Genomic DNA, 48,148 nt, shown 5'->3' with positions numbered 1-48,148 from the left:
GGGCGGTATAGGGAAGCCACTGGCGCCGGGGTTGTGGGCAACATTCGGCGGCCCAGCAACAACCCCACCGCCACCTCGGCCGCGCCTGGCCGGTGCCGAGAGGCAGTCTGCACCGCCATCACCATCAGCAGCCCCGGGTCGGCCAGGCTCTTGCCAAGCCAGTGTTCCACAGCGGCGAGCCCACTGAACCCGAACGGTCGTGCGGTCTGGCGAAGGCCTGAAGCGCCCCAGGCCTGTTGCCACATGCCCTGTACAACGTCGGTGGGCAAACCGCTGTCAACGTCAAGCACCACCGCCAGCGGCGTGGTCTCGGGCAATTGCTTCAAGGTGGGCGCCAGTTCGGCGACAGCGTGCGCGAATGCACCCAGCAATACGTTCTCCGGTGCGATGAGGCCGGAGCGGACGCGACGCTCATTCATGCCGCAGGGGGGCAACGCACTGTGCAGGCTGACGGCCAATATCTGCTGAGAACATCGCCCATGACGCAGGCGTTTCACCCGGTCTGCATCAAGGGCTTCACTCCAGCCCTCGGCTACGCCTGGCTGCCCGAGGAGCACCATCGTGCGGATAAAAAACAGCATGCTCACCCCTAACAGCGGCACACCCACGGCAACGCTCCAGAACCGCATGGTCTCGTGCTGCCACACCTCGCCGCCGAAAATCAGGGTCATCGCGATGGCCAGCGGCAGGGACAACGCCGAAAACCCCAGCCACCGCCACAATCGAAGGCGGCCAGGCCTGAGGGGCGGAGGCAACGGTGGCGGCGAGAACGGGTCGAATCTGTTGGCCATGGTCAGCTAACACTCGCGTCAGGGGAGCACACTGAACCTGCCACCACTCGGCCGCTGCGCTCAGCCCTATCACCGATGCGGATGATGCTGTTCATGGACGGTTCCTTGCTTAAATGAAAACCCACGTGGCGACCAGCAGGCCCTACCGAGCCCGCCCCTCAACCACCTCCGACCGAAACGAATATTCGGGGACAAGAGGGAACCTTAAGCACCGTCACGGGCCCGGGATGTAGGACATTTCTGAAGTTTCAGGAAAAAAGCGCATAAGGCCTCGCTAACGAGCACTGCGAACGTGAGTCACTGGGCAAGACAGTTGCTGCTACAGGCACCGCTATTTATCCTGACACCACCCACCGCGAAGTATCTGAACCACCACGGCGTCCTTTTCGCGGGCAGAGCCCGCTCCCACATGAAGACAGTTGCTGCTACGCAATGCGCTTTTGGCGGCGAAGAAAGGCGTCACGGGGCCGCTACCACTCACTGGGCGACACACCAAACTGTCGGCGAAACATGGCGCTGAAGGCGCTGGGCGTGTTGTAGCCCACGTCCAGTGCCACTTCCAGAACGCTGCGGCCCAGGGCCAGGCGCTGCAAGGCGGTGAGCAGACGCGCCTGCTGGCGCCACTTGCCAAAGGTCATGCCGGTGTCGCGCAAGAACCAGCGTTGCAGGGTCTTGGGGTTGACGTTCAACTGGGCGGCCCAGTCGTTGAGTTCCAGTTCCAGGCCCTGCCCCAGCAGGATCTGTTGGCTCAGCGGTTGCAACGCGCGGTGATGCAACTGCGGCAAGTGCAGCGCCAAGACCTGTTGCTGGCTGAGTTCGTCGAGCATCAGCGCCATGACGCGCCCGTCGCGGCTGTCGGGCGCGGGCAGGCCGCTGATGTCGACGGCCGCCAGGATCAGCTCGCGCAGTAACGGCGACACGCCCAGCACGCAACAGCTGGCAGGCAGCGGCACTGCCACCAGCGCCGGGTCGATGTACAGGGTGCGGATACGCACCGCGCCTACCATGCGCGTCCAGTGGGCAACGCCGGGTGGTATCCACAGGCCGCGGTTGCCCGGCACCAGCCAGTGGCCCTCGGCGCTGCCGACCACCAGCACCCCCTGGGTGGCGTAGAGCAGTTGCGCCTTGTGGTGGCTATGGCTGGCCACCCAGTGACCGTCCTCGAAGTCCAGGGCCACCGCCGCCACGCTGCGGGTATCGACCGGTTCGCCGTGATCGACAGGAATGTCCATTTTGCGCATGCAGGCGCCCATTTATCGTTAGACGCACACTTTGCCCTATCCCTAAGCTTGTGCCCAGCCTTCCCCCTGCCTTGTGATATGACCATGTCCACATCGATTGACAGCTCTGCCCTGCTCGCCCAGCTCGAACGCATCGCCAACAGCCTGGAGCGCGCCTTTGCGCCGGACCAGGCGCAGGCATTCGACACCCAGGCCATCGCCTACCAGTGGCAATATCGGCGCGTGCGCGGCATTGAGCAGGCGGTACTGAGCGCCGTGAAAAACCCTGCGCTGATCAGCTTCGAGGCGCTGCAGAACATCGATCGGCAAAAGCGCCTGATCGAACAGAACACCCGCCAGTTCGTGACAGGCAGGCCGGCCAACAACGTGCTGCTGACCGGCGCGCGCGGCACCGGCAAGTCGTCGCTGGTCAAAGCCTGCCTGGAGCGCTTTCACCCCCAAGGGCTGCGCCTGATCGAGGTAGACAAGGCGCACATCGGCGACCTGCCACAGATCCTCGACTTCACCACCGGCCGCCCCGAGCGCTTCATCCTGTTTTGCGATGACCTGTCGTTTGAGGAAGGTGATAGTGGCTACAAGAGCCTGAAGACCGTGCTGGACGGTTCGGTTGCCGGCCAGGCGGCGAACACGCTGATCTACGCCACCTCCAACCGCCGCCACCTGATGGCCGAGCGGGTTAGCGACAACCTTAACTGGAAGCGCGGTGAAGACGGCGCCCTGCACCCGGGCGAAGAGTCCGAGGAAAAGATTTCGCTGTCGGAACGCTTCGGCCTGTGGATCTCCTTCTACCCCTTCTCCCAGGACGAGTTCCTTGTAGCCGTGAATGAATGGCTTAGCGCCTGCGGCGTACCTGAGGACGCCTTCGAGCAGGCTCACGCGCAGGCCCTGCGCTGGGCCACCCAGCGCGGCTCACGTTCGGGGCGCATCGCCGCCCAGTTCGCCCGCGACTACGCCGGGCGTATCGCCGCCGAAACCTGACTTTCCAGCATTTCCTGCATGCCCAGCAGGTTGGGTGAACGGGTGCCGCGCCGCCAGGTCAGCCAGGTCTGGCGGATATCGTGGTCCGGCCCCAGTGGCCAGGCGCTGACATTGCTGCTGCCCGGCATGCTTTCGAGCATGCTGCGCGGCACCATCGCCAACCCCGCGCCCGCGCTGACGCAGGCCAGCATGCCGTGGTAGGACTCCATCTCGAAAATACGCCCGGGCGCGGCGCCATCGGCAATGAACCAGTTCTCGAAATGCCGCCGGTACGAGCAATTGGCACGGAACGCGTACACCGTCTCGCCGCTGACATCCTGGGCCCGGGTGACGGGCGCGTGGCCCTTGGCGGTGACCAGCAGCATCTCTTCCTCGAACACCGGTATGCCATCGAGTAGCGGGTGCAACGGCCCGTCGACGAACGCGGCGGCGAAACGCCCGGCCAGCACGCCGTCGATCATGTCGCCTGAGGGGCCGGTGGACAGGTCCAATTCCACCTTGGGGTAGCGCTGGTGATAGGCGGCCAGCAACGGCGGGATGCGCACCGCCGCGGTGCTTTCCAAGGAGCCCAGGGTGAACACGCCCTGGGGTTCGCCACTGGAAACCGCCAGCCTTGCTTCGTCTACCAGGTCGAGGATGCGCCGGGTGTAGTCCAGGAAGCTGTGGCCGTTGGCCGACAGGCGCAAGCGCAGTTTCTCGCGAATGAACAGGTCCACGCCCAGCTCGCTTTCCAGCTGTTTAATGCGCGTGGTCAGGTTCGACGGCACGCGGTGTACCTTGGCGGCGGCGGCAGTGATGCTGCCCTCCTCGGCCACGGCCTTAAATAGCTCGAGCTGGGTGAGGTCCATATACTTTCTCGTTTCGTGAGTGTTTCGGTGATTATTATTCATTATTAAAGAAGCATACAAGGGCATAAGGTAACGCTCATCTACTGCCTTGGAGGTTCCCGATGAACGCCCCTGCTGCTATCGACTACGCGATTTCCCTGAACCCGGCCACCGGTGAAGAACTGGCGCGCTACCCTTTCCAGACCGCCACCGAGCTGGACCAGGCCCTGACCCGCAGTGCCGACGCCTACCGTCAATGGCGCCAGGTGTCGGTCGCGGACCGCGCCGCAGTGTTGGTCAAGATGGCCGCGGCCCTGCGCGGCAAAAGCGAGGAACTGGCGCGCCGCATGACCCTGGAAATGGGCAAGCCCATCCTGCAAGCCCGCGCCGAAGTTGAAAAATGTGCCGGCCTGTGTGAATGGTACGCCGCCCAAGGCCCTGAGCTGCTGGCGCCCGAGCCAACCCAGGTACCGGGCGACAAGGCCTTTATCGAATACCGCCCCATCGGCCCAATCCTGGCGGTGATGCCGTGGAACTTCCCGATCTGGCAAGTGCTGCGTGGCGCCGTGCCGATCCTGCTGGCCGGCAATACCTACGTGCTCAAGCACGCACCCAACGTGATGGGCTGCGCCCTGCTGCTGGGCGACGCCCTGCGTGAAGCCGGCGTGCCTGACGGGGTGTTCGAAGTGCTCAACGTCGGCAATGACGGTGTGTCCAAAGCCATCAACGACGTGCGCATCGCCGCCGTGACCGTCACGGGTAGCGTTCGCGCCGGTGCCGCCATCGCCTCCCAGGCCGGTGCCGCGCTGAAGAAGTGCGTACTGGAATTGGGCGGCTGCGACCCATTCATCGTGCTGGCCGACGCAGACCTCGACGAAGCCGTGAAAGCCGCCGCCATCGGCCGCTTCCAGAACGTGGGCCAGGTGTGTATCGCCGCCAAGCGCTTCATCATCGAAGACAGCGTGCTGCCGGTGTTTACCGAGAAACTGGTAGCCGCCGTGAAGGCCATGAATCTGGGCGACCCGCTGGTGGAAGGCAACTACATCGGCCCCATGGCCCGTTTCGACCTGCGTGACGAACTGGACGGCCAGGTGCAACAGACCCTCGCCGAAGGCGCTACCCTGCTGCTGGGCGGCCACAAGGTCGAGGGCGTCGGCAACTACTACGCGCCGACGATCCTGGGCGATGTGACCCCGGACATGACCTCGTTCAAACAGGAACTGTTCGGCCCGGTGGCCTCGATCATTGCCTGCCGCGATGCCGAGCATGCCCTGCAGCTGGCCAACGACAGCGAGTTCGGCCTGGCCGGCAGCGTCTGGACTGCCGACGTGGCCCTGGCGCGTCGCCTGGCGGCGCAACTGGACACCGGCGGCGTGTTCATCAACGGCTACTGCGCATCCGACCCCCGCGTGGCCATCGGCGGCGTGAAAAAGAGCGGCTTCGGTCGCGAGCTGTCGCACTTCGGCCTGCGCGAGTTCTGCAACGCTCAGACCGTGTGGGTAGACCGTCGCTGAGATGAAACATGGCCGTCGGTCGCCTGATTGGATCGACGGCCCGGCCAGGTCAGCCTAAGCTGGTGACACAACTCAAACGAGGGAGCGCCACCATGTTCAGGAAAACCTTGCTCACGCTGGCGGTCGCCAGCCTGTTGTCTGCGGCCTCGGGCATTGCCCTGGCGGCGTCCGACAGCCCCATCCAGATCAACAGCGGTGAAAGCGCCACGCCGCCCAATAGCCCCGGCGCCGACCCACGCACCCAGGGTGACGACCAGGGCCGCAGCACGGGCACCTATGACAAGAGTGACCAGGGCGGCAGCCAGAGCGGTGGTGGCGATGACGACGATGATGATGACGATGGCGGCGGCGCGGCAGACGGTGGTTCGGACAGCTCCTCCGCCCCGCCTAACTGAGCCCACCGCGTAGCCGCAGCCTGGCGGCAGCGGCTACAAGAGCGGGGTCGGGTCAAACGTTCAACCGCGCATGGCGCCTGTGCGGGAATGGGCGAAGTGCCGGGTCAGGATGCGATCACCACCGGCGCGCGTGGCGTCCTCGGACAACTGCGCAACCGTATTGAAGAACACAGAATGCCCCGCCTCGCTGCGGGGTATCAAGGTGCCTGCGCCAAAGCTTGCGGTCAGCAGCGGTTCGACCTGAGCCGCCCTGATCGCCCGCTGGCAACGCTCGGCCACCGCACGGGCACCGTCGGCCGGCGTGTGCGGCAACAGCACCATGAAGGCATCCGCCGAACAGCGCCCCACCGAGTCGCGCGCCCGCCCGGCCGTGGCTTTCAACACCTCACCGATGTGCAGCAGGCGAGCTTCGGCCAATTCGCGACCGTACTGGCCGGAAAAAGCACGAACATGATCGACAGTGACCACCATCAACGATAACGACTGCTGCAACCGCAAGGCCTGGGTCCATTCCGGCACCAGCAGCAGCGCCGCTGCGCTTGCAGGCGGATCAGCAGGGTCATTGGACGCAAACCCGCGGGACAGTTCTCTGTGCAGGGTCACTACCGACTCCTTGAACAACATGCATGAACGTGTACCACCCGGGCCGGCGTAAACCGGCCCGGGCGTGGCGATTACCTTATCGCCTGCGCTTTCGCACTGTCCAGCATAGAGCGTGCCTGGCGGGTAGCCAGTCGGTATCGCTGTTGGTACCCATCCTTACATTGTCGTCTTGAAGCGCAGGATGTTGTACGGCGCGGTGCGCAGATCCTTACCGCCGTGCAACCCCGGCACCCGCTGCCACTGGCCCACGGTCACGTATAGATAGCCGCCCTGCCAGTACAGCCCGTCAGGCCATATCAGCCGCGAATCACGGCCCACCAGGCTGAACGTTCCGGCGTTGTCGCGACGGATGATGGAGTAGCGCGAGGCATCACCGAAATACAGATTGCCCTTGTCATCCACGGCAATGCCGCCATTGGAGGCTGTCTGGCCTTCGAAATGGATATCCTTGACCAGCGCGTCCTCACCCCGGTTGAAATCACTCAGCTGGGCGGTGTCGATGCTGTAGTAATTGGGGTTAGTGGGAATCGTCCAATACAGTTTCTTGTGGTCCGGCGACAGCTCGATGCCGTTCACCCCGCCCTGGGGCATGGTTGGGTGGTCCAGGCTATAGGCGTGGGGCTGGCCTTCGACGTAGGTCATGAAGCCGGGCGCTGGCGAGGTTTGCGGCAGGTTGTGGAACACCTCGCGCATCTTGCCGCTGGCCAGGTCGACAACAATCAGCGAGCAGTCGGACGGGCTTGAATAGCCGTTGTTGGAAATGTACACCGTGCCCTGGGCACCGTGGTCGGGGTCCACGCGCAGGTCGTTGAGTTGCAGGCTGTCGCGCATGAACGGCTTGTGGAAGACGATGGTCTTGATGACCTTGCGGGTATTGATGTCGATGCCCACCAGCTTGGCCGAACCGTCGGCAATACCCTGGACGCCCGGGCGTTTGCCTTCGTCCAGCACCCACAAGGTATTGCCGGCCAGCGTCAGGCCCAGTGGCGAAACCAGCCAGTCGGCCAGCGGCTTGCCCGTGTCGGTGGTGGTGGCAAGGTCGGGAAAGGCCACTTGCTTGCCTTTCACCAGCTCCACCAGCGAAGGGAAGGCATGGTTGCTGCCCGCCCGCGGCAAGGTCAGGAAGGTGCGCCCGCCCGGGGTCACGACAATGCCGCTGGCCTCGGTGTTGTTCAGGGCCGCGACCAGCTCGCCCTGGTCCTGGCCGGCGGGCTGGGCAGTGGCGGCTTGGGCCGTGCCTGCGGCGGACAACACCGCCAGGGTGAGGGTCAGTGTTTTCAGTGCATACATTGCAGGGGTGCCTCCTTGTCAAAGGCCTTCATTGCGGTTGCGCGTCGAAGACCGGGGTGCCCTCGGTGGGCGTGCGAATCAGCAGGTAAGGCGGCTTGCGCGTGTCGGCGTGGGCGCCCAGGCGGTCCCACTGGCCCAGGGTGACGTACACCTGACTGCCGGCCACGAAGATACCGTCAGGCCATACCAGGCGCGGGTCGCGCAGTACCACGTCAAGGTGGCCATCGGGCCAGCGGCGCAAGATCTGATGATGCTCGGCATCGGTCAGGTACAGGCGGCCCTGGGCATCGGTGGCCATGCCGTCGGTCATGACTTTTTCGCCTTCGTCACGAACCTGCGCGGCCAGCTGTTTGTCGTTTTTGCCGAAGTCGGCCAGCGCTGCGGTGGGAATGCTCCACAGGTGGCGGCTGGTGAGCGGCGAGTAGTACAGGCGTGAGCTGTCGGCACTCAGGGTGATGCTGTCGACACCACCATGGGGAAAGGCGCTGGCCTTGCCCTGGTAACGCATGGGCACACCGTCCAGTTGGGTGACAAAGTCCTTCTGCGGCAGCACCGAGGGGTCTTTGCTGAGCACGCGGCGCTGATGCCCGGTGGCCAGGTCGACCACAACGATGGCCGGGTCTTCGCCGAACGAGGAGTCCGCCACGTACGCCGTGCCCTTGGCGCCGTGGGTCAGGTCCACGCGCAGGTCGTTCATGTGGCTGTCCTGGCGCAGGGCATCGCTCAGCACCCAGGAGGCGAAGACCTTGTTGGTCTGCGGGTCGATGCCCACCACTTTCGCGGCGCCCGGCTTGATGCCATCGATGCCGGCGCGCTTGCCGTCGTCGATCAGCCACAGGCGGCCTTGGGTGTCGGTGGTCATGCCATGCACGGAAATCAGCTTCTGGGCGTCGGTGCGTTCGGACGGCAGGCTGGTGGCCGCATCCGGGTACGGCACCAGCTTGCCATTGACCAGTTCGCCCAAGGTCATGCCCGGGTGGTTGATGGCGTGCCGGGGGAAGCCGACAAACACCCTCCCGGACGGCGTGACCACGATGCCCGAGGGGCCTGGGCCCGCGAAAGCGGCCACTTCTTCCATGGAACCGAGCGGAACGGCGCTGCGGTCTTCGGTTTCGGCCAGGGCCGGCAAGGCGCTGCTCAGCAGCAGGCCAGCGGTTAACAACAGGCTTGCGGACGTTCTCACAAATCATCTCCGGATTTGACTGAAACCGGTTTCAGGCCGATGCTGAAAAAAACCCGAACAACAGCATCGGGCCTGGCTAATGCGTCTGAACCCTGGTGTGGACCAAGGTTCCCTGCGCAGGGCCAGTATAGGAACCGACCCCGGCGCAGGGGATGAAAGGATTTTCATAACCCTCGAAAAAGGAAACTGCCATGTCTGCGATGACCCTGCGGCGCACCAGCGCCGCCCTTGCCCTGAGCCTTGCAGCGCTGGGCGCCACGGCCGCCCCCAGCCACCTGATCAGCAGCCAGAAGCTGCCCTGGCAAGTGGCCCAGCAACTGGCCGCCGAGGCCGTGCAGACCTGCGCCGCCAAGGGCTGGTCGGTGACCGCAACGGTGGTCGACCCTTCGGGCCATGCCCAGGCGGTGATCAAGGGCGACACGGTACCGTTGCAGTCGCTGTCAGTGTCGTATCGCAAGGCCTATACGGCGTTCTCCTACGGCCAGGCCTTCGACAAGGACACCATCAGCGAACTGCTGGCCGCCAAACTCGACGGCCCGGCCAACGGCGCGCTGAATACAGTCCCCCAGGTACTGTTCATCCCCGGCGGCGTGACCCTGCGCAAGGCAGACCGGCAGGTGCTGGGCGGGCTGGGGGTATCCGGTGCGCCCGGGGGCGACAAGGACGAAGGGTGCGCGCTGGCGGCGGTGAAGAAATTCCAGGGCCAGTTCGAGTAATCATCCTCGGAAAATCGGCAGCGGCTACACCCGTCCTGCGCCAGGAAAACCGGCCAGGCGATGAAAGAATTTTCACCTGGCCGGCTTTTCACATCGCCTTCACAAACCAAGGTGCAAAGTACACCTACTCCTTTGTGATGATTCATTTAGCCCGCCTCCTTGCGGGCTTTCTTTTGCCTGGCGAAAAGCCCCGGATCAGCGCGAACCGCCGCCGCCACCACCGCCATTGCCACCTGGGCCGCCACCGCCACCAGGGCCACCACCGCCCGGGCCGCTCATGCCGCCGCCATCACCACCGCCGTGGCCACCTCCACCGCCGCCGTGATGCGGATCGAAGATCCAGCATCCGCCCAGACTCGACATCAACACGGCCACCAGCGTCAACTTGGCAAGGTACTTTTGCATCATCAGTTCTCCAGGTTGCGGACGACAACACCGTCCTGCCAGTTGTGACCGACGATCATCCGGTTTGCTCGGACTGTTTGGAAACAAAGGCGATACATTTCACGCAAACGCCCGCAACGTTGACGTTTTTTTGCCATTACTGCCCCTGCCTTCGCCCCGGCGGTGCTGGCGGTGCTGTCGCTGCCGCTGACTGCGCTGCACCTTTGCCTCACTGATTATCTCCAGTGCATCCAGAACCCGTAAACTACCTCCCTTCGCCCCACACACCAGGAGTACCTCATGCCCCACGAAGGGAGCCCGCTTCAAGTCGCCGTGGTCTTTTTGCTCGCCGCCGTCATCACGGTGCCCCTGGCCAAGCGCCTGCAACTGGGCGCGGTACTGGGTTATCTGTTTGCCGGGGTAATCATCGGCCCGCAGGTGCTGGGCCTGATCGGCAACCCGCAAAGCGTGTCGCATGTCTCGGAACTGGGTGTGGTGCTGCTGCTGTTCATCATCGGCCTGGAACTGTCGCCGCGGCGGTTGTGGGTGATGCGCAAGTCGGTATTTGGCGTGGGCCTGGCCCAGGTGCTGTTGACCGGGGCAGTGATCGGCGGCGTGGCGGTGGTGGGCTTTGATCAGCCGTTGGCAGCGGCGGTGGTGCTGGGCTTGGGCCTGGCGCTGTCGTCCACTGCGTTTGGCTTGCAAAGCCTGGCGGAAAGCAAGCAGTTGAACAGCCCCCACGGGCGCCTGGCGTTTGCCATCCTGCTGTTCCAGGACATTGCCGCGATTCCGCTGATTGCCCTGGTACCCCTGCTGGCCGCCGGCAGCCATGACGCCACGGCCGGTGACCCCCTGAACCACGGCTTGCGGGTACTGGGCAGCATCGCCATTGTGGTGGTGGGCGGCCGCTACCTGTTGCGGCCGCTGTTCCGCATTGTGGCGCGCACCGGCTTGCCAGAAGTGTCCACCGCCACAGCGTTGCTGGTGGTGATCGGCACCGCGTGGCTGATGGACCTGGCCGGTGTGTCCATGGCCCTGGGGGCGTTCCTGGCCGGTTTGCTGCTGGCCGACTCGGAATACCGCCACGAGCTGGAATCGCAGATCGAACCGTTCAAGGGCCTGCTGCTGGGGCTGTTCTTCATCAGCGTGGGCATGGGCGCCAACCTGCAATTGCTGCTGGAATCACCGGCCACGGTGCTGGGGCTGATGCTGTTGCTGATCGCCATCAAGCTGCCGCTGCTGCTGTTGATCGGCCGCTTCGCCGGTGGCCTGAGCACCCTCAGCGCGGTGCGCCTGGGGGTAATACTGGCGGCCGGCGGAGAGTTCGCCTTCGTGGTGTTCAAGATCGGCAAGGACCAGGGCCTGTTCGACCAGCACCTGTTCGATACCCTGCTGCTGACCATTACCTTGTCGATGGCGGTCACGCCATTGCTGCTGTTGGCCTGTGCCCGCTGGATCAAGTCGCGGCCCAAGCCGGCAGTGCCGGTGCCCGAGCACTTGAAGACCATCGAAACCGACGCCCCCCGGGTGGTCATCGCCGGCATGGGCCGCATGGGCCAGATTGTCTCGCGTATCCTGCGTGCGCAGAACGTCTCGTTCGTGGCCCTGGACACGTCGGTGGACACCATCGAACTGACCCGCAGCTTCGGCAACGTCCCGGTGTTCTACGGTGACCCGCTGCGCCCGGAGATTCTCAGCGCAGCCAAGGTGGGTGACGCCGAGTACTTCATCATTGCCACCGATGACCCGGAAACCAATATCAAGACCGCCGAGTTGGTGCACCGCCTGTACCCGCACATCAAGATCATCGCCCGCGCGCGCAACCGCCAGCACGTGCACCGGCTGGTGGATGCCGGCGCCGTGGCCATCCGCGAAACCTACTATTCGAGCCTGGAAATGAGCCGCCGCACCCTGGTGGGCCTGGGCCTGACCGAGGACCAGGCCAACTGGCGCATCCAGCGCTTCAAGCAGCACGACCAACAGGTGCTGGCGGCTCAGTACCTGGTGCGCGACGACGCTGCCAAAGTCATGCAGACCGCCCAGGAAGCCCGTGGCGAACTGGCCACGCTGTTCGAATCGGACACGGGCGAGCAGGACCGCGCGCACTTGCCGTGACCGTGGCCGCAGGGCCTAAATGAAAGATTGCATCCAGCCCCGGTGCCCGCTAGGCGGCCCCGGGGTTTTGACCTATATTCGCGCGCGCATCCAACTCCCCCAAGGCACCAGAAACACCATGTCCGAGTCCTTCGAAGTTCCCTCCCCTCACGAACACCACGTCGAGCACGCTCACCACACCGGGGACAGCTTCGCCAGCAAGATCGCGGTCATGACCGCGGTGATGGCCACCATCGGCGCGCTGCTGAGCTACCAGGCGGGGTCCACCGAAAGCGAGGCGGCGATGAACAAGAACAACGCCGCCATCAAGAAGACCGAAGCCTCGAACCAGTGGAACTACTACCAGGCCAAATCCAGTCGGCAGAACCTGGCAGACTTGGCCAGCCACATCCCCGGCATGGACGTGGCCCATTACCAGGCCGACGTTGAACGCTACAAGGCGCAGAAGGAAGAAGCCCGGCAGAAGGCCGAGGCGCTGGAAAAAGAATCGGCCGAATGGGAGGTGAAGTCCGAGACCATCCTGCACCAGCATCACCGCTGGGCGCAGGCGATGATGGCCATCCAGATCGCCATCTCGCTGGCGGCCATGACCCTGCTGACGCGCAAGGAATGGCTGGAAAAGGTGTCCATGGGCGCAGCGGGCTTGAGCGTTGTGCTGGGCGTGCTGGCCTGGTTTCACATCTGATTTCCCGTAGCGGCCACGGCCGTGTCACCGGCGCTGCGCACTGCCTACGGGGGGCTGTGCGGCACCGATGATTCAGGCCACGTGCACCGGGTACTTGTGGAAGTAGTCGCCAATCGAGGCGTGAAGTGCCTGGGCCAGTTCCACCTGGTGGCGATGGTCAATCAGCCGACCGCAATCGTACGGGTTGCTCATGAAACCATGCTCCACTAGGATCGATGGGATATCGGGAGACTTCAACACCGCGAACCCGGCCTGCTCTACCCGTTGCTGATGAAGGTTGGTGACCTGCTTGAAGTGCCCCAGCACCGTGCGCCCAAGGTCCAGGCTTGACGCGATGGTGGCGTTCATCGACATGTCCACCAGCACCTTGGACACCATGGGGTCGTCGTTGCTCAGGGCCTTGTCGAACACCCCCGCGTAGGCATCCGAACTGTTCTCGCTTTCGGCAATGTAGCGGGCCATGGCCGACGTCGCGCCGTGGGGTGACAGCACATACACCGACGCCCCGCGGGCCGAGCGCGAAGGCGCCGCGTCGGCGTGTATAGACACCAGCATGTCGGCCCGGCGCTGGTGAGCCAGCAGCACGCGCTGGTGCAAGGGCACGAAGAAATCGCTGGTACGGCTCATGGTCGGGTGAAAGCGCGGGTCACGGCCCAACTGCTGGTGCAGCAGGCTGGCGATACCCAGCACCACGGTTTTCTCATAATGCTTATTGCGGCCCACGGCGCCCGGGTCCTTGCCACCATGGCCGGCGTCGATGGCAATGACCGCCGGGCGCTGTTTGGGCGGCTGTTTCAGCCCTTGGCGAGCCAGTGCCAGCTTGCCCACCGGCAAATCCACCACCAACCGTTGACGGCCGCCCGCCAGGTGCACCAGCCGCGCCTGGGCATGGGCCGGCTGGTGCATGTCCAGCACCAGGCGCATACCGGTAGCGGTGGGGCCACTGCGCATACCCCGCACCGGCGTGCCGGCGAAATTTGGCGCTCCGGGGGGCAGGTGCGCGGCCACCCCGTGCAGGTCAATCACTACGCGGTCGGGCGCGCCCAGGGTGAATACCTGGTAACTCAGGGTGCCCGTCACATCCAGCATCAGGCTGGTCAGCCCCGCCTGATGGCTGAACTGGCAATGACTGACGCCCGGCAGCGGGGCCGCCAGCAGGCCCGTGGGAGACATCAATGAAACGGCACTGATCAGGCCGAGAAATGTACGACGGTTCACGACAGTGCCGACCTCGATGCAGCGGGGGGTTGCCCATTAAACCGCCGCGCGTGCAAGGTGCTGAATTAAGTCGATTAAATTAAAATTTAATGGAGCAAGTCGCGCTGGCTACCTAGTGTCCTGTCATTACAATGGCCACGAAAATAACGAGAGGAGCATTCCATGAGCAGCGCCCTGGTCATTGAAGACGACGAGGTGACCGCGAACGTCATCATGACCGAACTGAGCCTGCACGGCTTTACCGTGGAGTGGTGCGCCTCCGGCCGCGAGGGCCTGGCCCGCGCCATTGCCGGCGGCTACGACGCCATCACCCTGGACCGCATGCTGCCCGACTTCGACGGCCTGACCATTGTCAGCACCCTGCGCAGCCTGGACATACACACCCCGGTGCTGATGATCAGCGCCCTGTCCGACGTGGATGAGCGGGTACGCGGCCTGCGCTCGGGCGGTGACGATTACCTGACCAAGCCGTTTTCCCCGGTGGAAATGGTGGCCCGCCTGGAGGTGCTGCTGCGTCGCCCGGCCACCGCCAGCCACCCGCAACTGCGCGTGGGCGACCTGTGCCTGGACCTGGTGGAACACCGCCTGAGCCGGGCCAGCGAACTCATTGCGCTGTTGCCCACCGAGTTCAAGATCCTCAACTACCTGATGCGCAACGCCGGCCAGTTGGTAACCCGCACCATGCTGTTCCAGGAAGTCTGGGGCTACCACTTCGACCCAGGCACCAACATCATCGACGTGCACCTGGGCCGCCTGCGCCGCAAGATCGAGGGCAGCGACCAGTCGCCGGTGATCCAGACTGTCAGGGGCACGGGCTATGTCCTCGCGACCCGCGCTTGAACCCTGGCGCTCCTCCAGCAGCCGCCTCATCGGCTTCTATGCCCTGTTCTTCGTGGCCTGGGGCGCGCTGTTCACCGGGGTGCTGTACTGGCAGATTTCCCACTACCTGGGCAGCGTGGCCGAACGCACGCTGATGCAGCGCGCGCACTATTACGCCAAAGTCGACGATGCCAACCTGATGACCGAATTGGCCGCCAGCGAAGCCTATTCCACCCCCAACATCGACGCCTACGGCCTGTTTGACGCCCAGGGCCGGCACCTGGCCGGCGACCTGCTGAAGCTGCGTGCCAGCCTTGCCGACGATGGCCAGGTGCACTACCTGGAAAAAGGCCTGAGCGTGGCCCAGGCCAGTGAAGAGCCACGCAGCAGCTACGCCCTGCTGGTGCACCGCGACGACGGCCGCATGCTGGTGCTGGCGCGCGATGGCGGCTCGGTATCGGCGGTGGGCGGCATTATCCAGCAGGCCCTGGCGTGGGGCTTGTCGCTGACGCTGATCCCCGGCTTGATCGGCTGGCGGTTGCTGCGCCGTCGCCCGCTCAAGCGTGTGCAGGGCCTGCAACGCAGCACCGAAAGCGTGGTGTCGGGCAACCTTGCCGATCGCCTGCCGCTGTCGCCCCGGCATGACGAGCTGGACATGCTGGCCAGCGCGGTGAACACCATGCTAGACCACATCGAACAATTGATGCTGGAGGTCAAGGGCGTGTGCGATGGTATCGCCCATGACCTGCGCACGCCCCTGACGCGGCTGCGCGCACGCCTGCACCAACTCGACCAGATGCCCCTGGTCCCGGACCAGCGCGCTACCCTGGATCAGGCCCTGGCTGAAAGTGAGTCGATCATGGTGCGCTTCCAGGGCCTGTTGCGGGTGGCAGAACTTGAAGACACCCGGCGACGCAGCGCCTTCGAGCCCTGCTCGCCCGTCGATCTGCTGCAACAGGCCCATGAGTTCTACGAACCCCTGGCCCTTGAGCGCCAGCAAACCCTGACCCTCGACCTGCCCGGCCCGCTGCCTGCGCTGATGGGCGACGCCGCGCTCCTGTTCGAGGCGCTGGTGAACCTGTTGGACAACGCCATCAAGTTCACACCCCCCGGTGGTGCCGTGGTGCTGCGCGGCCGCGCCGACGCTGGCCAACTGACCCTGGAGGTCATCGACAACGGGCCCGGCATTGCCCCGGCAGACCGCAGCCAGGTCAGCCGCCGCCTGTACCGCGGCGCCAGTACCGACGCGCAGCCGGGGCATGGCCTGGGCCTGTCGCTGGTGGCGGCCATCGTGCGCCTGCATGGCTACACCTTGCACATCGACAGTGCCGGTGAGCACGGCGGCGCGCGCGTGAGTATTCATTGCCCCTGCTGAACTCCCTTGTGCCAGCCCGTACGGTGCGCTCAATTAAGTTTACTTAACACAGGTTAAGTTGAGCGCCTGCACGGGCGCCGCCACAGTCTTGGCCCCTTTCCCGCCGAGGCCTCGCCGCCGTGAACCACCTGCTCCTGCGCACGCTTGTCGTGCTGATTCTGCTGGCCTGCCCCTACGCCGTATTTGCCCAACCCGCCGACATGGCCACGCTGGTGCCCAGGCCGCCCAGCCTCAACGCCAAGGCCTGGGTCTTGATGGACGACGAGACCGGCGCGGTGATTACCGAGCACGCCAGTGACCAGCGCCTGCCACCCGCCAGCCTGACCAAACTGATGACCGCCTACCTGGCCACGCGGGAAATGCAGGCCGGGCGCCTCAAGCCCGACGACCTGGTGCCCGTCAGCGAAAACGCATGGCGCACCGGTGGCTCGCGGATGTTCCTCAAACCAGGCTCGCCAGTGGCCATGCGTGACCTGTTGCGCGGCATCATCATCGACTCCGGCAACGATGCCAGCGTGGCGGTGGCCGAGCACATCGCCGGCAGTACCGACAGCTTCGTGCCCATGATGAACGCCGCCGCTGAAAAGCTGGGCATGCACAATACCCACTTCGCCAACCCCACCGGCCTGCCCATGCCCGACCACTACTCCTCGGCCCACGACATGGCCGTGCTGGCAAGGGCAATCATCAACGACGAGTCCAGCTACTACGAACTGTACGCACACAAATACCTGACCTGGAACGGCATCCGCCAGCCCAACCGCAACCTGTTGCTATGGCGTGACCGCGCATACGACGGCTTGAAAACCGGCCACACCGAGGCGGCCGGCTACTGCATGGTGGCGTCGGCGGTGCGCGACGGGCGCCGCCTGATCAGCGTGGTCTTCGGCGCCACCAGCGAACGCGCCAGGGCCGAGGACAGCGCCAAGCTGATGGGCTACGGTTTTCGTTTTTTCGCCACCCAGCACTACGTCACGGCCGGCAAGGCCCTGGCCACGCCCAGGGTATGGCTGGGGCGGCAAGACACCGTAGCCGTGGGCCTGGCGCAGGACATGAGCTTGACCCTGCCGATCAATCAACAGCGCCATACCCGCAACCAGATCACCCTCAATGAGCCTTTGCAGGCCCCCCTGGCCGCCGGTAGCCAAGTGGGCACACTGGCGCTGTATGCCGGCGACCAGTTGCTGGCCACTCGCCCACTGGTGGCCCTGCAGGCGGTACCCGCTGGCAACTGGTTCAGCCGCTGCTGGGACCGTCTGCGAATGTGGGTTGACACACTGATGCAAGACAGCCTGGCGTGACATAGAACGCGGTGGTGTACGGGCGAGGAAATGGGACTAAATTCGTAACGTAAATACCGAATTAATTACGCGCAAAATGTGTTCCCGCGTGTTGACCAATTTGCCCGTGCATGCCTTCGACCAGCCCGCCCACGCAATTGATCATTTCTTGGCCATTGCCGCCAACGTCTTGGCTGGACTGGCTTTCGCGAAGTTATCCACAGAGATACCCACGATTTCCGGGGACAACTCACGCCCACCATTCAAGCGTGCCATTTTCAATGGCGGCGCTTTGCAATGGCCGTATTGATCCCCTTCTGGCCGCCAAGGTTCCGCAATCCGCCGCGGTGCTGCGGTAAGAATGTCAGCGGCTTGTGCACAACAAGAACAAGGCCCTGCGCCAGCCGTCGCGCCTTTCAATGCCTGCCCTCCTGCAAAACGTCATCAACGTCGAATCGACTGGTCAGCATGAATAAAAAGGGGAATCCAATGAGCAAGGTCATCCGTTCCATGGGCGCGCTGGTGTGCGGCCTCACGTTGCTGGCAAGTGCGGTGCACGCCGAGCAGCGTGAGTTGAAGGTGTACAACTGGGCGGACTACATCCTGCCCTCGGTACCGCAGGACTTTGCCAAGAGCTCCGGCATCAAGGTTACCTGGGACACCTTCGAAACCAACGAGTCGCTGGAGGCCAAGCTGCTCACCGGGCATTCGGGCTACGACCTGGTGGTGCCGTCCAACCAGTTTCTTGAAACCCAGATCAAGGCCGGCGTGTTCCAGAAACTGGACAAGTCCAAGCTGCCCAATTGGAAACACCTGGACCCCGACCTGCTGAAACTGCTGGACCACAACGACCCCGGCAACCAATACGGCGTGCCTTACATGTACGGCACGGTGCTGATCGGCTTCAACCCGGCCAAGGTCAAGGCCGCGCTGGGCGCCGATGCGCCGGTGGACAGCTGGGACCTGGTGTTCAAGCCCGAGAACATGGCCAAGCTCAAGTCCTGCGGCGTGGCCATGCTCGACTCGCCCTCCGAAATACTGCCCATCGCCCTGCACTACCTGGGCCTGGACCCCAATAGCCAGAACCCGGCCGACTACGAGAAAGCCAAGGCGCTGATGCTCAAGGTGCGCCCCTACGTCACCTACTTCAACTCGGCCAAATACATGACCGACATTGCCAATGGTGACATCTGCGTGGCCATAGGTTATTCGGGCAGCTTCTACCAGTTCGGCAACCGCGCCAAGGAGGCCGGCAACGGCGTGGTGGTGGACTGGCGCCTGCCCAAGGAAGGCGCGCCAATCTGGTTCGACAACTTCGCCATCCCGAAAAGTGCCGACAACGTCGCCGAAGCCCACGAGTTCCTCAACTACCTGCTGGACCCCAACGTCATCGCACCCATCAGCAACTACGTGGGCTACCCCAACGTGAACAAGGACTCGATGTCGATGATCACCCAGGCCATCACCGAAAACCCCGGGCTTACGCCCACGCCCGAAGCGCGCAAGAACCTCTACGTAGTGCAACCGTTGCCGCAGAAGATCGAGCGGGTGCGCACGCGGGTGTGGAGCAGCATCAAGACCGATAGCTGATGGGATCGCTCCTGTAGCCCGCTGCCGTCAGGCTGTGCCGGCCCCTGCCTGGCTGAAGATCGCCAGTGTGTTCAGGGGCCAGCGCAGCCTTCGGCAGCGGCTACAACCGCTCGATCTTGCGGTGCTGCCACACGCCCTTGTAGTACGCCGTCTGCAACGCCAGCATAGCCAGGTAGGTCAGTGGAAATGCCATCCATACGCCTTGCAGGCCGAAGTGGCTGTTGAGCAGCCAGGCCGCTGGCAATTCCACGCCGGCGATGCAGAAAATCGAGATCAGGACCGGCACCAGCACCGTGCCGCTGGCGCGCATGATGCCGCCCACCAGGGCCTGAAAACCGAACACCAACATGCTCCAGAGCATAATGTGCAGCAGGTGCTCGGCCTGGGCCAGGGTGGCAAGGTCGGTGATGAACAGGCCCAGCAGCCAGGCGGACAACACATAGCCCAGCACGATCAGGCCACCGGTGAGCCAGATGTTGATCAGCAGCCCCGTGCGCAGGATCGGCCCGATGCGCTCCAGGCGCCCGGCACCGATGGCCTGGGCGCCGAGGATGGAGGCGGTGATGGCAATGGACAACGCCGGAAACTGCACGTAGTTGACGATTTGCGTGACCGCGCCGTAGGCCGCCGTGGCCTGGGAGCCATGGCCATTGACCAGTGACAGGATGACCAGTTCGGACAACGAGATCACGACCATCTGCACACCCGTGGGCAGGCCGATGCGCAGCACCTTGGCCAGAATGGCACGGTCCAGGCGCAGCGCCCGCAGGAACTCACGGTCCGGCGCCAGCGGGTGCTGGCCGCGGTTGAGGCGCCAGGCCAGCAGGCCAATGGCGGCGACATTACCCGCCAGCCCCGCCAGTACCGCGCTTTCGATCCCCATCTGCGGCAGGCCCGCCCAGCCGCGTATCAGCGCGGGCGTCAGCACCAGGCCAACGGCCGTCGACACCAGTAACGCCAACAACGGCGACAGGGTGTCGCTGACTCCGCGCAGCAACTGGGTGAACAACACGAACACCAGCAGGATCGGCATGATCCACATCATCACCCGCGCATAGGCCACCGCATCGTCGAGCACGTCCACCGGGGTACCCAGCCCCTGCAACGCCTGACGGGCGAACACACTGCCAAACACCGCCGCCACCAGGCCGATCAGAACGCCGAGCAGCAACGTGGCGCCAGCGATCTGCTTGACCACATGGGTTTCGCGCGCGCCCCACGCCTGGCCAATCAGCACGCCTGCACCGGCCCCCAGGCCGATCACCAGGGCGATGAAGAAAAACACGATGGGGAACATCCCCGATACTGCCGCCAGCGCCTGGGTGCCCAGCATCTGGCCGATGTAGATACTGTTGAGGGTGCCGGACATGGACTGCAGGAAGTTGGACAGCACCATGGGTGCGAGGAAAGCCAGGTAGGTTTTCCATAACGGGCGTTGCGCTGGGCTTTGCATGGGGCAGGCAGTTCTCGGGCAGGTGGTAAGGCGCGCGAGGATTCTAACGTATTACGCGGGTACGGCGACGCCGATGGCTACCAGGACTTCACCAGGCTGACGCCGGCACGATAGTCGGCGATGGCGCCCGCACTGCCCCGGCGTTCCACGGTGATCTGGTAGCGGCCGCGCGGCAGGTGCACCTCGCTCAGTTCGGCGTGCAGTACGCCGTCGCCCCAGGACGACAGGGTGGGGTGACTGATGCGCCGGTCCTGGATGACCACGGCGTCGTCGACGTCATAGATGCGCAGGTTGACGTTGAACGGCGCGCCGTTGTCCTGCACGCCGCCGGCGCCCTCCCACAGGGTCTTGCGTGCGGCGAGGTCAGCAGGCGGATAGTAGTAGTCGATCCGCACCGAATAACTGTCGCCTTGGGCAATGCGCACGGAAAGGCCGGCCACCGCGCCCGAGGTCTTCAAGCTCAGGGGCGCTGCATCGGCGGCTTTCACAGCGCCGCCACAGGGGGTGATGCACAGCACGCACAGGGTAAACGGAAAACCTTTCACGACAGACCTCGACAAAACCGTGTGGGTGAAAGGTTAAACGATTTTGCGCAACCTGCCGTCGTCTGGGGGCACTGGCCCTGTGGTTCGCCGATAATCTCCAGTGCACACACAGGCCAGCGCAGCCGTGCGGCAGCGGCTACAAGGCAGAGGGTACAATGCAGCACTTGCGACGCGGCGGTTACACCAGGTCGTGCCACAGGTTGCGGACCAGGTCCTTGAGCAGCAGCGCGTCCTGCCAACGGTCGCTCAGCTCGCTGCCATCGGCGCCGGTGATGGCATAGGGCGGCGGGCCCAGCTCGCAGGTGAATGACAGGCTGCCATCGACGGTACTGTCGCGCGCCAGCCAGTCCTGCATGCCATAGCGCCACCAACCCAGAAAGCGTTGCAGCCACGCCTGGTGCTGGGCAAACGCCAGCGGTACCTGCACCTGCTCGCTGCTGGCCACGCGGCCGTGAAACCCCCAACTGCGTTGCAGTATCTGCTGGATGTCGCGGTCATCCTCGGCGCAGGCAGCCTCCGGCAATTCACGGCCCACCACGTAGTGGGACAGATCCGCCAGCAGCTTGAGGTCGGGAAACTGCGCCAACAATCCCAGGGTCAGGGGCAGGTCATTGGTAACGCGATAGCGATGAGTTTCCAGCAGCACCGCAAAATCCACCTGCTCGGCCAGCCGTTGCCAGCCTTCCAGCAGCGGCATCACCTGGGCCACCGAATAGGCGCGCACATCGGCCTGTAAGGTCAGGTGGTGACAGCCATGCTGACTGGCCACGTCGAGGGCGGCGGCCAGGTCATCGACGGTGCGTGGAAAGGCCTGTCCTTCAATGGCCAGGCCCAGACCTTTGGCCGCCTGACTCAAGCGCCTGGCGTGTGCCGGTTGCCAGAAGTGATCGGTAATGCCGTCATACCCGGCGGCGGCAATGATTTCCAGCTGCGCTTCCAGGGCCATGGTCGGCTGGCCCTGATGGTCGAGCATGGCCCACAGGGATTGAAACACCAGCAAGCGGCGCATGGTCAGTTCCTCAGCAGGGTTTTCAACGAAATGGCCGGGTCGGCCAGTGGCCCGGCCGCCAACGGTTGGCCCGCCAGGATCAGGCGTTCACACAGTTTGATGTCCTTGGCCACGCTGTTGCCCGCGCCCCAGCCACAGGCGCCTTGCAGCCGCTGCTGGTCGTCCAGGTAGAACAGCAGAAAGCCGCCGGGTTGCGCGCGGCGCGCCGAGGCAGGCCCGTCGCGCAGCAGGCCGACGGTTTGCAGGCCATGGTCATATTGATCGGACCAGAACCCGGGAACCTGCTGGAACGGCTCCTCGGCGCCCAGCAGGTTCAGGGCCGCATGCCGCCCTTGAAGTTCGGCGTTGCGCCAGGTTTCCTGGCGCTGAAACTCACCCTGGGGGTGCAAGCGGAACTCGCACACGTCACCGGCGGCGAACACATGGGGGTCACTGCTGCGCAGGTAGACGTCGACCCGGATGCCCTGCCCCACCGTCAGCCCGGCGGCCCGGGCAAGGTCAACGTTAGGCTGCATGCCAATGCCCGCCACCACGCCGTCACAGGCAATGCAACTGCCGTCCTCCAGGCGCACGCGCTCAACCCGGTCATTGCCTTCGAAGGCCTGGATACGCGCATTGAGCCGCACATCCACGCCCTGGTGAGCATGCAGCGTCAAGAGCGCTTGGGACACCTGCGCAGGCAGCACCCGCCCGGCCAGGCGCGGGCCGGCTTCCAGCAAGGTCACGGTGCAGCCCATGGCTCGGGCACTGGCCGCCACCTCCAGGCCGATAAAGCCGCCGCCCACGACCACCAACCGTGAGCCGCCCACCAGGCTGGCGCGCAACGCCACAGCCTCGTCGTGGGTGCGCAAGTAGCGCACGTTGCTCCAGCCGGCTGCCACGCCGGGCAAGCGTCGCGCGCTGCCACCGGTGGCCAGCAGCAAACCGCTGTACGCCAGGCAACTGCCGTCTGCCAGGTGCACCTGCTTGCCCTGGGTGTCCAAGGCCTGCACCGGGCGACCGGCCCAGTGTTCAATGCCCAGCCGCGACAGTTCCTCGGGCGCGCTCAAGCGGTAGCCGTCCAGTTCGGCAGTGCCTTGCAGCGCGCCCTTGGACAGCGACGGCCGTTCATAGGGGGCGTGGGCTTCGTCGCCAATCAATAGCAGGCGTCCGTCATAACCCTGCTGGCGCAGGGTCAGCGCGGCGCGCCCACCGGCATGGCCGGCGCCCACAATGATCAGAGGCGCAGGGGCCGCGTTCATACTCCGCCCTCCTGGCCTACCGCCAACCACACCCGTCCCGCTTCAACACGCACCGGGTAGGTCTTGAGGTTGATGCACACCGGCGCCCCCAACGCCTTGCCGGTTCGGTAATCGAACCGGCCGTTGTGCTTGGGGCATTCGATGACATGGTCCATCACCAGGCCATCGGCCAGGTGAATGGCTTCGTGGGTGCAGCGCCCATCGGTGGCGAAGAACTCGCTGTCGGCCGAACGGTACACCGCGTAGCTGTGCTGCTGGTGGTCGAAGCGAATCACGTCTTCTTCGTCAATATCATCCACGGCGCACACATCGATCCATTGATCGTTCATGGCGGTCTCCCTTGTTATTGTTGTGGGGTGCCAGCGGCATCGGGTACCGGGCGACGCACGAACCAGTCAGGGTCTTTGCGCTGGCGCCACAGGGTGGGCAGAATTTCGCGGTACGCCGCCAGCAGGCTGGGGTACGGCGGCGGGCAGTCGTGGCGAATGGCCTCGTGCAGTTGCGGCAGGGCGTGATACGGCACCATCGGGAACATGTGGTGTTCCAGGTGATAGTTCATGTTCAGGTACAGAAAGCGCAGCAGCGGGCCCATGTAGATGGTGCGGCAGTTGTAGCGATGGTCGAGCACATCTTCTGCCAGGCCCACGTGCTGCGACACGCCAAACAGGTAGTTGAGCCAGCCACCGTACAGGGTGGGCAGGCCGATCAGCATCAGCGGCAGCCAACTCTGCAGTACCACGGCGCTGACGGCGGTGACGCCCAGGACCAGCAGCCAGATGCGCGCCGTCCAGATCACCCGCGGCCATTGCGACTCGGGGATGAAGGTCTGTTCCTGCTCGGCGATGTGGCCGCCCGCGTGGCGCAGCAGTGAACCCAGGGTCTTGTAGACGTGGGGCAGGCTGAACAGGCTCAGGGCCATTTTGCCCAGGCTGGGCGGCCGCGGCTCGACGATTTCCGGGTCGCGGCCAACGATGATGGTGTCGGTGTGATGACGGGCGTGGCTCCAGCGCCAGACCTGCGGTTCGAACAAGATCATGAAGCTGGCGATGTGGTAAACCACGTCGTTCAGCCAGCGCGTCTTGAACGCGGTGCCGTGCCCGGCCTCGTGCCAGCGGGCGTTGGCGGCGCTGCCATACAGCACGCCATAGGCAAAGAACAGCGGCACGCAGGCCCAACTGCCCCACAGCCAGCACCCTGCGGCGCCCGTGGCCAGCAACGCCAGCAGCCACAGGCCAGTGTCGCGCAGTGCAGGGCCATTGCGCCGCTGCATCAATTCTTTCATCTGCTTGCGCGGCACCGGCGACTGGTACCAGGTGGCCGAGGCCAGCCCCTGGTCCACGGCGCGCGCCGCCTGGTCACCGGTCAATCGGTAGTCGCGGCGTGCAGGACGCGCACGGCGTTCGAACGCTGCACTGTAGTCACTCATCTTATTGTTCTCCGCAGGCGTGGGGGGCGGCACCGCCAAACAGCAGGCCTGGGGAAAATATAGGGAGGCACCTCGCGCGCCTCAATGCCTTGAAGTCATTCACTCTCAAGCTATCATCGCAGGTCATGGACGCTTGATAGTTTTCCATCAAGGCATGCACCGAGGGCCGTCATGAACAAGAACAAACGCCCCACCATCGCCACGGTTGCCAACCACGCGGGGCTGAGCGTGGCCACGGTCGACCGGGTGTTGAATGCCCGCGCGCCCGTCTCGGCCGACACCGCCGAACGGGTATTTCAGGCGGCGCAAGCCGTGGGCTATTTCGCCGCCCGCCTGATTGGCCAGCGCATCCACGAACGGCGGCCCACGTACCGCTTCGGCTTCCTGTTGCTGGGCACGGCGAAGGCGTTCTATGGCCAACTGGCCGATGCCATCGACACTGCCGCGCGACGCCAGGGCCACGCCAACCTCGGTTGCCAGTTGGAGTACGTGACGGACCGCAGCCCCGCGGCCATCATCGATCAGATCGAACAGTTGGCGGTGCAATGCGATGCGCTGGCGGTGGTGAGCTTCGCCGACCCGCAGATCAATGCCTGCATCGAGCAAATACGCGCCGCCGGAGTGCCGGTGGTGGCATTGCTGTCCGATGTGGATGCGCTAGGGCAGATGCCCTACGTGGGCCAGGACAATCGCCAGGTAGGGCGTACCATGGGTTGGCTGCTGGCGCACCTGTGTGGCGAGCGTGGGGGTAGTGTCGGCGTGCTGTTGGGTGGCTATCGCTTTCTGGGCCACCAGACGCGGGTCGATGCGCTGCAGCAATACCTGGCCGAACAGGCGCCGCGCCTTCACGTGCTGGATGCGGTGATCAACCTGGACGATAACCGGCTGACCGAAGAAGCCACCCTCGACTTGCTGGCCCGCCACCCCGACCTGTGCGGCCTGTGCGTGGTGGGCGGCGGCGGTGACGGCGTGATCAGCGCCCTGCGCCAGCGCCCGCCCCTGCCCGGGCTGTGCAGCATTGTGCCGGAGTCGACGCCGCTGTCACGCCAGGCCTTGAGCGATGGTGTGCTGAGCCTGGTGATTGATTCCCAGGTAGCGCTGATCGGCACGGCCCTGATCGACGTGCTGCTGGGGTTGCAACAGCAACCGGCGTTCGATGCGGCGACGCAGCGGGTGTTTGTGCCGCTGCAGATCATCAGCCGCGAAAACACTTGAGACGGCACCCACCCATAGCCACGTAACGTGTAGGCACGCAGTTGCCCATCTGCAACCACCCGGCACGCCAGCCAAAACGCTGCTGCAGGTACAACGCCAGGATATTGAAACCACCGAGGTTGGCCCGGTGACGAAGCAGTGCCGATTCGGTGCACGTTTCACGCCCCGGCGATGCCGGCTTCCTTGATCCGTTGCAGCACCACGGCAGTCTTCATATGGCCAATGCTGCCGCTGCTGGCCAGCCGCCCCATCAGCGCGTTCAGCTCGCCCAGGTCCGCCACCGCGACCTTCAATGCGTAGTCCGCATCACCCGTGGTCTTGTAGGTGTCGATGATCGCCACCTCTCCCAGCACGAATGCTTCGAACGCCTGGGATTGCGCAGGCGTGTGGCTGACCAGTTGCACGTCGATCATCGCCACCATCTGCGTATTCATGGCCTGGGGCGCCAGCCGCGCGTGATAACCCAGGATCAACCCGGCCTGTTCCAGGCTGATGCGGCGGCGCGAACACTGGGACGCCGACAGGCCCACCAGGTCGCTGAGATCCTGGTTGGTCAGGCGGCCGTTGGCCTGCAGCAGGGTCAGGATCTTCAGGTCGAAATCGTCTATCGCGGACATGGCTCACGTTCCTTTGCACAAAAGGTGGGGGCACGCAGAGTACCAGCACTGCCCCCGTGCGCTGAACCCCCGTGCCCGTGCTGGCACCTGATTTGCCAACAAGCCTGGCAGACGTCACGCAGGGTATCGGCCAATGCCCGCCATCCCATTGATCAGGACATCACCATGAGCCATCGTGCTCATTTTCCATACCCTGAATAGCAACGCCATTGCCTGGGTGCTCAATGCCGTGGAACGGTGCCGGCTGCCGATCTGCAGGCCGTGGGTGGCGCCGCCTGACGACGACGGTACACTGGGGGCAAGCCCACAAGGATGCGCCCCCATGCCTTACGACCTGGAACACCGCCTGGTGATTGGCGTCGCTTCAAGCGCCGTGTTCGACCTGTCCGAATCCGATGCCGTGTTCAAGCGCCAGGGCGAGCAGCAGTATCGGCGTTTTCAGGAGGAGCACCTGAACACGCCCCTGCCCAAGGGTATTGCCTTCTCGTTCATTCGCCGCCTGTTGTCGCTCAATGACCTGAGCGAAGACCCCGAGAACGACCCGCTGGTGGAAGTGGTACTGCTATCACGCAACGACCCCGATACCGGCCTGCGGGTGATGAAGACCATCGAGCACTATGGCCTGGGCATCACCCGCGCCATTTTCATGCAAGGCCGCTCGCCCTACGAGTTCATCCCGGCGTTGAACATCGCCCTGTTCCTGTCGGCCAACCAACAGGACGTGGAGGCCGCCATCAAGGCCCACTACCCCGCCGGCCAGGTGCTGGACTCCACCCTGGTGGACGACGAGCAGGACAACTCGCTGCGCATTGCCTTCGACTTCGACGGCGTGCTGGCGGGGGACGAATCGGAAATGGTGATGCAAAGCGAAGGCCTGAGCCATTTCCACGCCCACGAAGTGAAAAATGTCATGCAGCCCCACAACCCCGGGCCGCTGAAGGAGTTCCTGGTGCGCATGGGCCGCATCCAGACGGCCGAAGAGCAGCGCAAAAAGCTCGACCCCAGCTATGAAAACCGCTTTCGCGTGTCTATCGTTACTGCCCGCAATGCGCCCTCTCATGAGCGCGCCTTGAACACCCTGAAAAGCTGGGGCGTGATGGCCAACGACGCGTTTTTCCTGGGCGGCATAGAGAAGGGCAAGGTACTGAGAGTATTGCGCCCGCATATTTTCTTCGACGACCAACCGGGCCATCTGCGCTCGGCCAGCACCGTGGTGCCGTCGGTGCACATACCCTTTGGAGTGACCAACAACCTGGCCGCCAAATGAAATTTTGCAGATGTCTGAACTGCCATGATTATTGTGCATAGTTCACGCTACGCTGTGTATTTCAGCCCTATTTTTGCAAGGACATCACATTGGCAACCATTTGCTCCAGCGGCCTCGACACCGGCTTTGCCTCCCTTGATTACCTGCAAATCGGCATTCTGGGCGTTATCCAGGGTATTTCCGAACTGCTCCCCATCTCCTCCACCGCACACATGCGCATTATCCCGGCCCTGATGGGCTGGCCCGACCCGGGCTCGGCGTTCTCGGCCGCCATGCAACTGGCGGCGCTGGCGGCCGTAGTCAGCTATTTCTGGACCGACGTGCGCCAGGTGGTCAGCGGCAGCATCAGTGCCGTGCGCGAGGGCGACTTTGACAGCCCCTGGTTCAAGATGGCGGTGGCGATCATCCTGGCCACCATTCCCATTGTCATTTTCGGTGTGTTGCTGTCGCCGTTGCTCAACACCTGCAACTCGCCCTTGCGCGGGCTGCTGGTGATTGGTGGCTCTTGCGTGGTGATGGCGGTGTTGCTGGCGGCAGCCGAGTTGAGCTGCCGGCACCGGCGCGACATGGACCAGATGCGTTTGCGCGATGCCTTGATCGTCGGCATTGCCCAGGTGGGCGCGCTGATTCCAGGGGTTTCGCGTTCGGGCTCGACGCTGACGGCGGCGCTGTTCCTGAACTTCAAGCGTGAGGAGGCGGCGCGTTTTTCGTTCCTGCTGGGGTTGCCGGCCATTGCGTTGGCGGGATTGAAGGAATTGTGGGTGCTGTTGCATGCCGGGATTGATGCGCAGGCCTGGGGGCATTTGGTGTTCGGGTTGGTGATTGCGAGCATCTCGGCGTTTTTTGCGATTTGGGGGTTGATGAAGTTTCTGGAGCGGTTTTCTACGTGGCCGTTCATTATTTATCGGGCGGTGTTGGGTGTATTTCTGATCGTTGCCGTTAGCACCGGGTTGTTGGGTAACTAACGCGCACAGCGGTTGCGGTTGCGGTTAGTTGGATTTTGATCTGCTTTTGATCGGCAACGATAGAGTTACGCCCGCCAACGTGAGCTGGGACCGCTGACTGCCCCACCGTCAGGGGCCGTCAGTAGGTCGAATGTTCCAGCACCTCCTCACCCAGCGCACCATTCACCGGCAACGGCTGATAGGTGGAATTGGCCGCACGCATGACGCGCACCGGACGTGCGCCCGCCTCCCGCGCCGAGGTGATATCGCTGTCGGCATCGCCGTAGTAAATCTTCAAGTGGCGGTCATGAATGAACCGGGTTTTCTCCGGCCCGGAATTGAACACCACCGGTTGCATGTTGCTGATGGCAAAGGTCCGGGCCAACAGCGCGGTGAGTTGCTCGTGATCGGTGTGCGGCCGCCCGGTGATGAAGTAGATCCGGTCGCCACGCTGCTGGTGCAGGGCGATCAAGGCGCGCGCCGACTGCTTGGGGATCGAGTAGCGATCACAGCCGCCATTCAACGCTTGCCAGAACGCCGGGTTGTGCAGATAAGCCTCACTGCCGGGCGAGTATTTCTGCTGCCCTGCGTAAAAGCACGGGCTGGAAAACAGCACCGTGTCGTCGATGTCAAAACCTACCGCCATGGGAGGCGTGCCGGCCAGGCTGGCCTGCAAAGCCGGCATGCTGAGCCAGCGGATCGCAGGGGCCGAAGGGGCGCTGGACAGCGCGCACCCTACGAGTTGAAACGCCACGCATGTGGCAATGGCAAAGGCAGATAGACGCACGTGACAGCTCCTTGCTGGGGATAGGATCAGGGCTTGGGCAAAGCCCGTGAGCAAAGCTCGTGCCGCGTTTGAATATCAGGCGGGAGAAACGTTTCACCGCCACTAAAATCACCATCCTGACAACCATGACCACTTGAAACCCACCCCCTGCGATAATGCACGATCGTCCAAAAACAGTGCATACCGCCTCAAAAATGCGCACATTACGCGTCTATATCGCGGCTATTGTCGGACAATTAAAAAACCAGAGAAACCTGAAAATAATTTTATCTTTGAAATCAAAATTAAACATCTCGCCCCTATCTTCATCCTGCCGCTGGCGTCAGGTTTGGCATGTTCCGTGCTGAAACCCTCCGCCAACGGAAAACCTGAATATCTGGTCAGGTTTGCAAGGACCATTGTGGAGAGGGTGCCAAACGATGAGAACGTGGGAAGAACCAAAGAAAAAACGCCTGCACATCGAGATCGTTCCAATGATCGACGTGATGATGTTCCTGCTGGTGTTTTTCGTACTGATCAGCCTGAACGTAATCCCTGCCCTGGGCATCAAGACTCAGCTGCCGGGCGCCACCCATGCCCAGCAACTCAAGCCGCAGAACAAGGCGATCATCACCCTGGGCCTGGACGAGCGCCTGCAACTGGATGGCAAGGACCTGAACGAAGAGGCTCTGGTAGAACACCTCAAGGCCCTGCGCCCTGAAGGCGACAAGCTGGTGATCATCCTCAACAGCGATCAGGGCGTGGAAGTGGCGCGCCTGGTGACGGTGATGGACCTGCTGAAAAGCAACGGTTTTGCCTCCGTGTCCATCGCTACCCGGAAGCGCTGAGCCATGTGGATGCTATTCAAGTCCCGCAAGGCCCTGGCCTGCCTGCCGGCCCTGTGCCTGCTGGCGGCGGCGATTCACAGCGCCCTGCATTCGGACCTCAAGATCACCCCCAAGTACGACGACAGCACCGTGGAAGTGGCGCTGGTGGAGCCCGAAGCGCCGCCCCCGCCGCCTGAGCCGGTGCCTGAAGCCGCCCCGCCGCCCCCTCCCGAGGATGTGGCCGAGGCCGTTGAGCAGGCGCCACCGCCCAAACCCAAGCCAGCGGTGGCGAAACCGCCACCGCCCAAGCCCAAACCGCAGGCGGCCAAGGTGGCACCGGTGAAGCCGGCGGTGCCCACCCCGCCCACCGCGGTACCGGCCGTCCCGGCGGCACCGGTAGCACCGGTAGCACCGGTAGCACCGGTGGTGGCGGCCAAACCCGCGGCACCGCCTCCGCCGCCCAGCCCGGTGGACGTGGAAAGCCGTTACATCGCCAGGCTGCTGGCGGAGCTGGAAAAGTACAAGCAATACCCCACCGGGCGCGAGGCCTCGCTGCAACGCCCCGAGGGCAATGTGGTGGTGTGGCTGGAGGTGGACCGCAGCGGCAAGGTGCTGGATTCGGGCATCGAAAAACGCGCCACCAACATGCTGCTCAACCGCGCGGCGCAAACCAGTTTGCGGCGCATGGACAAAGTAGTGCCTTTCCCCGAAACGGCTTTTTCGGGCAAGGACAAATACCGCTTCAGCGCAACGCTTGTTTACAACCTGGATAACTAAAAAAACTTCAACTGCACACTTAACTCCATCAGGGGACCGCTCTTGAAACTCAACAGTTTGTTTATAACGCTACTTGCCGTGGGGGCAGGCGGCTGGACGCTCGCCGCCCTCGCCGACGATTCAATGGACATTGGCGATGTCACCGTGACTGGGCAAAGCCTGGGCGGCGGCCACATGGTGCAAGAGGATAGCGCCAAGGCGCGCTCCACTGTCACCAAGGAAGCCATGGACCAGATGTCCAGCACCGCCAACGCCCTGGACAAGCTCAAGTACACCCCCGGCATCAACGTCAGCAGCACCGACGCCACGGGCCTGGTGGGCACCAGCTTCACCATGCGCGGGATGAACTCCGACCAGGTGGGTATTTCCGCCGATGGCATCCCCATCAACGACTCGGGCAGCTATGCCATTTACCCCAACTTGCTGGGCGATCCGGAAAACCTGGCCGAAGTGTTCGCCACCCAGGGCTCTTCCGAAGCCGATGGCCCGCACATTGGTTCCAGCGGCGGCAACATCGGCCTGGTGACTATCCGGCCGGAAAAAGACTTCGGCGTATTCGTCAAACAGTCGGTAGGCACCCACAACTTGCGCAAGAGTTTCGCCCGCCTCAATACCGGCGATATCGATGGTTTCAGAAGTTGGCTGTCGGCCTCCCACACCGAGGGTGACAAGTGGCGCGGCAGCGGTGGCGTGCGGGCCGACAAGGTGGAATGGAACACCCTGTTCGACGATGGCAGTGGCAACTCCACCAACGTGATCGTCAAGTACGCCAGGCAGGAAGGGTATAACTACAGTACCTTGAGCAAGGCGCAGTTTGACGCCGACCCACGCGCCGACTATTCGGAAACGCCGGTCTACAAGAGCGGCAAGTTGTCGAGCTATTACAAACTCAACCGCAACAACTCCGAGACGCTCAACGCTTCGGTGACCCAGCGCTTTCAACTGCGCGACAACCTGTCGTTGTCGGTGGCGCCGTATTACTCCTACAGCTACGCCAACAGCTTCACCGGCAACGCCTCGACGTTGTCGAGCAGCTCCTCCATCGCAGGCAACTACAACCTGGCGGGCCTGGCGTCCAACACCTACTACCGGCCTTCGGTGACCGAGACCTGGCGCTCGGGCGTGATGTCGAAACTCAAGTGGGACGTCAGCGACGACCATAGCCTGGACTTCGGCTACTGGTATGAAAAGGCTCGCCAGCGTCAGACCCAGCCATTCATCAGCATCAACGCCGACGGCACGCCGTCCAGCCCATGGGCCGAGTACAACGGCGCCGACCAGGTCACCGACAACAATGGCGCCACCGTGCAGGGCCGCCACTACTACACCGAAACCCCGGCGCAGAAACTCTGGGCCCAAGACACCTGGACGCTCACCCCGGACTGGACCCTGGCCGGTGGCCTGGCGTACCAGTACGTGGAACGCAATGGCGACATGATGGCCAGCCTCTACGACGTGCCGGAAAAACGCGATCGCAAGTACCATGAGTTCCTGCCCAACTTCAACATTCGCTACCAGATCAATGAAAACAACCAGGCGTTCTACAACGTCACCCGCAACATGCGCACGCCGCCCAACTACGTGCTGTACGACACTGCCGACTCGATGTACGTGAAGCCTGAGTTGAGCTGGAACCAGGAACTGGGGTGGCGCTACACCACCAAGAGCACTTCGGTGAGCGCCACCCTGTTCCATATCGCCTACAAGGACCGGGAGGTTTCCACCACCAACGCCGACGGCGACTACGAGATGCTCAACGTTGGCAACGTGGTGAACCAGGGCCTGGAACTGGAGTGGAGCGGCCTGCTGCCGTACAACTTCAACTACTACACCTCGTACACCTACACCCAGTCCACCCAGAAGGACGACGTGGTGTCGAAGGGCGCCGACCTGCCGACCTCCGGCAACCAGTTGGCCAACGTGCCGAAGAACATGTTCAACGCCAGCCTTGGCTACGACGACAAGCACTACTACGGCAACGTCGCCGGCAAATACGTGGGCAGCTACTACGGCGACCTGACCAACGACGAGAAAATCTCCGGCCGCACGGTGTTCGACTTGAACGCCGGTATCTACCTGCCGGTGGACAAGAAAATCATCAAGACGGCCACCTTGCGCTTCTCGGTGCTCAACGTGTTCGACAAGCAATACCTGTCGTCGGCCAGCACCGTGTCGTTCAACTCCAAGGCCTACAACGGCGTGGCCGCCAGCATTCCGTATTACAACGTTGGCGAAGAACGTACCGCCATGGTTTCCCTGGAAGTCGGCTTCTGACCCCCGTGGTCGGCGGCGCGAGTCGCCGGCCTTATCTCAAAAGGATATGCCTTGATGAACATGAACCTGCTCCACGACCTGACCTTTTACGTGATGTACGGCGCCGCTGCCCTGGCCGCCTTTGTCGTCGTCGAACGCTGCATTTTCTTCAGCTACTCCCTAAGCCGCGCGCGCCGCCTGGTGCCCGCACTGACCCCCCAGGTGCGCAGCGTCGCCGACCTGCCAAGCGAGCTCACCGGTCGCGATAGCCTGCCCCTGCAACTGCTGGATCAAGTCTACGAAGGCCGCCGCCACCTGCACTCGCATCAGGAACTGGAAGACTTGGGCCAGGCCATCTATATCGAACTGCGCGGCAAGCTCTCGCGTAGCCTGTGGATTCTTGAAGCGGTAGTGGCCGGGGCGCCCCTGCTGGGCCTGCTGGGTACCATCATGGGCATCATCGACACCTTCAAGGCCCTGGCCGAGGCGGGCGTGTCGGACCCTGGCGAAGTGTCGCGCGGCATCGGCACGGCGCTGTACGCGACCGCGTTGGGTATTTCCATTGCGCTGGTGGGCCTGGTGTTCAACAGCCACTTGCAAGACCGTCAGGAGCTGATCGCCGACCACCTGAAAATGCTACTGTTGCGTGCAGGCCTGGGTACCCGTTACCTGGTGGCAAGCGATGCCACCGTGGCTGCCGGCCAACCTCACACTGCCTGATCAGGACAAGGAGTCCGCATGCTCTCTTTATCGTTTTTACTGCGTCGCGCCAGCCTGCTGATGCCGGCCGCCGTGCTGCTGGGCGCGTGCGCCCAGAGCGTTACACCGGCCAAACCGGTGACAATCAACATCGCCGCCGTCAATGACTTCCACGGCAACCTGGTGGCTACACCACTGAGCTACCCCATGCCCAGCGCCCCTGGCGGCAAGGTGGTGATGAAAGCGGGTGGCATCGACGCCTTGAGCGGCGTCATTGCCCAACTGCGCCAGCAAGACCCGCATCTGCTGCTGATCGGCGGCGGCGACATGATTGGCGGCAGCCCACCCATCTCGTCTATGTGGGCGGACGAACCCACCCTGGACGCCCTGGGCTTACTGGGCCTGAAGTTCAGCGTGATCGGCAACCATGAACTGGACCAGGGTAGCGCCGAGTTGCAGCGCCAGATTCACGGTGGCTGCGACTCGCCACGCCCCGATAAGGCCTGCCAGTTCGACAAGGACTATCGCGGCACGCAATTTCCCTACATCGCCGCCAACCTGATCGACAAGGGCACCGGCAAGCCGCTGTTCGCGCCTTATCAGATTGAAGAAGTGAACGGCGTCAAAGTCGCCTTCGTCGGCGCCGTGTTGCGTGACGTGGCGTCGGTGGTCAGCGCCAAGGGCATGCAAGGCCTGAGCACGATCGACGAAGCCGATGCCATCAACGCCCAGTTGCCCGCCCTGCACCAGCAAGGCGTGGACGCGGTGGTGGCGGTGATCCATCAGGGTGGCGAAACCACCGAGCGGTTTGACCAGGCCGACTGCAGCCACCTCAAAGGCGACATCGTCGACGTGGCCCAGCGCTTGGCGCCGGAAGTGAAAGTGGTGATCACCGCTCACACCCACCAGGGCTACCTGTGCCGCGTGGGTGACAAACTGGTGACCCAAGGCGCCTCCTACGGCCGCCTGCTCACCTACCTGACGCTGACCATCGACCCCGCCAGGCACCAGTTGCTCAGCGCCACCGCGCGCAATATCGTCGTGGACCCCAAGCGCTACCCACCCATGCCTGAGGTGGCCGCCCTGGAAGCACGCGTGGAACAGCGCAGCCAGGCGCTGCTGGGCAAGCCCATCGCGCGCATCGCCAGCCGCGAGTTGACCCGTACCTTGAACGCTGCCGGCGAGTCGAGCATGGGTGACCTGGTCGCCGATGGCCAGTTGGCCGCCACCCGCAGCCTGGGCGCGCAGGTGGCTTTCACCAACCTGGGTGGCATTCGCAGCGACCTGATCCTGGAGCCTGGGCAGACGCAGTTGAATTTCGGCCAGGTGGCCAGCGTGCAACCGTTCAACAACACGCTCAATATCCTGACCCTGACGGGCGCGCAACTGCTTGAGTTGGTCGAACAGCAGTGGCAGCACGGTGGCAACGGCTTTTATCCGCTGCAACCGTCTTCTTCGCTGCGCTATCGCTGGGATGCCGCCAAGCCGGATGGTCAGCGAGTGATCCCGGGCAGCCTGACCGTGGATGGCAAACCGGTGGTGGCCAGCCAGGACTACCGCGTGACGGTGAACTCGTTCATGGCCGAGGGCGGTGACAACTTCAGCGTGCTGACCAAGGCCAGCAAGCGCCTGGACACCGGCCTCAATGACCAGGACGCGCTGATTGCCTTCCTCAAGGCCCAGGACCAGGCCGGCACGCCCGTCGGCGGCACCTCTGCCGCCCGCATTCAGCGCGACGGCCAGCCCTTGACCGCCGCCCGCCCCTGACCTGATCTGACCCTGTGGGAGCTGGCGTGCCAGCGAGCTTTTAACAGCGCGCTGGCACGCCAGCTCCCACAGGTGCTTTGCGCCCGCTAGAATGGCTTGATGCCACACCGCCCTCCCCCCGCGTTTTCGATCAGGCAAGCGATGACCAATCCGAAAATAAAGATTCGCCAAAAGAACGTCGAGAAAATCCTCCTGGCCGCTGAAAAGGTCTTTGCCGAAAACGGCTACGCCGGCACGGCCATGGCCGACATTGCCCTGGAGGCCGAACTGCCGCGCACCAACCTCAACTACTACTTTTCCACCAAGGAAGACCTGTACCGCGAAGTCCTGATCAACCTGCTGGGGACCTGGGAACAGGAAGGCGCCTGCTTCGAGCGTTTCGACGACCCCCGCGTGGTGCTCACCAGCTACATCATGGAAAAAATGAACCACTCGCGCCTGCGCCCCCACGGCTCGAAGCTGTGGACCAACGAGATGATGCTCGGCGCCCCCTTCTTCCGCGACAAGCTCGACGAACACCTGGCCACCGGCGCCAAGCTCAAGGAAGCGAAGATTCGCCAATGGGTCGAGGAAAAACGCATTCGCCCGGTCAGCCCATCAGCGCTGCTGTACATGATCTGGGCATCTACCCAGCACTACGCCGACTTCGACCATCAGGTGGCCGCGCTCAACGGCAACCAGCCCCTGTCGGACGCGCAGTTTGCCGACGCGGTGCAGACCATCACCGCCGTGATACTGCGAGGCATCGGCCTGGAGCCTTGATCGGGCAGGCGTGGCTCAGCGGCAAACGCGTGGCATCGATTGAGGAACGAATTTCCACGCAGCTCGATCTGCAAAGCCTTGTGGCAGGGGCCGATGGGGCAAGGGGTGAGTCTTGGTGGAGCATCCGCTCAGCGCAACCAGGGACAGCCTCGCCGAATCGCCTGAATCGATTATTGTATACAATCTTATAGACACAATAAGTAACTATTGAATACAGTAAGCCCACAACAAAAATCAGGGTACCACCATCATGATCGAGTCCCCGCCTGCCGCTGTGCGCCCCGAAGATGAGAACCTCGGCCTGTTCGCCAACATGGCGTATGGGTTGCAACATGTGCTGACCATGTACGGAGGCATCGTTGCGGTGCCCCTGATCATTGGCCAGGCCGCAGGGCTGTCGCCCGCCGAAATCGGCCTGCTGGTGGCTGCATCGCTGTTTGCCGGTGGCCTGGCCACGTTGCTGCAAACCCTGGGGGTGCCATTCTTCGGTTGCCAGTTGCCGCTGGTGCAAGGCGTGTCGTTCTCGGGCGTGGCCACCATGGTGGCGATTGTCGGCAGCCAGGAAGGCGGCGGCGTGGCGTCGATCCTCGGCGCGGTGATGGCAGCCTCCTTGATCGGGCTGCTGATTACCCCGGTGTTCTCGCGCATCACGCGCTTCTTTCCGCCCCTGGTCACCGGCATTGTCATCACCACCATCGGCCTGACGCTGATGCCGGTGGCAGCGCGCTGGGCCATGGGCGGCAACAGCCACGCCGAGAGTTTTGGCAGCATGGGCAACATCGGCCTGGCCGCACTCACCCTGGTATTGGTGCTGTTCTTGAGCAAAGTGGGCAGCGCCACCATTTCGCGCCTGTCGATTCTGCTGGCCATGGTAATCGGCACGGTGATCGCCACCCTGCTGGGCATGGCCGACTTTTCAACCGTCAGCCAGGGCCCGGTGTTCGGCCTGCCCAGCCCATTCCACTTCGGCCTGCCCACCTTTCATGTGGCCGCCATCATCTCCATGTGCATCGTGATCATGGTGACCCTGGTGGAAACCTCGGCCGACATTCTCGCCGTGGGTGAAATCATCGGCACCAAGGTCGATGCAAAACGCCTGGGCAACGGCCTGCGCGCCGACATGCTGTCCAGCCTGCTGGCGCCGGTGTTCGGTTCTTTCACCCAAAGCGCCTTCGCCCAGAACGTCGGCCTGGTGGCCGTCACCGGCGTGAAAAGCCGCTACGTGGTGGCCACCGGCGGTGTGTTTCTGGTGATTCTAGGGTTGCTGCCGGTTATGGGCCGAGTCATCGCCGCCGTGCCTACCTCGGTGCTCGGCGGCGCCGGCATCGTGCTGTTCGGCACCGTGGCCGCCAGCGGCATCCGCACCCTGTCCAAGGTCAACTACCGCAACAACATGAACCTGATCATCGTGGCCACCTCCATCGGCTTCGGCATGATCCCCATCGCTGCCCCCAACTTCTATGACCACTTCCCCACCTGGTTCGCCACCATTTTCCACTCCGGCATCAGCTCGTCAGCGATCATGGCCATCGTGCTGAACCTGACCTACAACCACTTCACCGCCGGCAACTCAGACCAGCAGTCGGTGTTTGTCGCGGGTACCGAGCGCAGCTTGCAGTACCGGGATGTGGCGGCGTTGCGTGATGGGGACTACTTCAGTGGCGGCAAGCTGTATGACGCCGAGCACCAGGAGATTCCGCTGGTGGGCGAACATCATGGCCAGCCTGCGCCGCAGCGCGGGGTGATGTCGGCGGCGTCCGAGCATTCCTGAGCCCAGCTTGAAACCCCTGCTGGATGTGCAGGCTGCGTGCTGCAGTTCATGCCGCAGAACCTTTCTGCCCACCGCTGCTCATCAGCGGTAGGGCTTGGTCACCCGGTAAAGTCAGCGCACAGCGTCGCGCCAGCGTGCAGGTATTTTCTTACCTGCACAGCCTCTTTATGGCGGAATGTGCGTGGGGCACCTTCGGGTGCGCCGGGTGCTGACTTCCCGGTTGACCACCCTGCGTACCTTCCGCCACCCACCGTTTGGTCACAGTGTGGTCGACGCTGCACCACAGAGAGGGCGCGAAAGGGTTGGTGGATGCGCTGATAGCGGCTAGGTAACCCACCTGACGAAGCAGCGGCCCAAGGCCGCGTCACCAGCGCCGCGCAACACCTGACACACCGCGCAGGCCAGACGCAGCCTTCGGCAGCTTGCTACAGGCACCGCTATTCATCCTGACACCACACCGCACCTGTGGGAGCGGGTTCTACCCGCGAAAAGAACACCGCGAAGTATCTGAACCACCACGGCGTCCTCTTCGCGGGCAGAGCCCGCTCCCACATGAACACAGTTGCTGCTACGCGACGGGGGTGGCTTGCCTCTTTCACGCAGACGGCGCCCTGGGCAGGAACGCGCCGGGCTCCATGGCGAAACGCTGCGCCAGTGCGTACGCCATTTGTGGCTGATGGCACGATCACCGCTCAACACTTTGGATACCGCGGTCTTGTCGCCAATTTCCGGTAGCAGGCTACGCGCAGGGTGCAGGATTTCCCGGCGCAACGCGCCCGCCCTTCTGTATCAAAACTTACAGACAACTCCATACAAACACACCGCACCACCCGCGCATTCGCTACTTAGAATCATTATCATTCATGTATGCGAGTGCCCACCTTGATCACCCCGACCTCCAGCCTCCCCCGCCGCGCACCGTTTCTAGCCTCGGCGCTGGCCAGCGCCCTGCTGTGCGCCGGCACCGCCCATGCCGCCGGGGAAACCACCCTGCCCGCCACGCAGATTGGCGCCCAGGCAAGCAGTGGCGACGACAGCTATACCGCAGCCAGCGCGTCCACGGCCAGCAAGAGCGACGTGCCGCTCAAGGAAGAGGCGCAGACGGTAAACGTGGTCCCGCACCAGACCCTCGCCGACTACAGCGTGAAGTCGCTGGACGACGTCACCAGGTTCATCAGTGGCGCCAGCCAGGGCAACACCCTGGGCAACACCAAGGACTCGGTGGTGAAGCGCGGTTTTGGCACCAACGATGATGGCTCGATACTGCGCGATGGGGTGAAGTCGATTCTGTCGACCAACTTCGACGCCACCACCGACCACGTGGAAGTGCTTAAGGGCCCCGCCTCGCTGCTGTACGGTGCCATGGACCCGGGCGGGCTGATCAATGTGGTCAGCAAGCAGCCACAGTATGTGCAAAGCACCACCCTCAGCGGCTCGGCCTACAGTGAAGGGGGTGGTGACCTGGGCCTGGACACCACCGGGCCGATTGGCGACACCGGCCTTGCCTACCGCCTGGTGGCCGAGCGCAAGAGCGAGGATTACTGGCGCAATTACGGCGTGGAACAGCACACCCTGGTGGCGCCGTCGCTGAGCTGGACCGGCGACCGCGCCAGCCTTAACCTGGCGTACGAGTACAACGACTACACCAGCCCGTTCGACCGCGGCACCATGTTCGTCAATGGCCACCCGGCAGACGTGTCGTACAAGAAGCGCCTGGATGAAAAGTGGGCGAAAACCGTGGGCATTGCCCAAAGCGTGACCGCGCGCTTCGAGTACCAACTCAGCGACGACTGGAAAACCCGCGTCACCTACGGCTGGAACGAAGACCGCTACAGCTTGGCGATTGCCAACCCTACGGCGCTGTCGGCCAGTGGCGTGGTGACGCGCCAGGCCAACGGCGGCCACTACGACTATGAAACCCGCTACGCCAGCTGGGACTTCATCGGCACCCAGCAGCTGTTCGGCCAGGAGCACGATGTGCTGGTGGGCGTGGACCAGGAGGCGGAAGACCGTTACCGTGGCAAGACCTACCGCAATACCGCGCAGTCGGGCTTCGACATCTACTCGCCCAGCTACGGTAGCCTGGCCGAGCCCAGCGTGGTCAACAAGTCCACCAGCGACCTCACCAACCAACTGAACTCCACCTCGCTGTACGTCAAAGACAACTGGCACCTCAATGACCGCTGGATTCTGGTGTTCGGCGGGCGCTACCAGCACTACGACCAATACATCGCCCAGGGCATGGGCAGCGCGCGCGCGGTCAGCCTGGACAGCAATGGTGACGCGGCGGTACCGATGCTGGGCCTGGTGTACAAGGCCAGCGACGCGCTATCGCTGTACGGCAACTACAGCCGTTCGTTCGTGCCCAACACCACGGTGGACGACAGCGGCAAGACCTTCGACCCCGAAGAAGGCCGCAGCTATGAGGTGGGCGCCAAGTACGACATCGCGCCGGGCCTGAACCTGAACCTGGCGGTGTACGACATCGTCAAGAAGAACGTGGTCACCACCTCCACCGTGGATGGCGAGAGCGTCAGCGAGGCGGCCGGCAAGGTCGGTTCGCGCGGCGTGGAACTGGACGTGACCGGGCGCATCGCCGAGCGCTGGGACATGGTCGGCACCTACGCCTACGACCATACCGAGATCCTCGACGACCCCACCGACCAGGGCAACCGCCTGAGCCAGGCGCCGGCGCACACCGCCAGCCTGTACCTCACGCACCACCTGCGGGTACCATCGCAGTACGGCGACTGGCACGCCGGCGCGGGCGCGCACTACGTAGGCGAGCGGGCCGGCGACAACGGCAACAGCTACTACCTGCCCAGCTACACCGTGGCCGACGCCTTCCTGCGCTGGGACGTGCCGGTGGCCGGCTACAAGACGCACCTGCAGTTGAACGTGGATAACCTGTTCAACAAAGAATACTACCCTTCCAGCACCGGCTCGGGGCAGTTGCAGGTGAACGTCGGCGAGCCGCGCAGCGCCAGGCTGAGCGCCAGCGTTAACTTCTGACCCACTGCATGCGCCAGACGCAGCCTGGCGGCAGCTACGCGAATGCGTCTACCGCTTAGATCGCGCCGCCTGCATCGCGGCCAAGGCCGGCTCCTACCACGCACGGTCTAGGAGCCGACGTTAGTCGCGATGCAGGCAACGCGGTTTCAGGCAAACGTTCAGGTCAACCTGGCCCGCTGTAGGAGCAACTGTCTTCGTCAGGTTTTTTCACTTAACTTTATCTGCACGCATGAGTCGGCCCAAGCCCCTTTTGGGCTTGAGCTGACGACGACTTAAAAACGAGGTGAATATCCACCCGACGGTTGATCGCTCGCCCGGACGCGGTGTCATTGCTGGTAATCGGTTGACTGCCTGCCGCGCCCTGGATAGCAAAACAGTTGTCGGGGATGTCGCCCATACGTTGCATCCAGTCGCGCACTGCCGCGGCGCGCGCGTATGAGAGTTGAAGGTTCTGCTCCGCGTTACCCGTGGTGTCGGTATGCCCGACGATCACAATCAGCCAGCCAGATTGAGCCTTGATGTTGACCAGAGCGTTGATCAGCACTTTGGCCGAGCCAGATTTAAGTTCGCTGCTGCCTGCATCGAATAGCGACAGGCTGTCCACACGCAACGGCTCGGGCGTCACCTGCGGCGGTTGGCTACCACCCCCTTGATGCCACCACCAAGCCCCACACGCCAGAGCGATGACGGCGATCAGCACAAACAGCCATAGTGTTATATGGCGCTTGCGTTTCGAGGCATCATCTGGCACTTCAGGCATCGGGGGCGTTGGCAGGATTACTACCGGCATCACAAAAGCCGGTTCCGGGCCCCTGGTTGATATCGGCAGTCTTTCACCCGACGCACCGTTACGTTCCAAACGCTGCATTAACCCGCAGACCTGATGACGAAACGCCTGTAACGTGACAAGAGGCACGTGTCCCTGACGATTCAACTGCGTGGCCAGCCGCTCCAGTTCACTGTCCAGATGCACCAGGGCGGGCAGCGTCTGCGTCGTCATTTCCAGGCTGCGCAACAACGGCTGCCATTGGGCAAACAGCCAGGCCAGGATGTCCAGGCGCACCGATGCCATCGGCGGCCACAGGGTGGGCCATTGGCTGCACAACGCCTCAATCAACATCACCCCTTGCTCCATGCCCTCCAGACCGTGGCGTTGGCTGCGGGCCAGCGCAAAAGCAGCGGCGGTTTGCAGCTCCGCACCATTGTTGTGGAACAACGTCAGGCTCAACTGCTCGACCTTGGCCCAGTCGACGTCCGGGCACGCCGGATGGCTCAGCTTGGCCAGCTCGTCACGCAGTGCGGTAAACTCGCCGAAGTCGCGCGGGTCACCACCGACCCGGATACGCATTTCAAATAACGCCGTCATCCAGCTTCCTTTCCTTACAGGTTTACGGCTTGGGCAGGTAGTGCTGCCGCTTCAAGTGACGCACCAACACTTTGCCCTCGGGCGCCAGGGTCGTGCCGAAGGTCACCCGCTCGCCCCCTTTCAGTTGCGCGTCCAGGGCGTACTCCAGATGACCTGGCAGGGTCTGCGGCAGCAGTTCGATGCTCACTGCTTCCAGGCGTGGCTCGTACATGAGCAAGGTATTGACCAGCGTGCCCATCAATTCATGGGCTGAGGCGGGCAATCCTTGCAGGATCAGGCACATGTCTGGCAGGCCGTAGTCCGGTAGGTGGCTGAGCGATCCCGCCCGGCTGTTGAGGATGCGTTGCAGATTGTCCAGCACCGACAGGGTGTGCTGGTCCTCTTCGCGAACGCGATACAGGTCCAACTCACCGTCGAAATTCTGCAAAAGCATTTCGTAGAGCGATGGATTCAGCTCGCTCACGGCTTACTCCTTTTCCAGGAGTTGCAGCGTCAGGCGGTTGTTGCCCAACTCGATCACCCGCGCCCGATCCGGGTCCAGGTCATCGCGGGTCAGCGTCAGGCGCCAGGTGTTTTTCTGCGTGTCGGGCGTACGGAACAACGCCACCACGGTGACGAACCGAGCGTCTTTATTGAGGGGCACGTTCAGTTGTGCGCCCTCTCCGGGTTTCACCACCATCGCTTGCTGATTCAGCAGATCGGCGCGCAGCAAGTTATCAGCATCGCTCAGCATGCTGTCATAGGTGGCTTTGTCCACGGCCTTGCTATCGCGCAACTGATACACCCGCACCACGGTAGGCACGGACAAGCCACTCATGTCCGCCACGTCGGTGTTCATCGCTGCCCGGCCGGTAAAGTCCAGGTGCAGGACTTTTACCTGTTTGTAGAAGATGGCCTTGGTCATGGACGCGGTGCCGTCGGTCACGGTCTGGGTCAGCCCGCACCCACTCAACAACGCACCGAGCAGCGCCACCTTCAATAGATTAAAAACGGTACGCGACATGCTGTGCCTCTCTGTACTGGGGGTTGCTGTGCAGACCTTGGTATCGGCCCAGGTTGATGGTGATGGTGTCGCGTTCGCCGATCTGCCAGGCCTCGCTGCCCAGGCCCAGGACGCCGGTCATGCCCAGCAGCACGGGCGCGCCGCCCAGCATCGGTTTGGGCAGGCTGTGTATCGGCAGCGACAGTTGCAATTTCGCGGTGCAACGCCAGCCCAGGTACACCCGCAACAACACCAGCAAATCATTGTGCAGTTGGCTGCCAGGCAACCAGCCACGCGCCTCAATCAGGTCCTCGGTGAACAGCGCCAGGTGCAGCTGACTGTTGGCATCAAAGCCGGCGCTGCCCAACGGCGTGCCTTGGGACAAGCTCACTGGGTGAGTGGTGGACAAGCTGGCCGGCTGCGATAGAGGCACTTTCCGTGGCCAGTGCGGCGTCACTCGGGTTTGGGTGTTGGGGGCCAAGAGCTTGACCAGCGCGCTGATGCCTTCGGCGTTGCGAGTGGGCAGGCGCATCACGCTGAGCAGCGCCAGGAAGCGTGATATCGGCGTGGCGATCTGCTTGGCGGTGCCGGGAATCCCCAGACCGATCAAACCCAGCAGGCATTGTGAAGTGGCATCGGTACCGCCCGCCTCGAACGCCGCAGGGTAGGAGTACTTGCGCCATATGCGATAGAACTGGGTAAATATCCGGTGGTTAAAAATATCCAGGAACGCCTCCAGCGCCTCATGACCTTCGCGACGCTGGGCGATGTCGTCCAGGAAGGTTGTCGGCATCGGTGAGTCGACGCCGTACAGGCCCAGCAGACGGGTGCGTACCGTCGCCGGACGTTCGGGATGGTCCTCGTCAGTTTCGATGGCCTTCAGTTCTGCCGCAGGAAAACCCATACCAGGGTCCGGCCGAAAGCGGACAGGGTCATCCGCCGGGTGCGCGGTGCTACCCAAGGGCGGGTGATTGGGCAACGCCTGCTCCAGCAACTGACAGAAACGGTAGAGGTTGGCCTCAGCGACCCGTCCGTCCAGCGCTTGCAGTAAACCTTCGGCTTTCAGCCGGGAATACGCTGACTGTGGTTCTCGTTCCATCGCAGACACTTTCCAGTAGGTTGCAAGATCAGCGTGAGCTGGTTGAATAAATGAATGTCGGCATACAGGCCAAAGAAGCGATGGAGCATCTCGCCGAACAGGCTGATGTCGCCCTCTCCTGAAAAGCCATTGGTATCCAGAGTGACTTCGATATCCACCCCGCGTAGCAGAAAGCCTTTTTCGAAACGCTGAACCAGATGATGGCGAACCTCAACAATCGCCTCCAGGCGACGGCGATTCAGCTCGCTGCCAGTCCAGTCGTACAACGCCAGGGTGCCGCGCAGCACCTCGGCGCTGTCGAGCATCGGCAAAAAGTTCGAACCCAGATGACTGAGCACCCGCCAATGAAAACGATCACGGTTGGGTGGGTAGCAGGGCAAGCTGGGTGCACACAGGTTGCGTACCCGCAGACGGGTCTGGGTGGATTGCACCAGGGTGTCGAGCAAGGTGCTTTGCAATGCCTTGCGCGGTAACAGCCCATTGGTGCCGGTCAAGCGCAATGACAGGCTTTCGCTGCCTTGCAACCGATCCTTGTCGAAACCGTCACCGCCCAGGATCAGCCAGGTGTCATGCAAACCCTTGGCAGAACGCTTCAAACGGGTATGGAAATAACGCTCAGGGGCCTCATCGCGCAGCATGCCGCCCTTGTGGCGAAAGCTGGTGAACGGCACATAGTCCTGACGCACGGCGGTTTTTGACGAGGTAACCTGGTCAACCGAATAAATTTCGGTGTGACCGTCCTGCAAGCGCATAGGCCGCAGCAGGTAGTCAGTTTGCAACGGCGCGAGGGTCAGAGGGTCGGCTTCCAGCGCGAACAGGTTGATCACCGGAACGGTGTGCAGGCGAATGTGTTCGCTGCTCACACTAAATTCGTGGGGCCATGCCTCGCGCAGCACCACCTCTAACTCGAACCAGGGTGTGCCTGCGGTGAGGTTCAGTTGTTCCAGGCCACAAAGGGTCACGAACATGAACTTTTCGCGAAAGGTGAAGTACTCCAGCAGCAACTGATAGCCGCTGAAAGCGCTGTCGCCCTTGGGCCACAGTCGGTCCTCATCGGCGAACCCCTTAGGCGCAAAATAGCCATCTAATACATGGCGCTCCTGCTGCCCCGCCCTGCGCACGTACAGTGCTTGGGTATTCAGGGTCAGTGCCTGATGCAGGGCACTGGCCAGTGGCGCGTCCGCATTCAGGTACAACGGCAAGCGGCTCAGGTCGATCTGGCTCCAGTCCGTCAACGCTCCGCAGGCAAAACGCAGGCGCAACAGTGAGCGGCCATCTGGCTCGTAGGCCAGTCGTACCGACTCCAGGGCCAACGGTTGCAACATCAGGTCCTGGGTGGTGGTGTAACGGCAGCGCGTGCGTTGCGGGCCGACGGGTTGGGACAGTACCTCAAAGCCCGTGGCGATGGCCTCGCTGCGCTTCATCTGCGCAAGCTCGGGTACCAGCTCAATGATCGACAGCGAGGGAATCGTGCGCAAATAATGCGGCCACAGCAGACTGACCAGCCCTTCGGTCAGCTCCGGCAAGTCATCGTCGAGTTTCTCCCGCAAACGCCCCATCAAGAAGGCAAAGCCCTCGAACAGACGTTCCACATACGGGTCTTGCGCTCCCGGTTTGTCCAGGTTGAGCTGAGCCGCCCGATCCGGAAATGCTTCAGCAAACTCCTTGCCGGCTTCGCGCAGGTAACGCATCTCGGCATCGAAGTAGCGCAGTGTTAAATTGTCCGTGCTCACAGATTGATTCCAGATGAATAAGGGTTAACCGCAAAGCACTGCAGCGCGTACCGGGTCAATCGCTACCAGTCCTGCCAATAGCGCCTCGGTGCGCCGGGCCAGGGTGGGTTTGTCCGCATCATTACGCTGCGCCTTCAAGCGCAACAGCTTGAGCAGGCGGGCCTTGACCTCGAAATTCAGTTCCGGCTCCCACACCGCCAGCGCGTGGTGCTGCGCGGTAGCGTCCAACTCCCCCAGTAGGTGCAGGGCCAGATCGCTTTTGCCATATTGCTCAGCTACCCGCGCCATCAGCAGGCGCAGCAGCCAGCGCTGACGCCCGGTTTGTATTCCAGGCCGGGCCGCCAACCAGGCGAGCGCTACTTCCACGCCGTCGCTGTCGGCCTGGACCAGGGCTTCGCCCTCCAGCGACAGGATTTCAGCATCTCCCGTGGTCAGTACCGCCTTCGGTGCGGGCAGCCATTGCTGGGCGCGGTTGCCACTGACGTGTTGGGTGATCCAGTCACGGGTAGTCTCATCAGCGAAGGGCGTACCGTCGTTCCAGAGCAACCGTTCCAAGCCCGGCAAACGTTCGAGGAACATCCCCAGATCACGCTTGACGATGTCGGCCCAGCTGTCGTGAGGCGCCGGTTGTTTGCTCAACGCCTGGTACAGGTACCACTGCAGATCCAGCCAGAAATGATTCACCCCCTCGGCGTACACCCGCTCGACCTGATCGAGCAATTCCGTCCAGCTCTGTTGCAGGTACAGGCGTTTGAGTTGCGCCCGATAATCGCCACGGGGCGACGCCAGGCGCGTATTGCCACTGGCCTCTTCAGGTGGCGCCTGGTGCACCGTGTCCCAGCGCAAACTTTTCATCAGGCGATGGGCCGCCAGCCAGCCCTGGGGTTGCTCGCGTAAATAGCCCGCCAGCGCCCGGCCGTTGTCCAGCAGGTCACGCCCGGACTTGATGGCCGTGGCGGTTGGCGCCGACTGCACGTTCGACTCATGACTGGCACTGTGTTGCGGCACCAGTGCATCCACCCCACCGGACTGGGTCAAGCGGGCGGACAACGCACCATACAGCGCACCTAATGCCGGACGTTGGTCGTGCGGCCACGCCTCAAGCCCGCGCTCCAGCCAGGCCAACGCCGCTACTGTACGTTCGGCCTCGCTGCGCACCACCTCGGGGTACAACGACAGGCTGTCCAGCACCTTGCTGCTAGCAAGCCATTCCAGGGCCATCTTGCGACTGTTGGGCCGCGCCGGCAGCACTTCGGCGGCGTAACGCTCCACCAACGCGGCCAACAAAGTCAGCCCATCAGCCAACCCGGCCTCACCGTCCTTTTGCAAACGCGCCCACAGGTAATAAGTCCCCACCCGCAGGTCCTTGCAGGTGTGGGTGAGCAGCTTCTCGGCCAGTTGAACCACCCGCTCGGCATCCGCCCCGGACAGTTTGTTGACCTCTTCGCGCATGCGCTGGAAGTCATCGTCATAGCCTGGATCTTCGCCTACGGGTGAGTCTGCACTGATGGGCAGAAGCCACGGCTGCCAGCGTTCGGCCTGGTCGCGGGCCAGGGCCAACGCATCGCGTTCACCCAGGCAGTGGCTGATCAAGGTTCGCAGGCTCATTCAAA

General features: G+C 63.2%; 42 protein-coding genes and 3 pseudogenes. 21 read left to right on the top strand and 24 right to left on the bottom strand.

Annotated features, from left to right (window positions below; translation table 11 throughout):
• Nucleotides 1-695 (bottom strand): annotated as a pseudogene (locus PMM47T1_RS27170) (hypothetical protein); the annotation flags it as partial.
• 566 nt (nucleotides 696-1,261) lie between these two features.
• Nucleotides 1,262-2,032: an AraC family transcriptional regulator gene (locus PMM47T1_RS27165; protein WP_043301597.1), complete on the bottom strand. Its 771-nt coding sequence runs from the start codon at nucleotides 2,030-2,032 to the stop codon at nucleotides 1,262-1,264.
• Nucleotides 2,033-2,110: 78 nt separating this feature from the next.
• Between PMM47T1_RS27165 and PMM47T1_RS27160 the strand changes: the two genes are divergently transcribed.
• Entirely contained in the window at nucleotides 2,111-3,010 is a 900-nt protein-coding gene (locus PMM47T1_RS27160) for an ATP-binding protein (RefSeq protein ID WP_008375255.1), read from the top strand.
• Here PMM47T1_RS27160 and ptrR read toward each other — a convergent pair.
• Complete coding sequence (gene ptrR, locus PMM47T1_RS27155; protein WP_008375253.1) at nucleotides 2,980-3,858, bottom strand: putrescine utilization regulator PtrR; 879 nt, start codon at nucleotides 3,856-3,858, stop codon at nucleotides 2,980-2,982. The two genes, PMM47T1_RS27160 and ptrR, sit on opposite strands and share 31 nt — an antisense overlap.
• A gap of 101 nt (nucleotides 3,859-3,959) precedes the next feature.
• On the opposite strand from ptrR, the gene PMM47T1_RS27150 reads away from it, so the two are divergent.
• Nucleotides 3,960-5,351, top strand: a complete 1,392-nt coding sequence (locus tag PMM47T1_RS27150) for an aldehyde dehydrogenase family protein (protein ID WP_008375252.1) — start codon at nucleotides 3,960-3,962, stop codon at nucleotides 5,349-5,351.
• A gap of 92 nt (nucleotides 5,352-5,443) precedes the next feature.
• The gene (locus PMM47T1_RS27145) at nucleotides 5,444-5,746 is read left to right on the top strand and encodes a hypothetical protein (protein ID WP_008375249.1); all 303 of its coding nucleotides are present in this window, start codon (nucleotides 5,444-5,446) and stop codon (nucleotides 5,744-5,746) included.
• 60 nt (nucleotides 5,747-5,806) lie between these two features.
• Here the strand turns inward: PMM47T1_RS27145 and PMM47T1_RS27140 are convergent, their stop codons facing one another.
• The 3 genes from PMM47T1_RS27140 to PMM47T1_RS27130 form a co-directional block, all read right to left on the bottom strand.
• Nucleotides 5,807-6,349: a diguanylate cyclase domain-containing protein gene (locus tag PMM47T1_RS27140; protein ID WP_043301594.1), complete on the bottom strand. Its 543-nt coding sequence runs from the start codon at nucleotides 6,347-6,349 to the stop codon at nucleotides 5,807-5,809.
• Nucleotides 6,350-6,505: 156 nt separating this feature from the next.
• Nucleotides 6,506-7,639, bottom strand: a complete 1,134-nt coding sequence (locus tag PMM47T1_RS27135) for an L-dopachrome tautomerase-related protein (protein ID WP_008375244.1) — start codon at nucleotides 7,637-7,639, stop codon at nucleotides 6,506-6,508.
• A gap of 28 nt (nucleotides 7,640-7,667) precedes the next feature.
• Nucleotides 7,668-8,822, bottom strand: a complete 1,155-nt coding sequence (locus tag PMM47T1_RS27130; protein WP_238536664.1) for an SMP-30/gluconolactonase/LRE family protein — start codon at nucleotides 8,820-8,822, stop codon at nucleotides 7,668-7,670.
• A gap of 191 nt (nucleotides 8,823-9,013) precedes the next feature.
• Here PMM47T1_RS27130 and PMM47T1_RS27125 point away from each other — a divergent pair, with 191 nt between their 5' ends.
• Nucleotides 9,014-9,538: a GlcG/HbpS family heme-binding protein gene (locus PMM47T1_RS27125; RefSeq protein ID WP_202947842.1), complete on the top strand. Its 525-nt coding sequence runs from the start codon at nucleotides 9,014-9,016 to the stop codon at nucleotides 9,536-9,538.
• Between the two features lie 195 nt (nucleotides 9,539-9,733).
• Here the strand turns inward: PMM47T1_RS27125 and PMM47T1_RS29605 are convergent, their stop codons facing one another.
• On the bottom strand, nucleotides 9,734-9,943 hold the full coding sequence (locus PMM47T1_RS29605; RefSeq protein ID WP_238536663.1) for a hypothetical protein: 210 nt from the start codon (nucleotides 9,941-9,943) through the stop codon (nucleotides 9,734-9,736).
• A 279-nt stretch (nucleotides 9,944-10,222) separates the two neighbouring features.
• Here PMM47T1_RS29605 and PMM47T1_RS27115 point away from each other — a divergent pair, with 279 nt between their 5' ends.
• Nucleotides 10,223-12,037 (top strand): monovalent cation:proton antiporter-2 (CPA2) family protein, encoded by a 1,815-nt coding sequence (locus PMM47T1_RS27115; protein ID WP_008375235.1) that lies wholly within the window; start codon nucleotides 10,223-10,225, stop codon nucleotides 12,035-12,037.
• 118 nt (nucleotides 12,038-12,155) lie between these two features.
• The gene (locus PMM47T1_RS27110; protein WP_008375234.1) at nucleotides 12,156-12,722 is read left to right on the top strand and encodes a DUF4337 domain-containing protein; all 567 of its coding nucleotides are present in this window, start codon (nucleotides 12,156-12,158) and stop codon (nucleotides 12,720-12,722) included.
• Between the two features lie 72 nt (nucleotides 12,723-12,794).
• Here the strand turns inward: PMM47T1_RS27110 and PMM47T1_RS27105 are convergent, their stop codons facing one another.
• Nucleotides 12,795-13,940 (bottom strand): N-acetylmuramoyl-L-alanine amidase, encoded by a 1,146-nt coding sequence (locus PMM47T1_RS27105; protein ID WP_008375231.1) that lies wholly within the window; start codon nucleotides 13,938-13,940, stop codon nucleotides 12,795-12,797.
• A gap of 162 nt (nucleotides 13,941-14,102) precedes the next feature.
• Between PMM47T1_RS27105 and PMM47T1_RS27100 the strand changes: the two genes are divergently transcribed.
• From PMM47T1_RS27100 to PMM47T1_RS27085, 4 genes are all read left to right on the top strand, one after another.
• Nucleotides 14,103-14,780, top strand: a complete 678-nt coding sequence (locus PMM47T1_RS27100) for a response regulator transcription factor (RefSeq protein ID WP_008375229.1) — start codon at nucleotides 14,103-14,105, stop codon at nucleotides 14,778-14,780.
• Nucleotides 14,758-16,134, top strand: coding sequence for a HAMP domain-containing sensor histidine kinase (locus PMM47T1_RS27095; protein WP_008375227.1), 1,377 nt, complete (start codon nucleotides 14,758-14,760; stop codon nucleotides 16,132-16,134). The genes PMM47T1_RS27100 and PMM47T1_RS27095 overlap by 23 nt, the downstream gene beginning before the upstream one ends.
• 119 nt (nucleotides 16,135-16,253) lie before the next feature.
• On the top strand, nucleotides 16,254-17,435 hold the full coding sequence (locus tag PMM47T1_RS27090; RefSeq protein WP_008375226.1) for a D-alanyl-D-alanine carboxypeptidase family protein: 1,182 nt from the start codon (nucleotides 16,254-16,256) through the stop codon (nucleotides 17,433-17,435).
• A gap of 468 nt (nucleotides 17,436-17,903) precedes the next feature.
• Nucleotides 17,904-19,004 carry a polyamine ABC transporter substrate-binding protein gene (locus tag PMM47T1_RS27085; protein WP_008375223.1) on the top strand — a complete coding sequence of 367 codons (1,101 nt, stop codon included), beginning with the start codon at nucleotides 17,904-17,906 and terminating at the stop codon, nucleotides 19,002-19,004.
• A 100-nt stretch (nucleotides 19,005-19,104) separates the two neighbouring features.
• Here the strand turns inward: PMM47T1_RS27085 and PMM47T1_RS27080 are convergent, their stop codons facing one another.
• The 6 genes from PMM47T1_RS27080 to PMM47T1_RS27055 form a co-directional block, all read right to left on the bottom strand.
• The gene (locus tag PMM47T1_RS27080) at nucleotides 19,105-20,457 is read right to left on the bottom strand and encodes an MATE family efflux transporter (protein WP_008375221.1); all 1,353 of its coding nucleotides are present in this window, start codon (nucleotides 20,455-20,457) and stop codon (nucleotides 19,105-19,107) included.
• A 77-nt stretch (nucleotides 20,458-20,534) separates the two neighbouring features.
• Nucleotides 20,535-21,002 (bottom strand): DUF5625 family protein, encoded by a 468-nt coding sequence (locus PMM47T1_RS27075; protein ID WP_008375218.1) that lies wholly within the window; start codon nucleotides 21,000-21,002, stop codon nucleotides 20,535-20,537.
• A gap of 178 nt (nucleotides 21,003-21,180) precedes the next feature.
• A complete protein-coding gene (locus PMM47T1_RS27070) occupies nucleotides 21,181-22,011 on the bottom strand; it encodes a sugar phosphate isomerase/epimerase family protein (RefSeq protein ID WP_008375216.1) in 831 nt (276 codons plus the stop codon).
• 2 nt (nucleotides 22,012-22,013) lie between these two features.
• Nucleotides 22,014-23,252, bottom strand: coding sequence for an NAD(P)/FAD-dependent oxidoreductase (locus PMM47T1_RS27065; RefSeq protein WP_008375214.1), 1,239 nt, complete (start codon nucleotides 23,250-23,252; stop codon nucleotides 22,014-22,016).
• Nucleotides 23,249-23,581, bottom strand: a complete 333-nt coding sequence (locus PMM47T1_RS27060) for a MocE family 2Fe-2S type ferredoxin (RefSeq protein ID WP_008375212.1) — start codon at nucleotides 23,579-23,581, stop codon at nucleotides 23,249-23,251. The genes PMM47T1_RS27065 and PMM47T1_RS27060 overlap by 4 nt, the downstream gene beginning before the upstream one ends.
• 14 nt (nucleotides 23,582-23,595) lie before the next feature.
• On the bottom strand, nucleotides 23,596-24,678 hold the full coding sequence (locus PMM47T1_RS27055; RefSeq protein ID WP_008375210.1) for a fatty acid desaturase family protein: 1,083 nt from the start codon (nucleotides 24,676-24,678) through the stop codon (nucleotides 23,596-23,598).
• A gap of 171 nt (nucleotides 24,679-24,849) precedes the next feature.
• Here PMM47T1_RS27055 and PMM47T1_RS27050 point away from each other — a divergent pair, with 171 nt between their 5' ends.
• Nucleotides 24,850-25,893 carry a LacI family DNA-binding transcriptional regulator gene (locus PMM47T1_RS27050; RefSeq protein WP_008375207.1) on the top strand — a complete coding sequence of 348 codons (1,044 nt, stop codon included), beginning with the start codon at nucleotides 24,850-24,852 and terminating at the stop codon, nucleotides 25,891-25,893.
• Between the two features lie 43 nt (nucleotides 25,894-25,936).
• On the opposite strand, the pseudogene PMM47T1_RS30495 reads toward PMM47T1_RS27050, so the two are convergent.
• Nucleotides 25,937-26,032 (bottom strand): annotated as a pseudogene (locus PMM47T1_RS30495) (YitT family protein); the annotation flags it as partial.
• Between the two features lie 19 nt (nucleotides 26,033-26,051).
• Complete coding sequence (locus PMM47T1_RS27045; RefSeq protein ID WP_008375205.1) at nucleotides 26,052-26,510, bottom strand: Lrp/AsnC family transcriptional regulator; 459 nt, start codon at nucleotides 26,508-26,510, stop codon at nucleotides 26,052-26,054.
• 322 nt (nucleotides 26,511-26,832) lie between these two features.
• On the opposite strand from PMM47T1_RS27045, the gene PMM47T1_RS27040 reads away from it, so the two are divergent.
• Nucleotides 26,833-27,777 carry a 5'-nucleotidase gene (locus tag PMM47T1_RS27040; RefSeq protein WP_008375204.1) on the top strand — a complete coding sequence of 315 codons (945 nt, stop codon included), beginning with the start codon at nucleotides 26,833-26,835 and terminating at the stop codon, nucleotides 27,775-27,777.
• Nucleotides 27,778-27,866: 89 nt separating this feature from the next.
• Complete coding sequence (locus tag PMM47T1_RS27035; RefSeq protein ID WP_008375201.1) at nucleotides 27,867-28,742, top strand: undecaprenyl-diphosphate phosphatase; 876 nt, start codon at nucleotides 27,867-27,869, stop codon at nucleotides 28,740-28,742.
• Between the two features lie 118 nt (nucleotides 28,743-28,860).
• Here the strand turns inward: PMM47T1_RS27035 and aphA are convergent, their stop codons facing one another.
• The gene (aphA, locus tag PMM47T1_RS27030) at nucleotides 28,861-29,508 is read right to left on the bottom strand and encodes an acid phosphatase AphA (protein ID WP_008375200.1); all 648 of its coding nucleotides are present in this window, start codon (nucleotides 29,506-29,508) and stop codon (nucleotides 28,861-28,863) included.
• Between the two features lie 419 nt (nucleotides 29,509-29,927).
• Here aphA and PMM47T1_RS27025 point away from each other — a divergent pair, with 419 nt between their 5' ends.
• The 7 genes from PMM47T1_RS27025 to PMM47T1_RS26995 all read left to right on the top strand — a co-directional run bounded on the left by PMM47T1_RS27025 (nucleotide 29,928) and on the right by PMM47T1_RS26995 (nucleotide 38,343).
• Nucleotides 29,928-30,335 (top strand): ExbD/TolR family protein, encoded by a 408-nt coding sequence (locus tag PMM47T1_RS27025; RefSeq protein WP_008375198.1) that lies wholly within the window; start codon nucleotides 29,928-29,930, stop codon nucleotides 30,333-30,335.
• Nucleotides 30,336-30,338: 3 nt separating this feature from the next.
• Complete coding sequence (locus PMM47T1_RS27020; RefSeq protein ID WP_008375195.1) at nucleotides 30,339-31,091, top strand: energy transducer TonB family protein; 753 nt, start codon at nucleotides 30,339-30,341, stop codon at nucleotides 31,089-31,091.
• Nucleotides 31,092-31,133: 42 nt separating this feature from the next.
• Nucleotides 31,134-33,365 carry a TonB-dependent receptor family protein gene (locus PMM47T1_RS27015; RefSeq protein WP_043301593.1) on the top strand — a complete coding sequence of 744 codons (2,232 nt, stop codon included), beginning with the start codon at nucleotides 31,134-31,136 and terminating at the stop codon, nucleotides 33,363-33,365.
• 54 nt (nucleotides 33,366-33,419) lie between these two features.
• Complete coding sequence (locus PMM47T1_RS27010) at nucleotides 33,420-34,064, top strand: MotA/TolQ/ExbB proton channel family protein (RefSeq protein ID WP_008375191.1); 645 nt, start codon at nucleotides 33,420-33,422, stop codon at nucleotides 34,062-34,064.
• An 18-nt stretch (nucleotides 34,065-34,082) separates the two neighbouring features.
• Entirely contained in the window at nucleotides 34,083-35,810 is a 1,728-nt protein-coding gene (locus PMM47T1_RS27005; protein ID WP_008375190.1) for a bifunctional metallophosphatase/5'-nucleotidase, read from the top strand.
• 141 nt (nucleotides 35,811-35,951) lie between these two features.
• The gene (locus tag PMM47T1_RS27000; protein WP_008375188.1) at nucleotides 35,952-36,572 is read left to right on the top strand and encodes a TetR/AcrR family transcriptional regulator; all 621 of its coding nucleotides are present in this window, start codon (nucleotides 35,952-35,954) and stop codon (nucleotides 36,570-36,572) included.
• A 250-nt stretch (nucleotides 36,573-36,822) separates the two neighbouring features.
• Entirely contained in the window at nucleotides 36,823-38,343 is a 1,521-nt protein-coding gene (locus PMM47T1_RS26995; protein ID WP_008375186.1) for a nucleobase:cation symporter-2 family protein, read from the top strand.
• Between the two features lie 595 nt (nucleotides 38,344-38,938).
• On the opposite strand, the pseudogene PMM47T1_RS30490 reads toward PMM47T1_RS26995, so the two are convergent.
• A pseudogene (locus PMM47T1_RS30490) lies at nucleotides 38,939-39,084 on the bottom strand (helix-turn-helix domain-containing protein); the annotation flags it as partial.
• 126 nt (nucleotides 39,085-39,210) lie between these two features.
• On the opposite strand from PMM47T1_RS30490, the gene PMM47T1_RS26990 reads away from it, so the two are divergent.
• Entirely contained in the window at nucleotides 39,211-41,355 is a 2,145-nt protein-coding gene (locus PMM47T1_RS26990) for a TonB-dependent siderophore receptor (protein ID WP_008375184.1), read from the top strand.
• Between the two features lie 217 nt (nucleotides 41,356-41,572).
• Here PMM47T1_RS26990 and PMM47T1_RS26985 read toward each other — a convergent pair whose 3' ends face one another.
• The 6 genes from PMM47T1_RS26985 to tssA are packed head-to-tail and all read right to left on the bottom strand — an operon-like array spanning nucleotide 41,573 to nucleotide 48,143.
• Complete coding sequence (locus tag PMM47T1_RS26985) at nucleotides 41,573-42,721, bottom strand: OmpA family protein (RefSeq protein WP_008375182.1); 1,149 nt, start codon at nucleotides 42,719-42,721, stop codon at nucleotides 41,573-41,575.
• A gap of 22 nt (nucleotides 42,722-42,743) precedes the next feature.
• Nucleotides 42,744-43,184, bottom strand: coding sequence for a type VI secretion system baseplate subunit TssE (gene tssE, locus PMM47T1_RS26980; RefSeq protein ID WP_008375180.1), 441 nt, complete (start codon nucleotides 43,182-43,184; stop codon nucleotides 42,744-42,746).
• 3 nt (nucleotides 43,185-43,187) lie between these two features.
• On the bottom strand, nucleotides 43,188-43,724 hold the full coding sequence (gene tssJ, locus PMM47T1_RS26975; protein ID WP_008375178.1) for a type VI secretion system lipoprotein TssJ: 537 nt from the start codon (nucleotides 43,722-43,724) through the stop codon (nucleotides 43,188-43,190).
• On the bottom strand, nucleotides 43,705-44,802 hold the full coding sequence (gene tssG, locus PMM47T1_RS26970) for a type VI secretion system baseplate subunit TssG (protein WP_043301592.1): 1,098 nt from the start codon (nucleotides 44,800-44,802) through the stop codon (nucleotides 43,705-43,707). Before tssG ends, tssJ begins: the two co-directional genes overlap by 20 nt.
• Nucleotides 44,766-46,535, bottom strand: coding sequence for a type VI secretion system baseplate subunit TssF (gene tssF / locus PMM47T1_RS26965; protein WP_008375174.1), 1,770 nt, complete (start codon nucleotides 46,533-46,535; stop codon nucleotides 44,766-44,768). The genes tssG and tssF overlap by 37 nt, the downstream gene beginning before the upstream one ends.
• 24 nt (nucleotides 46,536-46,559) lie before the next feature.
• On the bottom strand, nucleotides 46,560-48,143 hold the full coding sequence (gene tssA, locus PMM47T1_RS26960; RefSeq protein ID WP_008375172.1) for a type VI secretion system protein TssA: 1,584 nt from the start codon (nucleotides 48,141-48,143) through the stop codon (nucleotides 46,560-46,562).
• Nucleotides 48,144-48,148: the final 5 nt, after the last annotated feature.

Source organism: Pseudomonas sp. M47T1 (genome assembly GCF_000263855.1).
Classification (GTDB): Bacteria; Pseudomonadota; Gammaproteobacteria; order Pseudomonadales; family Pseudomonadaceae; genus Aquipseudomonas.
This window is presented reverse-complemented; position numbering and strand designations above follow the sequence as displayed.

What these genes read in the sequence shown, in the direction of transcription:
- PMM47T1_RS27165 (WP_043301597.1), bottom strand. Translation starts at nt 2,032, where the DNA reads ATGCGCAAAATGGACATTCCTGTCGATCACGGCGAACCGGTCGATACC.
- PMM47T1_RS27160 (WP_008375255.1), top strand. Translation starts at nt 2,111, where the DNA reads ATGACCATGTCCACATCGATTGACAGCTCTGCCCTGCTCGCCCAGCTC.
- ptrR (WP_008375253.1), bottom strand. Translation starts at nt 3,858, where the DNA reads ATGGACCTCACCCAGCTCGAGCTATTTAAGGCCGTGGCCGAGGAGGGC.
- PMM47T1_RS27150 (WP_008375252.1), top strand. Translation starts at nt 3,960, where the DNA reads ATGAACGCCCCTGCTGCTATCGACTACGCGATTTCCCTGAACCCGGCC.
- PMM47T1_RS27145 (WP_008375249.1), top strand. Translation starts at nt 5,444, where the DNA reads ATGTTCAGGAAAACCTTGCTCACGCTGGCGGTCGCCAGCCTGTTGTCT.
- PMM47T1_RS27135 (WP_008375244.1), bottom strand. Translation starts at nt 7,639, where the DNA reads ATGTATGCACTGAAAACACTGACCCTCACCCTGGCGGTGTTGTCCGCC.
- PMM47T1_RS27125 (WP_202947842.1), top strand. Translation starts at nt 9,014, where the DNA reads ATGTCTGCGATGACCCTGCGGCGCACCAGCGCCGCCCTTGCCCTGAGC.
- PMM47T1_RS29605 (WP_238536663.1), bottom strand. Translation starts at nt 9,943, where the DNA reads ATGCAAAAGTACCTTGCCAAGTTGACGCTGGTGGCCGTGTTGATGTCG.
- PMM47T1_RS27115 (WP_008375235.1), top strand. Translation starts at nt 10,223, where the DNA reads ATGCCCCACGAAGGGAGCCCGCTTCAAGTCGCCGTGGTCTTTTTGCTC.
- PMM47T1_RS27110 (WP_008375234.1), top strand. Translation starts at nt 12,156, where the DNA reads ATGTCCGAGTCCTTCGAAGTTCCCTCCCCTCACGAACACCACGTCGAG.
- PMM47T1_RS27100 (WP_008375229.1), top strand. Translation starts at nt 14,103, where the DNA reads ATGAGCAGCGCCCTGGTCATTGAAGACGACGAGGTGACCGCGAACGTC.
- PMM47T1_RS27095 (WP_008375227.1), top strand. Translation starts at nt 14,758, where the DNA reads ATGTCCTCGCGACCCGCGCTTGAACCCTGGCGCTCCTCCAGCAGCCGC.
- PMM47T1_RS27085 (WP_008375223.1), top strand. Translation starts at nt 17,904, where the DNA reads ATGAGCAAGGTCATCCGTTCCATGGGCGCGCTGGTGTGCGGCCTCACG.
- PMM47T1_RS27080 (WP_008375221.1), bottom strand. Translation starts at nt 20,457, where the DNA reads ATGCAAAGCCCAGCGCAACGCCCGTTATGGAAAACCTACCTGGCTTTC.
- PMM47T1_RS27070 (WP_008375216.1), bottom strand. Translation starts at nt 22,011, where the DNA reads ATGCGCCGCTTGCTGGTGTTTCAATCCCTGTGGGCCATGCTCGACCAT.
- PMM47T1_RS27065 (WP_008375214.1), bottom strand. Translation starts at nt 23,252, where the DNA reads ATGAACGCGGCCCCTGCGCCTCTGATCATTGTGGGCGCCGGCCATGCC.
- PMM47T1_RS27060 (WP_008375212.1), bottom strand. Translation starts at nt 23,581, where the DNA reads ATGAACGATCAATGGATCGATGTGTGCGCCGTGGATGATATTGACGAA.
- PMM47T1_RS27055 (WP_008375210.1), bottom strand. Translation starts at nt 24,678, where the DNA reads ATGAGTGACTACAGTGCAGCGTTCGAACGCCGTGCGCGTCCTGCACGC.
- PMM47T1_RS27050 (WP_008375207.1), top strand. Translation starts at nt 24,850, where the DNA reads ATGAACAAGAACAAACGCCCCACCATCGCCACGGTTGCCAACCACGCG.
- PMM47T1_RS27045 (WP_008375205.1), bottom strand. Translation starts at nt 26,510, where the DNA reads ATGTCCGCGATAGACGATTTCGACCTGAAGATCCTGACCCTGCTGCAG.
- PMM47T1_RS27040 (WP_008375204.1), top strand. Translation starts at nt 26,833, where the DNA reads ATGCCTTACGACCTGGAACACCGCCTGGTGATTGGCGTCGCTTCAAGC.
- PMM47T1_RS27025 (WP_008375198.1), top strand. Translation starts at nt 29,928, where the DNA reads ATGAGAACGTGGGAAGAACCAAAGAAAAAACGCCTGCACATCGAGATC.
- PMM47T1_RS27020 (WP_008375195.1), top strand. Translation starts at nt 30,339, where the DNA reads ATGTGGATGCTATTCAAGTCCCGCAAGGCCCTGGCCTGCCTGCCGGCC.
- PMM47T1_RS27010 (WP_008375191.1), top strand. Translation starts at nt 33,420, where the DNA reads ATGAACATGAACCTGCTCCACGACCTGACCTTTTACGTGATGTACGGC.
- PMM47T1_RS27005 (WP_008375190.1), top strand. Translation starts at nt 34,083, where the DNA reads ATGCTCTCTTTATCGTTTTTACTGCGTCGCGCCAGCCTGCTGATGCCG.
- PMM47T1_RS27000 (WP_008375188.1), top strand. Translation starts at nt 35,952, where the DNA reads ATGACCAATCCGAAAATAAAGATTCGCCAAAAGAACGTCGAGAAAATC.
- PMM47T1_RS26995 (WP_008375186.1), top strand. Translation starts at nt 36,823, where the DNA reads ATGATCGAGTCCCCGCCTGCCGCTGTGCGCCCCGAAGATGAGAACCTC.
- PMM47T1_RS26990 (WP_008375184.1), top strand. Translation starts at nt 39,211, where the DNA reads ATGCGAGTGCCCACCTTGATCACCCCGACCTCCAGCCTCCCCCGCCGC.
- PMM47T1_RS26985 (WP_008375182.1), bottom strand. Translation starts at nt 42,721, where the DNA reads ATGACGGCGTTATTTGAAATGCGTATCCGGGTCGGTGGTGACCCGCGC.
- tssJ (WP_008375178.1), bottom strand. Translation starts at nt 43,724, where the DNA reads ATGTCGCGTACCGTTTTTAATCTATTGAAGGTGGCGCTGCTCGGTGCG.
- tssG (WP_043301592.1), bottom strand. Translation starts at nt 44,802, where the DNA reads ATGGAACGAGAACCACAGTCAGCGTATTCCCGGCTGAAAGCCGAAGGT.
- tssA (WP_008375172.1), bottom strand. Translation starts at nt 48,143, where the DNA reads ATGAGCCTGCGAACCTTGATCAGCCACTGCCTGGGTGAACGCGATGCG.